The sequence below is a fragment of the Granulicella tundricola MP5ACTX9 genome (assembly GCF_000178975.2).
GTDB lineage: Bacteria > Acidobacteriota > Terriglobia > Terriglobales > Acidobacteriaceae > Edaphobacter > Edaphobacter tundricola.
Genome location: NC_015065.1, coordinates 230,685 through 288,355 on the forward strand (window position 1 = coordinate 230,685; position 57,671 = coordinate 288,355).

Sequence of the window (57,671 nt, forward strand, 5' to 3'; positions counted from 1 at the left end):
TGGGCGATATCGTCAACTATCAGATCGACGCGTTCTTTTCGATCGCAAAGAACGCAGCAAACAACCGTGCCCGCTACCTCACGGACTTCTACCACATCAACCAGCACGCAACGGAGCAGAAGTACGGCGGCCCTTACGCCTACGTGATCCCGGCAGAGCAGGTTGATCATGCGGCCACTGCACGCATGATCGATATCCTCCGTCGCGGACTGGTTGAGGTCACACAGGTCTCCGCCCCCTTCACAGCCGGAGGCAAGACCTACAGCGCGGGAAGTTACGTTGTCGTGCTCGCCCAGCCATACGGACCCTTCGCCAAAACTCTGTTGGAGGTCCAGCACTATCCCAACATCGAGCTATACCCCGGCGGCCCGCTGCGTCGCCCCTACGACGTCACCGCCCAGACCCTGCCGATGCTCTTCGGCGTCAACGCGGATGCAGTCGCGGACAAGTTTGCGTTTCAGGGGAAGCGCGTCTCGTGGGCAACCGCTACCGGCCACTTTGAAGCGTCACGCTCCGCGCCCGGCTACCTGCTGGAGGACACCGATAACGCCGGCTACTACGCTCTGTTCGCTCTGTTGAAGGATGGCGTCAAAGCCTACCGCCTGACCAGCGGCAATGAGTCCGCAGGCACCATCTACCTCCCCCGGCAGGATGGCCTGGACGTAAAGCTGAAAGCCGTGACGGCAAAGTTCGCCATAGAGATCAAACCACTCACCACCAAGCCCACAGGCACCGCATTGCTCGTCACCATGCCCCGCATTGCGATGTACCAAAGCTGGGTCCCATCCATGGACGAAGGCTGGACACGCTGGATCTTCGACCAGAACAGCATTCCCTACACCCGCGTCGTAGACGCCGATATCCGCAAGGGAGATCTCAAGAGCCGCTTCGATGTCCTCCTGCTGCCGGATGAAGCGCCTCGCGCCATTCTGCATGGTTCCGGCGGACGTGAAGAAGGCGGAGGTGGACCCAAGCCGCCACCGGAGTTCACCGGCGGCATGGGCGATGACGGCTGGGCAAACGTAAAGGAGTTCACGGAAGGCGGCGGCACCGTAGTCGCCTTAAACAAGGCATCGCAGCTCTACACGACGCAGAACTCTGCCGGCGTGAAGAATGCGCTCGATGGCATTGCGAACAAGGACTTCTACATCCCGGGCTCCATCCTTGAGATAGCCGTTGACCCTCAGAACCCCATCGGCTTCGGCTCAAAGCCCAAGGTCCCCATCTTCTTTGAGTTGAGCCCCGTCTTCAGCCTGGACGACGCGAAGAACTCCATCGCCACATACACAAGCGATAAGCCGCTGCTCAGCGGATGGCTGCTCGGCGGTAAGTATCTCGCTGGCAAAACTGCTTTGGTGGACCTGAAGCAGGGTAAAGGTCATGTGGTTTTATTCGGATTCCGGCCCCAGTACCGGGCACAGTCTGAGGTCACCTACAAAATGCTGTTCAACGCCATGCTGCTGTCAAACTCGACGGCCACAGACTTACCCAGTAAGTAAAAGTTTTTACAGCTGAATTACCTATCTATTTTGCGTTGATTTGAGGAGGCACAAAAATGCAGCGACTCAGAACCTTCAGAAACTATCTTGCTTCTTTCCTGTTTCTTATCGCGCTCACGCTTGGCTTGTCGACACAGGCATGGTCCCAGGCCGCCACGGGAGGTGGCCTGCGCGGAACCGTAGTCGATCCATCCGGCGCCGCCATCCCCGGCGCCAAGCTGATCCTGAAGTCCAGCGGCACCGGTGCTGTCCGCGATCTTTCTTCCACCTCCACGGGCCTCTTCAGCTTCCGCGATATCGACCCAGGCAAGTACACCATGGTCGTAACGGCACCGGGCTTTCAGGAGACGCGCTTCGCGGAGGTCACGTTCGTGCTCGGCGAGATTCGTGAGCTAAACGTTACCTTGGCGCTGGGCGGCGCGAACGAGGTCGTCGAAGTCTCGACAGACACGGCCAGTGTCGTCTCACAGGAGACGACCGTGGGCACATTGATCGATGGCACGCAGATTCGCGAGCTTCCTTTGAACGGACGTGACTTCCAGAACCTCGTGCTCCTGGCGCCTGGATCGTCTCGTACGGCTAGCGGCACCGGCCAGGGTTCGGGAGTGTCCGCTGGTGGGTCTCGACCCACAAACAACAACTATCTGCTGGACGGCGGCGATGCGAATGATCCGCGCGTACCTTCGGGATCAGCCGGCAATGTCGGCAATGCGACGAGCGCTGTACCGCTCGACGCCATCGCGGAGTTCAGCGTCATTACGAGCAATGCAACAGCGGAGTTTGGACGGAGTTCCGGCGGCATCATTAATGTTGTAACCAAGTCAGGCACAAATCAAGTTCATGTGGCGGTGTGGGAGTACCTGCGGAACTCGGTGCTGAACACCAGGAACTTCTTCAACCCCGTGGGCTTCAAGTCGCCCTTCAAGCAGAACCAGTTTGGCTTATGGTTTGGCGCGCCCATCTGGCATGACCACACCTTCATCTCGGCCTCGTATGAAGGCTTCCGGCAAAGATCCACCACGGCGGCTCTGGTGCCGGTTCCAACCGCTCAGTTCACCGCAGCTTTGACCAATCCTCTGGCTCAGGCGCTCTTCACCTCGTCCTATCCGTCAGTCGTCGGAGCGACACCATTCTCGGCCACCGACCCCACGACCTGGTCGACAACCGTCAACCGCAACCTGGTGAATAATCTGGATCAGGACACCGGCTTCGTCCGGCTTGACCAGCAGCTGACCCAACGCAACAACATCTTTGCCACATACAGCCTTGTTGCGGCGACCCCGCTGGCTACGGTCGGAAGCAGCAACCTTGCGGGTTTCGGCTATGGCAATGTACTGCGCCCCAGCCACCTGGTGGTGCAGGATAACCACATCTTCTCGCCCAATCTTTTGAATACGGCGCGCTTCAGCTTCCAACGCACGGCAACTCTATATCCGCTTCAGGCGCCGTCCGCAGCGCTGGCGGCGGCCGGCACGTTCCGTACCGCCGGACCGAACGCTGGGCAGGCCTATTCGGCCAACGGCGGCGATCCAAATGGCTTCCCCTCGCTCGCCTTCAACTCGGGCCGCTTCAATGCGATCGGCATTGCAAGTAACATGCCACAAAGCAGAATTCCTGTGGTCTGGACGTATCAGGATGCGCTCTCGTACTCGCGTGGCAAGCATGAGTTCAAGGGCGGTGCACAGCTGAGCCGCGTCTGGGATAACACCACCTTCAGCAATGCCATCCGGCCGAATATCGCGATCCTCGACACTTCCTTTGCCAACATCAACAGTCTGACGTTGAGCTCACAGTCTCAGTCCTTTTACATCGCTCCCTCGTTCCGGCAGTACCGCATTTGGGAGCAGGGCTACTTTGTGCAGGACAGCTATCGTGCGACCAAAAGGCTGACGGTCGACGTCGGCCTGCGCTATGAAATCTTCAACCCATTCACGGAAAAGAATAATCTTCTCTCCAACGCCTACGTTCTCGATAGCAGCGGCAAGCCTGCAGCCTGCCAGAACCTTCCCTTTAACCCGAGTGAGTCTAACGTAGCCGACATCAATCCTTCCTCATACGGCATCGGCAACTACTGCTCGCACTTCGGGAACTTCAGCCCTCGCGTCGGCTTTGCCATGGACGTCTTTGGCACGGGTAAGACGGTCGTGCGCGGCGGTTACGGGTACTTCTACGATCGCGTCTTCGGCAATGTTTACGGCAATGCCCGCTTCAATCCTCCGCAGACCTTGAGCACCACACTCTCAACGGGCAACTACACCGGCGCAACCGCCGCAAGCACCGTCAACACCACTCAGTCCTACACGCTGACGAACATCGATCCGAGCCTTCGGAACCCGGTGACCCAGCACTACAACATCGCCATCTCCCAGCAGGTTGATAAGTCGACTGCGGTCACAGTGTCTTATGTAGGAGCGCTCGCTCAGCATCTGCTCACAACCACCCGGCCCAACTTCGGCACCTCCTTCAATGACAGCTTCCGTCCATCCAATCAGGGAACCGTCGTGCGCACGATTGCGGATATCAACAACAGCATCATTCGTCCTCCATTCGGCGCCCTTACGTATCACCAGTCGAACGGCACCTCAAACTACAACGCGCTCCTAATCAACGTAAAGCGCCAGATGCGTGCCGGCCTTAGCCTGGAGGCCTCGTACGGGCTCACCCACAGCATGGACGTGCTCTCGGACGACGTTGCGGGAGCCACGGACTCTGCGACGCCTGCGGCTACCTTGAACAACCTGCTGGCTCCGTACATGGTCGTGAATGCCGCGACTCCCGCTGGTCCATGCAAAACAGCTCAAGCCACAACCGCTTCCTCCGCAGCCGTACTCACAGCAGCCGTCCAGTGCGCGGAGAACAACCCTACCCTAACTCAAGCGCAGGCTCAGGCCATCTTCCTGAGCAAGTACGTCACCTACGCAAATCTCAAGACCAACTATGGAGACTCGTCATTTGACGTGCGCCAGCGCTTTGCTGCCAGCCTCAACTACCATCTGCCGTTCGGCAAGAACCAGATGTTCCTGACCGATGGCGGCGCATTCACCGATCACCTAATCAGCGGATGGGGCATCGCCTCCATCTTCGACACACAGACCGGCGTACCCTTCATCCCAACGACCGGCGCAGACTCGAACCGCGATGGTGACACGACGGATCGTGCGGTACTTACGGGCGCGGTTCCAAACCGCAAAGGAATTCTGACCAAGTCCTTTGCGACCTCCAGCCCGACCGTTAGCTACTTCAACCTGAGCACAGCCAGCGGAGGGTTCGTCGCCGGAGATGGAGTTGTCGATCCCACGCAGCGTATCCACCGCGGCTACCTCCGCAACCCTGGAATCTTCAACTGGGATTTCCAGGCCAACAAGCAGACGAAGGTAACGGAACGTGTTGATCTTCGCTTCACAGCCGATTTCTTCAACGTCCTCAACCACACGAACTTCAGCAACCTCACCGCAGGCATTACCAGCAAGCAGTTCGGCCAGTCGCTCTCAACCCGCGCTCTGGGCCAGACGCAGTCGCGACAGATCCAGTTCGGCTTGAAGCTGTTGTTCTAGAGCACGGTCACCTCGCCTGGAGGTCCCACGATGGACCTCCAGGCAATCACGCTTCACGAGAAACCCATCTAAGGAAAAGTATGCGCCGCTTTCGCCTGTTATCGCTTGGAGTCGCACTCACGCTTTTCGCTACTCCACATGGAGGCTTCTCACAGGAGCGAGTCGCACTCACTTTGCAGGATCTCCTCTCGGTGGACGCCCAGGTAGACGCAGCCATCTCACTCGACGGCAAGACCCTCGCCTTCGGCCGCGCTGGCCAGATCGTCCTCATGCCCGCATCTGGCGGTTGGCCGGAGACCTTGACCAGCACCCAGGGCGGCAAGAACGGCCTCGCTTGGTCGCCTGATGGCAGGTCGATCGCCTACGCCAGCAACGGCAACATCTGGCTCGTCAGCGTCTCAGGCGGAGCCCCAAAGCGTCTCACTAACGCGCCCGCAGGCGGAGGAGATCCGAGGCAATCAGCCGACCGCGCCCCCTCCTGGTCCCCCGACGGCAGATGGATCCTCTTTGAAAGCGGCCGGCGCGGCGTCAACAGCATCATGGTCGTTAGTCCAGACGGCGCAGTCACCAGCTTCCTGACCCCCCCGCGCCTGGAAGCGACGAGTGCCAAATTCTCCCCAAAGGGCGATCAGATCGTCTACACCACTCGCGCCAGGGACTACTTCAGCGGCCGACTTGAAACCCTCCGCTTCGACACACAATCCGGCCAGCCAGCAGGCAAGCCCACCATCCTTTACACCGCGCCCGTAGACCGTGGCGGCGGATGGTCCATCCGCGGTGCGGACTGGTCTCCAGACGGCAAGACCCTCGTCACCGTCCTCCAGAACTCAGGCTGGGAGCACATCTACACCTTACCCGCATCCGGCGGAGCGCCCAGGCAGATTACAGACGGCCAGTTTGAAGATACCGACCCCATCTACTCGCCCGACGGCAAACACATCGCTTTCATCTCGAGCAGAGGCTTGCTGGAAGCTCGCAACGTCTTCATCATGCTCGCCACCGGCGGCGAGCCCACACAACTCGCCAAATTCGAAGTTCCCGGCATGGTCTCGCAGGTGCAGTGGTCGCCGGACAGCCGTAAGCTCTACTTCAATCATCTCTCCCCTGTCGAAACCAGCAATCTACTCGTGCAGGACCTCGGTTCAACCTCCGCGCCCTCCTACCTGACGCACACTACACCCGTGAACTTCAAGGCAGCCGCACGCGTACCGGAGCGAGTCACCTGGAAGGGCCTCGACGGCAAGGAGATCGTCGGAATGCTCTACACCCCCGTGGCTCCAAAGCCCGGCATCCCCCCAAAGTATCCCGCCCTCCTCTGGATTCACGGCGGCCCGGAGGCGCAGGACGGTTATAAATTCGATGCGTGGGCCCAATACCTCACACAGCAGGGATACGTCGTCCTGGAACCCAACTACCGTGGCAGCACAGGCTACGGTGAGGTCTTCCGCAACCTGAACGTGGAAGACTCAAATGGCGGTGAGATCGACGACGTCGCACAAGGCGCAAAGTACCTCATCGATCGTGGTCTCGTTGATCCAAAGCGTATCGCCATCGGCGGTGGCAGCCATGGTGGAACCATGACGGGTTACGCCGTCGTCCGCTACCCTCAACTCTTCGCCGCCGCCATGGAACTCTTCGGCGTACTGGACCGTGAACTCTTCGTCTACCGCACCAATCCCAGTTCCTCCGTGCGCTGGATGATGAAGATGGGCGGCACGCCAGAGGAGAAGCCGGAGGTCTACAAGAAAGCGAACGTCCTACTCTCCGTCGATAAGGTTCAGGCCCCCATCCTGATTCTTCACGGCGAAAACGACCCGCAGGTCCCTCCCATTGAATCAGCCGAGTTTGCCAAGGCTCTGAAGGCAAATCATAAGACCCACTTCTACTTCACCTATCCCGGCGAATTACATGGCTTCTCGCAGCCCGCTCACCGGCTCGACGCATAGGAGAAAGAACTGGCCTTCCTGGAGCGTTATATCAACCCAAAGTACGGGACAGTGACGACATCCACAGACGAGGTAGCATTCCCAGGCAAGGAGGCAAACGCTCACAATTAGATCGATTATGATGTCCGCATCAACCGGAGAAACAGGCTTGATCTAAATCAATGAAGATCTTGGACTTCTTGTGGAACAGTCTCACAATATGAGTGACCGACTGAAAACCACTGATGCGAAACATAAGATCCAACAAACGATCTTCCCCATCGCTCCTAGCCCTCAGTTCCGTTTAGTAGCTGAAGGTCCAGGCAAGGTCACCATGCTTTACCCAAAGGGCAGCCGCATCTTCTCCCAGGGCGATCTTGCAAGTCATGTCTATTTCATTCGAGACGGCAGCGTAAAGCTTTCCGCATTCACTGCTGAAGGGAAGGAAGCCACTCTGGCTCTTCTCCATACCAATGATTTTCTGGGCGAAGAGTGTATCTCCGGCGAGAATAAACTCAGATCGACCAGCGCCATCGCAGGAAGGAATTCTTTACTGGTTCGGATCAAGAAATCTAACATGGTCCAGAGCTTACGCGATCACCCCGATTTCATGATGGAGTTCTTCCTGTACCTTCTCGAAAAGACTAGTGGAATGCAGGAAAACCTTACAAATCTCCTCTGTCATCGCAGCGAGCAGAGACTGGCTCGCACTCTGATCCTGCTCGCTGAAGCGACGGACAGTGCGGCATCTGAAACGCTGCTTCCGGAGATAAGTCAGGAAGATCTTGCCGCCATGGTTGGATGTACCCGATCCCGTGCGAACAGGCTTCTCAATCAATTCAGGAAGAAAGGCTTGATTGACTACGGCCACCGGATCACAATAAATAAAAAGCTGTTGCAATCTGTGCTGAAGTCCGTGCCATCCCGTGCTGTCAATTCGCATGCGCTAATCGCAGGCGGCAAGTTGATCTGGGAATGAACCTCGACTTATGGATCTGATCGTCGTCTCTTCTTCAGGCGGCTCAGATGTTCCGGCGTAATCGAGAGCAGTCTTGCGGCCTCGCTTTGTCTCAGGATGAGAGTTGGGTCGACCGTCTGCCACACAGACTTCGTTCGCTCATCCTGCAGGGATTTCAGCCGTTCCGTCGCACTGCTGCCGTTCAGGATGCTGTGCTGTTGCATCGTCAGAAGCTCCCGGCATTGCGACGTCATAAAGTGTTGTTGAAGAGCCGGACGTTGATTTAATTCAACACAGAATTGAACCGGCGAAAAGCAGGAGAGGAGGCACTCTGTCTGTGTCTCCATCGTGCACAGGCTGGGCAGGTTCAGCACTGCCAGAACTCCGCCGGCCCACCAGCCCTCTGATCGGAGTCCCAGCAGGATTTCATCCCCCTTCGGATTGGTGAAGCTCAACCGTACGACGCCGGATCGCACCAGCATCACTTGCCTGGGGTGCTCGCCTTGCTCCACCAGCACGCTGCCAGCCGGATAGCTTCGGGGCTCTGATATCCCGGCAAGCTCGGCTGTCGCAGGATCGACGGCAGGGGAGAAGGCCGGGACCACACGGTCGGATGAGCCTTTGCGCTCAACGAATCTGCCTGGCATGTGTGCTGCTCCGTAATGCCTGGAATGAAACGAACGAACCCGTAAATAGAGACATAGCCCGGACGAAACAGACTGCCGTCAAGCCGGTAAGGACAATAAGGTGCTGCCAGATTGCGCTCATCCTAGCTCATCGACCCGCCCCTTTGATGTCTGCTACCCGACCTAATAGACAACTAGAAGGCGAAATCAGACTTAGCCCGGAGTGTCTCTGCAGGCCTCCACATCCGCCTCCAATAAGGCTTTCCACGCTCTCATAGCGCCCTCTCCATTGATTGCGACATTTTTCTGACCTATACTGACCTTGCTCCCGGTGTCTGCTCGTTCAGCAGACGAAGAGGGAATCCGGTGAGAATCCGGAACTGCCCCGCAGCGGTGACAGGAACGAACGCTCCGAACATGCACTGGTTCAGCCATGAACCGGGAAGCTGGAGCAAGTAGGCAGCCTGCAAGTCCGAAGACCTGCCGAGAGTCGTGTTCAGATGAACATGTAGACACACGCCTACGAGGAGAGGGCGGTTGTGGCGGTCTCCTGCCGCTTCCCGTCCCTATTTGCAGACCGTCCAGTCGATGATCCAGTCAACGATTCAGGAGCCCCGCACGATGAGACTCGGAGAAAACTTCTGCCCCGGCATCCTCCACGCCGTGCCGGCAAAAGACGGCCAGCTGATCCGCATCCGCGTTCCTGGAGGCCTCATCTCTGCCGCCCAACTCGCCGCCGTGGCTTCTCTCGCGGCCTCCCACGCCAACGGAGAGATTGAGCTCACCTCCCGCTCCAACCTCCAACTCCGCGCCATTCAACCATCCAGCCTCCCGTATATCGTCACTACGCTCACGGAAGCGGGCCTCCTGCCCTCCAGCGCTCACGATCGCGTCCGCAACCTTGTCACCAGCCCCTTCGCCGGCATCGACCCCGCTGCGTCCCTCGACACCCGCCCCCTCATCCGCGCCCTCGACCAGCGCCTCATCGCCAACGATCTTTTCCTGCAGCTTCACCCCAAGTTCACCTTCGGCATCGAAGCCAACCCCACCCGCTTCACCTATGAGGTCGAAGACCTCGGCCTCCAGGCCTTCGATAGCACCCATCGCCTCAGCCTCTCGCTCGCCGGCAAAGACACCGGCTGCTCCGTCGCCCCGGAAGACGCCGTAGTCTGCCTGCTGACCGCCGCTGAAGCCTGCATCGACCTCGCAAAGCAGCACAACGTCCCCGTCCGCACCAAACGCCTCACCGCAATTCCCGGAGTCCTCGAGACCCTCCTCAAAACCTTATCCCCCCTCCTCGAACCCACGACGAACCCGGCTCGCGGTCCCGATGTTCGACGAGACGTCATCGGCCCCCACCCCGCCCTCACCCCCGGCCACCTCAATCTAGTCCCCTCCATCCCCCTCGGCCACCTAACCGCATCTCAAGCCACCAACATCGCAACCCTCGCAACCCAACACAACGCAGACCTACACCTCGCCCCCTGGCGCGGCATCGTCCTCGGTAACCTCACCCCCAAGGCCGCCGCCCTCATCGCTCCCCAACTAGCCGCCCTAGGCCTCCCTCTCGACGCAACCAACGGCTTTGAAGGCATAGCCGCCTGCGCCGGCATCAGTCGCTGCGATGCCTCCCTCGCAGACGTTCGCGCCGACGCCGCCCGACTCGCTACTTACCTTGCTACCCGCCCCCACATCCCCGGCTGGACCATCCACCTCTCCGGCTGCGAGAAGCAATGCGCCCTCCGCCACTCCGCCTCCGCCGCCCTTATCGCCACCCCCGCCGGCTACACTCTCCGCCTCCCCAACCATCCCGAAGCCCACTCCCTGCCCTCCGCCGCAGCCATCGCCTCCATCCTCCAGTCCCACACCGAGGCACTCGCTTCATGACCTACATCAAAGACGGCGCAGCCATCTACAAAGAATCCTTCGCCATCATCCGCCGCGAAGCCGACCTCTCCGCCTTCCCGCCCAATCTCTCGCGCGTCGTCGTCCGCATGATCCACGCCTGCGGCCAGACCGATCTCCCCGCACTCGTCCAGGCCTCCCCAGACGCCGCGCGCGCAGGCATCGACGCCCTGGCCGCCGGAGCTCCCATCCTCTGCGACGCCCACATGGTCGCCAACGGAGTCACCCGCACCCGCCTCCCCGCCCAAAACGAAGTCCTCTGCACCCTCCGCGACCCCCGCACCCCCGACCTAGCCGCCCAGCTCCAGACCACCTGCAGCGCCGCCGCACTCGAGCTCTGGCGCGACCACCTCGCAGGCTCAGTCGTCGTCATAGGCAACGCCCCCACAGCCCTCTTCCACCTCCTGGAGATGCTTGCCCACGGCGCACCCCACCCCGCCCTCATCATCGGCATCCCCGTAGGCTTCGTAGGCGCGGCAGAATCCAAGCAAGCCCTCGCCGACAGCACCCTCAACATCCCATTCCTCACCGTCCACGGCCGGCGCGGCGGCAGCGCCATCGCCGCCGCAGCCGTCAACGCCCTCGCAAGCGAGCAAGAATGACCGAAGCATCCCAACCCGGCAAGCTCTACGGCGTAGGCCTCGGCCCCGGCGACCCCGAACTCATCACACTCAAAGCCCTCCGCGTCATCCGCAGCGCCCACGTCGTCGCCTACCCCGTCGCACGCCACGGCCGCAGCAACGCCCGCCTCATCGTCGAAGGCGAGCTCATCCACAACCAGATCGAACTCCCCATGACCTACCCCCTCACCACCGAGGAGTCCGATCACCCCGGCGGCTATGAAGCCGCCATCGCCGAGTTCTACGACGCCACCGCCACCCAGATCGCCACCCACCTTGAAGCCGGCCGCGACGTCGCCATCCTCTGTGAGGGCGACCCCTTCTTCTACGGCTCCTACATGTACCTCCACGATCGCCTAGCCCCCCGCTTCTCCACCACGGTCATCCCCGGCATCCCCTCCGTCATGGGCGCCGCGGCCCAGCTCGGCACCCCCCTCGTCCGTCGCGACACCGAACTCACCATCCTTCCCGGCACCCTCCCCGAAGACACCCTCGCCGCCCGTCTCGCCGCCCCCGGCGCCTACGCCATCATGAAGCTCGGCCGCAACTTCGCCAAGGTGAAATCAGCCCTGCACCGAGCCGGCGTCGCCCACCGAGCCCTCTTCATCGAACGCGCCACCATGGCCGCCGAGCGCATCCTCCCCCTCGACGAAGTCGACCCCACCAGCGTCCCTTACTTCTCCCTCATCCTGGTCCCAGACACCACCCAACCCCAGCGCATGGAGACCGCAACGAGTCCCGGCTGGATCGCCGTAGTAGGCCTGGGCCCCGGAGCCGACCACTGGCTCACACCCGAAGCCCGCCAGACCCTGGAAGAAGCCACCGACCTGGTCGGCTATCACACCTACCTCAACCGCGTCCCCATCCGCTCCGGCCAGCGCCGCTTCGGCTCAGACAACAAGGTCGAGGCCGACCGCGCCCGCCACGCCCTCACCCTCGCCGCCGCCGGCCATCGCGTCTGCGTCGTCTCCTCGGGCGACCCAGGCATCTTCGCCATGGCCTCCGCAGTCCTTGAAGTCGTCGATCAAGGCCCGCAGGAGTGGCGCACTCTAGACATCCGCATCCTCCCCGGCCTCTCCGCCATGCAGGCCGCGGCCTCCCGTGTCGGCGCGCCCCTCGGCCACGACTTCTGCGTCATCTCCTTGTCCGACCGCCTCAAGCCGTGGGAGATCATCATCAAGCGCCTTGAAGCTGCAGCCTCCGCCGACTTTGCCCTCGCCTTCTACAACCCCATCTCGCAGGACCGCCTCTGGCAGCTCGCCGCCGCCCGCGACATCGTCGCAAAACACCGCGCCCCTGAAACCCCCGTCGTCCTCGCCCGAGCCGTAGGCCGCCCGGACGAGCGCATCACCATCACCGATCTAGCCCACTTCGACCCCGCCCTCGCCGACATGCAGACCATCATCCTCATCGGCTCCTCCACCACCCGCACCATCACGATGAGCGAGGGCCGCCAACTCATCTACACCTCCCGCAGCTACCCCGGAGCAGCCACCAGGTGAAGACCCCTTGGCTCAAGATCGTCGGCATAGGAGAAGACGGCTGGGAGGCCCTCACTCCCGCCGCACGCAGCGCCATCGCGCAGGCCGCCATCCTCTACGGAGGCACCCGCCACCTCGCCCACATCCCTCCCGAAGCCACCGCCGCAACCCGCACCCCATGGCCCTCCCCCATGGCCGAAGCTATCGAGAAGATCCTCACCCAGCATCGCAACCAACAGCAAATCGCAGTCCTCGCCAGCGGCGACCCGATGCTCTACGGCGTAGGCGTAACCCTTACTCGCAGCCTGTCCCCTGATGAATTTGTAGTCATCCCAGGCGTCTCCGCCTTCGCGTTAGCCTGCGCCCGTCTCGGCTGGCCCGCCGCGGAGATCACCCTCATCTCCCTCGTAGCCCGCCCGCTCGAGCAGCTTCACCGCGCCCTCGCTCCCAACCAGCGCCTCATCCTCTACTCCGAAGACGGAACCACCCCCGCCAAAGCCGCTGCCTTCTTCACCGCAGCCGGCTACGGCCCCAGCCTCTTCCACGTCTTTGAAAACCTCGGCGGCCCAACCGAACATCGTACCTCAGCCCCAGCATCAGCCTTCCCAACGGAACCCTTCGGCAATCTCAACCTCATAGCAGTCCAGTGCGAACCGGCCCCCGACACTCAACTCCTGTCCCTGGTCCCCGGCCTCCCCAACGAAGCCTTCCAGACCGACGGCCAGCTCACTAAGCGAGAGGTCCGCGCCGCCACCCTCGCACGCCTCGCCCCGCTCCCCGGCCAGCACCTCTGGGACGTCGGCGCAGGCACCGGCACCATCGCCGTCGAGTGGCTACGCACCCACCCCACCAACACCGCCATAGCCTTTGAAGAAAAACACACGCGAGCCGCCAACATCCGCGCCAACGCCGCCCATCTCGGCACCCCATCCCTCCAGACAATCGAAGGCCAGGCCCCCGCCACCTTCGCCACCCAGACCCAATCCCCGGACGCCATCTTCATCGGTGGCGGACTCACCATACCCGGCCTCTTTGAAGCCTGCTGGCACCATCTCCGCCCCGGCGGCCGCCTCGTAGCCAACGCCGTCACCCTTGAATCCGAAGCCCTCCTCATCACACTCCAAGCCCGGCACGGCGGCGACCTCACCCGCCTCCAGATCGCCCACGCCGAACCCCTCGGCCCCACCCAAATCTGGCGTCAGGGAATGCCGATTACCCAATGGACGGCCACCAAGCCATGACCCCAACCCAATCCATCGGCATAGGCTGCTCCTCCAACGCCACCCCGGAAGACATTCTTACCCTTATCCACGCAAGCATCCCCACCATCTTCCCGGCCACAATCCTGGCCACGATAAACCGCCGCGCCGAGATCGCACGCACGGTAGCCGAAGCCCTTGGCATCAACCTCCTTCTCTACCCTGCCGAAGTCCTGGCAAAGATCCCCAGCACCCTCACCACCTCGCAAGCCTCCCTAGCCCACACCGGCACTCCAAGCATCGCCGAAGCCGCCGCCCTCGCAGCCCTCGGCCCCCTAGCTCACATCACCCTCCCACGCCAGACCGGCCACCTCTGCACCTGCGCCGTAGCCACAATCCCAAGCTTGGAGTCCTTATGACAGTCCACTTCATCGGCGCAGGCCCCGGAGCCCCGGACCTCCTCACTTTGCGCGGACGCGATCTCATCGCCGCCTCCCCCGTCTGCCTCTACGCCGGCTCACTCGTCCCCAAAGAGATCCTCACCCACTGCCCGTCCAACGCCCACATCGTAGACACCGCGGACCTCACCCTCGACCAGATCATCGCCGAAATCGCCGCCGCCCACGCCGCCAACCTGGACGTAGCCCGCATCCACTCCGGCGATCTCTCCATCTGGAGCACCCTCGCCGAGCAGACCCGCCGCCTCCGCGCCCTCAACATCCCCTTTGACGTCACCCCCGGCGTCCCTTCCTTCGCCGCAGGCGCCGCAGCCCTTAGCCAGGAGCTCACCCTCCCCCACGTCGCCCAGACCATCATCCTCACCCGCACCTCCACCCGCTCCACCCCCATGCCCCCCGGGGAAGACCTCGCCACCCTCGGCCGCTCCGGCGCAACCCTCGCCATCCATCTCTCAATCCAGAACATGGACCAGGTCACCGGACAGCTTCTCCCCCTTTACGGCCCGGACTGCCCCGCTGTCGTCGTCTTCCGAGCCAGTTGGCCGGACGAACAGATCCTCCGCGGCACCCTCGCCACCATCCAGCAGCAGGTCCAGGACTCCGGCATAGACCGCAACGCCCTCATCCTCATAGGCAAGTCTTTGGGCCAGCCCGGCTTCGGCGAATCCTACCTCTACTCCACCACCCGCGACCGCACCGAGCCCTGACGACACCGGAAATGATCGTCATTCTGAGCGCAGCGAAGAACCCCCGTATTGGCTTTTGCCGTTGCTTGTTCTCCTCAACACAAACATGAATTCTGTCTCAAATACGCGACGCCCAGCCGTCCTCCTCCTCGGCGGCACCAGCGAAGCCGGGGCCATAGCCTCCCATCTGGCCACACACCCAGACCTCAAGCTTATCTCCTCCCTCGCAGGCCGCGTCGCCCACCCAAAGCTCCCCACCGGTCAGACCCGGATCGGAGGCTTTGGCGGAGTCGAAGGTCTCATCACTTATCTACAACAGGAAAAGATACAAATCGTCATCGACGCCACGCACCCCTTCGCAGCCAACATCAGCCGCAACGCCGCCGCAGCCTGCCAACGCCTGGGTATCCCCCTCATCTCCTACGTGCGCCCTCCATGGACCCCACAGCAGGGCGACCACTGGCAAGACGTCCCAGACCTCGAAGCAGCCGCAGCACTCACCCGGAGCTACCACCGCATCTTCCTCGCCATAGGCCGCCAGGAACTGGCCCCCTTCGCCACCTGCATCCATCCATGGTTCCTGATCCGAACCATCGACCAACCAGACGTCCCCCTGCCCCCGAACGCAAAACTCATCCTGGCCCGAGGTCCCTTCCACCTCGCCGATGAACTCCGACTCCTGAAAGCTCACGCCATAGACTGCATCATCAGCAAAAACAGCGGAGGCCCAGCCACCTACGACAAACTCGAAGCCGCCCGCATCCTCGGCCTCCCCGTCATCATGGTCGATCGCCCCACACCCCCCACAAACAACGTACACACCATAGAAGCCGTCCTCTCCCAAATATCCACAGAGTTGGGTCGACTGATAACCAAGTACTAACCGTCTTTATAAAAACCGTCATTCTGGCGAAGCCAGAACCTCCGTATTTGCTTCGGTCGTTGCCTGTTCTCCTCCGTACCATCGTGAAGCCCCGAAAGGACCCCCCTCATGAGACACCTCTTCATCATCGGCATCGGCGCAGGCCATCCCGACTACATCACCATCCAGGCCGTCAAAGCCCTCAACCTCGTCGATATCTTCTTCTTCATGAACAAGGGAGACTCCAAGGACGAACTCGTCCGCCTCAGAAAGGACATCTGCGAGCGCTACATCGAGCACCACCCCTACCGCATCGTGGAATCCGTAGACCCCATCCGCGACGAGTCCATCCCCGACTACAAGACCCGCGTCCAGCAATGGCACCTCGAGCGCGTCCAGATCTACGAAGACCTCATCGCCAACGAACTCAGCGAAGACGCCACCGGAGCCTTCCTCATCTGGGGTGACCCCAGCCTCTACGACAGCACCCTCCGCATCATCGACCAGATCGTCGCACGCGCCAACGTCCCCTTCACCTACGACGTCATCCCCGGCATCACCAGCCCCCAGGCCCTCGCCGCCCGCCACCGCATCCCCCTCCACGACATCGGTGAATCCATCCTCATCACCACCGGCCGCCACCTCGCCTCAGGCAAACCCATCGAACCCGAAAACATTCTCGTCATGCTCGACGGCCACGCAGCCTACAAAGACATCCCGGATCAGCAGACCCAGATCTATTGGGGTGCCTACCTCGGCATGGAGAACGAGATTCTCCTTTCAGGAACTCTGGAAGAGACCGCGCCAAAGATCGAAGCCGCACGCGCTGAAGCCCGCGAGCGCAACGGCTGGATCATGGATACCTACCTCCTCAGCAAACCTGCTAACTGAGGGCCTGGGTGATGGTGCGCGCCGCAAACGCCGACCCTGCTGCGAATCGCAACAAGGGTCCAAAGCTTGCTGCCGCGGGAAGCCCTACGAAGTAAAGGCCTGGTACAGAACTTTGCAATTCATGGTCTAACAGTGGTGATTTGTGGTTACATTCGATCTCTTTTAGGAGAGGCTCTAAAAATCTAAGCCGTTTCAAATCAACATGATACCCGGTCGCAGCCACAACCCGCCGCACATCGATCGTCTCCCGCCCGTCCGGACCTTCCAACTCTAGTTGCACACACTGCTCTACAGCCTTTGCGCTTGTTATCTGCCTCTGCAGCAACAACTTAGCTTTTCCTTCCACCCTGCTCCGCAGATGCCCTGCCGATGACGGCCCCAGGTGTTTTTGCACGATCTTCAGCCGCAGATCCACTGGAAGTCGATGAAAAGAAAGGGGCGCATGCTCCGCAAAAAACGAGCGCAACCCAGGCCCCAGCTTGGAAGTAGGATGCAGAACTCTTTCCACCAGGGAACGGCGGCCGCCTGTGGGACTGTCGTGAAATATGATCTTTGAACGGCGCGTGACGACCGTAACCTCTGCCCCTGCCTCACTTAGCAGCGCTGCGGTATGCATCGCGGAGGAGCCGGCGCCGATCACGGCGACACTCAAACCAGCGAATTCGCTGAACTCCGTGTGCTCGGATGAATGTGTAACCAGTTTGGAATGAAGCACTTTCAGCGGTTCGGGGAGGTAGGGGTAGTGCATCACACCAGTGGCGCAAATGACACCACATGCAACCACAAACTCACCATCTTCTACCACAACTTTGAAGCCTTTTTCATGACGCTCGACGCGGGTGACATGTCTGGGATCAAGCTGGGGGACGAACCTCTTCTGAAACTCCAGACCATACGCGACGAAGTCCTTCAGCGGCATAGGGAAATGCCGATCCACGTAGGGCAAACCCCGCTCTTTACAAAACTGACGGAAGGTAAAGGACCGATCCGATCCCGCAGACAGATTGGAGGCGAAGCCGTCCGATTTCATGGTCATGGCGGCAGGCATGTGTTCCCGCCACATCTGCATGGCTCCGCCAAAGATGCGAAAGGGAATGCAGGCTTCGGCCAGGTGAGCGGCGATCGAAAGCCCATAGGGGCCAGCGCCAACTACCACGACCGGAAGTTCGTCTACATCGTTGTGGTCAGACCGCATTGCTCACTCCGTTGCTATTGTAGAGATACTTTGATCCACCTGAGGTCTCCGCAAAGGTTGTAGTCACGCGGACGGAAGCGGTAAGCACGGCACATGAGTATAAAGATTCTTCTAGTCGCTTCCGAACGCTGGATCTCTACGGCCCGCCTGGCCATGGCCCTGATTGAGACGGGCTGCGAGGTGTATGCGGTCTGCCGCAATGACCATCCGCTTCTACTGATAAGTGGACTTGCACGACGTTATTCGTATCGGGATCTAAAGCCCTTGAAATCAATGATGAACGCGTTACGAGATGCTGCTCCCGATCTCGTGATCTGTTGCAATGAAGAGACCTTTCGTCTTGCTCACCGGATTCATCAGTTGGCTGTGACGAAGAATGATCGTGTTTTGAAGGAGCTTCTGGAACGATCCTTCGGTACACCTGAACACTACAGCATCGAACTTTCCCGTTTTGGGCTTATGACCTTGGCGACTGAAGAACAGATCGAGATTCCAGCCAGCCTGCAGGTCAATTCCCGCTTCGAGCTCGAGGTCGCAGAGGAGGAGCTGGGGTGGCCCCTGGTTCTGAAGAGCGATGGAAGCTTTGGGGGAAACGGCGTACGGATAGCCCGGGATGCGAGGCAGGCGTTGACTTTCTGGAGGCGCCTGAGGGGACCTGTCGGTCCGCTCCGGACCATGAATCGTGTTTTGATGAACAGACACCTCAAGCCGCTCTATGGCATGCTTCGGCTACAACGTCACACGGTTGTGGCGCAGAGGAATATTGTGGGTTCCGAAGCGACGCTTGCTGCCTCATGCTGGCGCGGCGAATTGCTGGCTTGCCATTGCATGGAAGTCGTCGAAAGTTGGAATGTTCGCGGGCCTTCGTCGGTTCTGCGCGTTATTGAGTCTGAGCCGATGCTTGCCGCGGCGAGGACGTTGATCCGGCGTCTTGGAATCTCCGGCTTCTGCGGCTTCGACTTTATCGTCGAGGCCACGACTGGTACACCATTCCTCATCGAGATGAACGTGCGTCCGACGCAAACAAGCCACTTGGCGCTCGGGCCCGGAAAGGATCTCATCGTATCGTTAGTCCGTACGGTTGAAGCGAATAAGAACAGGCAGGATCTGCCGACGGAAGACAGTGAGGCAGATACCGGTTGGCGCGCACAGGTGACTCATCAGGAGTTCATCGCGCTGTTCCCGCAAGAGTTGCAACGCGACCGAGAAAGCCAGTGGCTCAGGCTGGGCTTTCACGATATTCCTTTGAGTGAGCCCGCTCTGGTTAAGGCGGCCACGAGGGAACCGAAGAAATCCTGGTATGAATCGTTCAAGAGCAACCTTCCCGAGGCGATTCGGATACGACTTTAGTGGCAATCTGTAGTGCTTTCATCAGGAATATGCCTCATTCCTAAAGCAAAGTGCTAACGTAATACCGTACAGGCTCAGCAGATCTATATCTCTCTTCGGTTCGATGACGTTTCTGTCAATGAGTCTTCCGGACCTCTGTCCAGGCCAAACTTATAAAACGCCTTTTTCAAGGCAGTTGAGGACTTTAGCTTCGTGATGCAAAACGATTCCCGGCTCAGGCTGAGACAGATTCTGATGGAGGCGGTCTTCCGGCGCCAGCGCCTGTGGTGGACGGTCTTCGTAGGCATACTCGTGCTGACTGTGCTGGTCATCGTCTTTCTGCCGAAACGTTACGAGGCTACGGCAAAGCTGGTGGTCGCGAACCTGCGGACGCGGTCTACCCTGTCCGCTGGTCCGGTCAACCGCATTGTGACGACGGAAGACGTCAGCCAGACCCAGATCAACTCTGAGGTTGACCTGCTGAAGAGCCAGGCGGTTGTGCGCGCTGCCCTGGGCTTGCCCAACATCCCTGTGGGAGACCCCCGTCAACTCAAAGCGGAGCAAGAGACGGTCAAGCGTATTCAGGATCACCTGTCGATCGATCCTGTTCGAGATTCAAGCATCATCGATGTGCGGCTGATCGACAAGACTCCCGAGATGTCTGTGTTTCATCTCACCTCCATCCTGGAGTCTTATCTAAATCAGAGGAAGGTACTGACGCAGTCTGCGAATGCGGCTGACTTCTTCGACCGGCAGGCACAGCTCTTCAGCGGCGATCTGGCGAACGCGCGGGATGCGCTGACGAAGTTCGAAGAGGGCCATGAACTCGTCGATATGGACGAGCAAAAGAAACTTCAGATTGAGCGGGTTGCGGCGATCGAAGACCAGATTGCCGCTGCGAAGTCGAATGTTGCGAACCAGACCAGCCGCACCCGGAATCTGCTGCAACGACTGGCCAGTACTCCGGCTCGGACTGAGACCGTTCGGCGTTCGCTTACGAACCAGTACTCCCAGGAACGTTTGAATACGAACCTGGTGGAGTTGGTCAATCGCCGTGACGAACTGCTGCACCGTTATCCGCCGACCGATCGAGCGGTGCTTGCTCTCGATCAGAATATTGCCACGGCTCGCTCCGCGCTGGATGAAGCCGCGCTGCACCCTGCATCCGACAGCTCGACGGACGTCAATCCGATCTGGCAGCAGGTGACGACGTCACTGGTGACCAGCAGTGCCGAGGTCAGCGGATCATCCGCGGCGCAGAAGGAACTGGAGCGTCAGCATGGTGTGGCCGAGGGCCGGCTGCATGACCTTCAGCAATCGACCCAGGCCTACGACGTTCTGAAGCGCCGCTACCAGGAAGCGCAGACCGGTTACAACCTCTACGTGCAGAAGCGCGATGAGGCCCGTGTGGGAGAGGCGCTGGACAAGGATCAGTTGTTTGACGTCACTCTTGTGCAGCGTCCGATTACCTCGATTATCCCGGTTCGGCCGAAACCGCTGGCTTATGCAGTCGCGGGTCTTTTGATGGCGTTGATTCTGGCGTCTGTACTGGCGCTTTACGCTGACAGCTCAGACCTTCTGGTTTATACGCCGCAGCAACTGGATGCCGTGACGGGCGTTCGTACGTCCGGCACGTTGGCTGAGGAGATCAACGGATCTGAAGCGCCGGAGAATGCGATTGAGTTCCGACGGTTGCTGACCTCGCTGCGTTCTTCTTTGGTCCAGGGGACTGATGGAGCGCGTGGCAAGCGCATTGCAGTGACCTCCGCACGGCCTGGGGATGGCGGCAGCTACGTTTCGGAACATCTTGCACATGAGGCGTCCGCTCAGGTCAAGCTGCGAGTTGCCTTGCTGGATATGACACGCCTGCTTGAAGCGACGCGTTCCAATCATGCGGTCACGGTGGGATTACAGCGGGATGAGACAACTCTTTGCTGGGAGCTGGCGTTTCCGGGTTCGGCGGTTGCGGACTCCTCGCTGTTGATCCTTGGCCAGTTTGGGAAGCAGACCTTCTGGACCGATCTGGAACCGGCGCTGCAAAATGCCGATAAGCACTTCGACATGATCTTCCTGGACTGCCCAAGTCTGCGCGACTCTACGCTGGCGATCTATCTGGACGGGATCGTGGACGGATATGTTGCGGTGGTCGCGGCGGCTGCGGCGCGTAAGCGGCAGATCCGGCAGATGGTGTCATTCCTGCAACAGACCGAGACGCCTGTTCTGGGATATCTTCTGAACCGCCGGACGTACCCTATACCTCACTGGCTGTACAGGGTTCTTTAGAATGATGAGGACGATGCGAGTTCGATTGATCAATTACGGGTTCCTGCTCCTCGCGCTGCTGGTGATGGCTACGGCTGTTTCGGCTGAGGCCGAAAAACCGCGGATGGCGGCAGGGGGCCCTGCCGGCGTCCAGGCTTTGAGTCAGCAGCCGGCCCAGGGTGCGGACAGTGCGCCAAACTACAGAGTGAACCCGGGTGACGTGCTGGATATCGCATTCCGCTGGACGCCGGAGTTCAACCAGACCGTCACCGTGCAACCTGACGGGCATGTGATTCTGACGTCGGCTGGAGACATCAAGATGGGGGGCCTCACGCTGCTCCAGGTGCGGGACCTGATTATCAATGCATCGAGCAGCAAGGTGGTGAACCCTGAGGTTGCGGTGACGCTGAAGGACTTTGAGCGTCCACGTATCGCCATTGGCGGGGAGGTTGTGACTCCCGGCAAGTATGATCTGCGGCAGCCGACGACCGCTCTCCAGGCGATTATGCTGGCGGGCGGGCCGAAGGATTCGGCTCAGCTGTCTCAGATTCTGCTGTTCCGGCCCATGCCTGATGGGATGTCCGAGGTGCATCGGATCAACTTTCATCATCTCGATCACGGGAAGCACCCGCCCGAGGATATCCAGTTGAAGCCGGGCGATATGCTGCTGATTCCGCGGGATAAGCTGACGAAGATTGGGCGTTACGTACGGACATTTAATCTGGGCGTCTACTTCAACCCTGCAACCGGGGCTGTCTTCTAATTGGAACGAGGGCGCGATGGCGCAACGTAGTGATTTGACCGACAACACGAACTCACGCACGACGGTGCTGCTGATGGCTTATGAGTGCTCGCCTGCAGGCGGGTCTGAGCTTTCTGTCGGGTGGAACCGCGTGATGCAGGCGGCGCGTGAGTTTGAGGTGCATGTCATTACGAGTCCGAAATCGTTTGAAGCGCTGACGATGGCTCGGCAGTCCGGGCTGCTTCCGGATCACGTTCATTTTTATACGCCGCAGCCTGATTGGCTGTTGCCTCTGCTGCAAAAGCTGCCGGTTTTATTCGTCTATAACTACCTGGCTTATCAGCATTTTCAGCGGCTTGCTTTCAACCTTGCTCAGCAGCTTCATGGGCAGCATGGGTTTGCCGCGGTCCATCAGGTTAATGGCACGGGTTTTCGCGAGCCGGGCTATACGTGGAAGATGGATATCCCGTTTATCTGGGGACCGACTGGTGGAACGCAGAACTTTCCGGCGGCGTTTCTGTCCTATCTTCCCTGGCGTGAAGCTTTGAAGGAAAGCCTTCGGACGATCGTCAACCAGATCTCTCTGCGCTTCAAGCCGCGTGTTCATCAGGCCGCCGCTCGGGCTTCTGTTGTGTTTGCCGCGAACAGCACGAATCAGCGGGACTTTGAAGAGAGCTTCGGACGGCCGATTGAGCTTTTGCTCGAGACCGGGCTGCCGCGTCTGGCGGCTGCAACGTCGATGAGCAAGTATGACGGAGAGACTCCGCTGCGGATTTTGTGGGTGGGCGAGCTTGCGACACGGAAGGCGTTGCCCCTGCTGCTGAGGGCGTTGGCAAGCGTCAAGGATGAGTTGGCCTTTGAGCTACAGGTTCTTGGGAAAGGACCTCAGGAGCAGTCCTGGAAAGAGCTTGCCGCTTCGCTTGGCATTGAGCGCCACTGCACGTTTTCCGGCCATCTTGCGCTCGCGGATGCGATTGCGCAGCAGGATTGGGCTCATGTGTTTGTGTTTACGAGCCTCCGGGATACCTCCGGGAACGTGATGCTCGAGGCGCTGGGGGCGGGAGTTCCTGTCGTCTGCTTCGATCACCAGGGAGCAGGCGATATTGTGACCTCCGAGTGCGGGGTGAAGATTGCTGTGGTCGATCCGGAGACGGCTGTTCATGATTTTGCTGCGGTGTTGATGGAGCTTGCGGGTGATCGGAAGCGGTTGCGTCAGCTCTCTCATGGTGCTCGCCGCAGAGCTATTGGCTACGAGTGGACAGCCAACGGTGACCGCATGAATCGGCTCTATCGTGAGCTGGCGGCTGGCGAAGCGGAAGCCTGTGCCGTTCCGGCTGAGGTTGGCGGCATACTGGCTTGATCGCTTTCGTTTCAAATCTGTTCAAAATAGGTGGGCGCCTTCGTATCCCGAGCACGACGCGGTTGACCTACGCGTTGCTGGATCAGGGTGTGGTCAGCTTTGGCAACATGGTGATTTCGGCCGCCGTTGCGCGTCATACGCCTAATGCGGAGTTTGGCGTTTTTATTCTTTCGCTGCGTAGTCTCGACTTCATCAACCAGATTTGCGGCGTCCTCATCTGGGGGCCCTATATCTTCAATATGCCCGGGCTTTCGGAAGAGCGGAAGAAACCGTATCTCGGCAGCGTACTGACGCATCAGGTGGTTGGTTGTGTGCTCGGGGTTGTTACTCTTCTGTTGCTGGCTTTGTTGCTGAATCACCATGGGGAGCAGTATCGCCAGCTCTTCGCGCCGCTTGCACTGCCGAGTGTCGCCATTGTCTTTCGTGAGTTCACACGACGGATGTACTTTGCGCAGATGTCTTTCCGGGCTGCGTTTATTGCGGATGCAATCACCGTTGCCGTGCAGACCACTTCCGTGTTGCTGCTTCTGCATAGTCATCGTCTGCATTCCACATCGGCGGTCTGGGCTCTCAGCCTGGCTTGCGTTCCGGCTTCCCTCTTTTGGCTCTTTTCGAATCGGCGACGCTTCAGCTTTGGAATCAGTGATTGCAGGGATGACCTCCGATTGAATATGCAGTTGGGGCGCTGGTTCTTTGGCAGCAATATGACGCTTCTCGTAGGTCAGCAGGCAAATCCGTGGATTCTGAGTGCGATGCGAGGCCCTACTGCTGTTGCGGGTTATGCCGTGTGCGAGGCGGTCGTGAATATTCCCCGGGTGGCGTTGACCAGCATGCAGAATACGATGGGGCCAAGCATGGCCAGGGCCTATGCGGGCGGGGGCAAGGATTCGCTGCGGCGGGTCGTCCGGCGTCACAGTACGCTGATCATCGGCGGGACGATGGTCTTTGTCGTGGGCATTGTGGTTGCGGGGCCGGCCATCGCAAAGCTGATCTATCACCTGACGCCGCCTGATGCACATGTGATCCTGATTTTGCTGGCGTGCAACCTGCTGGCCTATGGGGCTTCGCTCGGGACGAGCTACGGGCTTTCCGCGATCAATCAAGCCAGGCTGAATTTCCTTGCCGCGGTGGCGGGTCTGGTCGTTCAGCTCGCGCTGGCTTACGTGCTGGTGAACCGGACGGGTGCGACCGGGGCGGCGGCGGCTTTGCTGGCTGGCAGTATCATCGTTCTGCTGGTCCAGACAGGCTTTTATGTTCGGGAGATGCGGCGCGCATGAGCACACGTGCAATGACCATACCGGATGTCATGACGGGGGCTCCGCGTGAGCCTGCGGCGTATAGCCTGTTGCGGGCGAAGCGATTCTGGGTGGTATTGCTGACGATCGGCTTCTGGTTTGCCAGGCCCTACTATTTCCCATTGAACGCAATGGAAGAGCGCAATGCGGATGCGCACGCCATCGTGGAGCAGGCCAGTCTTACGCGGCAGATCTCCCTGCCGCTGATGGGTTTGGTGGCATGCTACATGCTTTGGCGGATACCTCGCCGGCGACGCGCTCAAGGCTTTCACGGTGCGCTTGCGATCGCTGCCGGTGCTTACTTTGCGCTGGCGGTTGGGAGCTTGCTCTGGACGGCAGACCCTGCTCTCGGATTGAAACGGCTGACCGTCTTCTTCTTGGATGTTCTGCTGGTGATTGCCGTCGCCAAATCATTTCGAGTCATTGAGCTGGCAAAGTTGGGCTTCTTTGCGTGCGGGAGCGTCGCGCTCATCGCCTTCTGTGTGGATGTCTTTGTCACACATACGTTTGCGCCGTTCGACCCGGACTACCGGCTCCTTGGGGTGATGAGCGGCAACTCCCAGGGAATGAACATTACTGTCTTCATGTTCTGCGGGTTGACGCTTCTGCTCAAGTATCCGCAGCGCACGCGCAGTCTGACCGCGGCGCTTGTGGCTGGAGCGATCCTGCTTTTTTACACTCACTCCCGCGCCGCTGCGGGTGCATGCGTGGTGATGTCGCTGTTCTTCTTCAAGCAAATCATCGATACGCGTGTGCAACGCCGCAGCAATGTGGTTGCGCTCTTCCTGCTCTTTGCGTGTGTGCTTCCCGCCATTATCGCTACCGGGAGCGGAGAGCGAGTCTTACAGACCTCCTTCATGATGGGCCGGTCGGATACCGAGAACACGGCCACCGTCTCCAATCGCACTCCGCTCTGGGCGGATGTGAGCGACTTCATCTCAGAACGACCGCTAACTGGGTACGGCTTCCATGCATTCTGGTCGACGGATCATATTTCCACGATCTCCAAGCACCTGGGCTGGGTCGTACCCAATGCACACAACACCTATCTGGACGAGACGCTCTCCGCTGGGGTGGGCGGTGCGTTGTTGTATGCCTTCCTGCTTTGGGGAAGCCTGGTGGTGGCGTGGAAGCGCTATCGCCGGAACGCCGGGCCGGAGACGATCTTCCCACTGGCGATGCTGGGCTGGATCTTCATCACGGGGTGGGTGGAATCAGTGGCATTGGACCCCTTCCTGCCAACGTTCCTGGCTTATGTGTGCCTTGCGCAATGCATGTTGCCGGAGTCACCGTACCGGCGGCGTGAGGTTGTGGTCGAAGAAGCTGTACTGGGGACGCATCCTGGCTTTGCGCGTCTGAAGCCTGCGGGTGCGGTTATGGCCAAGAAGGACGCGGTTCGGTTGCCAGCAGCTTTGCGGCGAAGGCTCGCGCAGCCTCACTCTCCGGACGAAAGCGCCTCCTGACGAGAGAGAGCGATGCTTGTTCTCTGGCTTGCCGGAGGTCTTGATCCTGCATGAGCCGAAGCACGGCAGCGGCAAAGTCAGCCGGGTTGCCGGCAACTTCGATTACGCCTTCCACTGCATCTTCAAGGCCCTGCACACCGATCGGCGTGGAGACGCATGCCTTCCCTTGTGCCAACGCCTCAAGCAGTTTGATCTTCAAGCCGCTTCCGACCAGGAGGGGGACGATGCAGACGGCGGCTGAGGCAAACTCGCCAGCCAGGGAAGGGAGGATGCCTGCGAGCGTTACGTGCGGGGCTCCGGGCTCGATCACTTCACAGACCGACCCAGCGACCGTCAAGGTGGCGGCTGGGTTGGCCGTGAGGATGAGCGGCCAGACCTCATCAAGGAACCACTGGATTCCTGTTTGATTGGGCTGGATGCGGGTTCCTATGAAGAGACAGTGATTCGGGTTGGGAAGGGGAGGCGGCTTGGGAGGCCGAAGGGAGAGCACAATCGGCTGGACCAGGACCTCCGCTGTGAGGAGTGGGCGGATGGCCTCTGCCTCCGCGTTCTGGATTGCGAGGACGATGTCAGCCTGGTTGAGCCAGGAGATCTCCTCATCGTGCGAGATGGGGATGCAGTCGAGTGCGAGGCCAGCCTGCTGGAATCGGGCGGCGCGTGCGGAGAGCATGTCGTGCATCAGGATGATGCGCTTGTGGGCATGCAGAGCTGGAGCAGAGAGGAGTGAGCCCCAGAAGGCGTAGTTCACTACGACGATCTCGGCGTTCTGGGCGGCGATGAAGGCTAAAGCGGCGGCCAGTTCCTGCTGGGTGGGAGGGGTCAGGTCCCAGGCGTCTGCCACGACTTTGTTCCCGAACAGCAGATGGACAAGCCCTCCGAGCCAAGCTAGGGGTTGGAAGCGTTTGGCGAGGCGAGCGGCGAAACGGGCCCAGGCTCGCAGTGAGAATGGGTTCAGGTGGAGAGTGCCTATCCCTGGCTTGCCGAGGTGGAGGGTGATGCCGGCGGGAAGGGGGAGGCGTTGACGCCAAAAGAGGCGGGGGGAACGGCTGTAGGGGTCCGTGACCAGCATGTCCACCTGGCAGCCCTGGGCTACGAGGACCTCCAGCAGGTTGAGGGCTGCGGTGGTGCTTCCGCCGAACTGGTGGATGATCGGCTCCCTGGTGACGAACACGACGCGCATGATTCATCTTCTCAGAGGCGCTCTCTTTGAGAGCAGCGGGAGACGATATCATCGAGGGGCTACCCATTGAATCCTCCTGGATATAACCCGCTGGTCTCGGTCGTCATCCCCACGTTGGGGCGGCCGGAGTTGGTGCAACGCGCGGTTCGGAGTGCGTTGGCGCAGACGCACGGGAACATGGAGGTGATCGTGGTCTCGGATGGTCCCGATCCGGCTACGGCTGAGGCGCTTCGGGATTTCGATCCTCGGGTGCGACACCTTACGGTGGAGCATGGGGGGCCGGCTGCGGCGCGGAATGCGGGAGTCCTGGCGAGCGCAGGCGACTGGATCAACCTGCTGGACGACGACGACGAGCTTCTTCCGGGTAAGGTGGCGGCACAGTTGGCGATTGCGGACGCGGAGGATCAGCGGACAATGATCGCCTGTAGGTGCGTCTTCGAGCAGGCGGGGCGGAAGGATATCTGGCCGGTGAGGCCGATTGGCGAGGGTGAGAGCCTGGGGGACTACATGCTGGTGCGGCCGGGATTGCGCGGGCGTCCGGGGCAGATCAACCTGCACTGCCTTTTGATTCCACGGAGCCTGGCGGTAGCGATGCCCTCGCCTACGTTTGCGGATCATGAGGACTGGGCCTGGCTGCTGGCTGCTGAGCATGAAGGCGGGGCGCGGGTGCGGTTCGTGTGGGAGCCGCTGGTGGTGTATCACCTGTCTGTCTCTGAGATGACGCGTAGCCGGCGGACGAACTGGGCGGAGTCGCTGGCTTGGGCGGATCATCATCGTGCGTGGCTGAGCGCGAGGGCTTATAACTCGTTTCTGGCGACGAAGGTGGCGCTGAAGGCTAAGCGGGCCGGGGACCGGAAAGGGCTCCGGTTGATTGCGGGAAGAGTGCTTGGGAATCGGCCGGGGGTGTTGGAGCTTGGGTTTCTTTTTGGTGTGCTGTTCGCTCCGCTTTCCCTGCTGGATAATGTGTGGAAGGAGTCGCTTCGGAGCGACGATGGGGCCGGTGTTTCAACATAATCGGCAGGTGACACCTTCGCGCGCGCCGCTCTACATCTTCCGTCTGGAGTGCCTGACCTGATATTGACGTTTGAAGCGCGTGGCGCTGCGGTAAACTAGGCGCGGTTCCTGACAGGTTCCTAATAAAGGGCAGGCTCGACATAATGCTGAAACAATTTTCTGCGCGGATCACCGCGGCTCTTTTGGTGTGCTTCCTTGGTGGCTTGATTGGGTTGAACGGATGCGGAAATGGCACCACGTCCGGCTCCGGCGGCTCAGGGTCCACGGGCTCGGTGAAGATTGCAACGGCCTCGCTTGCGGCGGGTACGGTGGGTGTCGCTTATAACGCGACGATCGTTGCTTCGGGTGGAAGCCAGTCTTATACGTTCTCTGTCATCACGGGTGCGCCCCCCACGGGGCTTACCGTGAACGCTGCAGGCCTGGTGTACGGGACGCCGACGTTGGGTGGAACGTTCAACTTCACCGTGACGGTTACGGATGGGTCCGGCAGCAAGGCCAGCCTGTATTACACGCTGGTGATCAATGGCGCAGTGGCCACGACTCCTGTCTCCATCTCCACCGTCACGCTTCCGAATGGCACGGTGGGCACGGCGTACAGCGCTACCGTTACAGCGGTCAATGGGAAGACGCCCTATACGTTTGCCAGCAGCGGATCTGTGCCGGCGGGGCTTTCGTTGAGCACCGGTGGGGTGCTCGCCGGGACGCCTACGACGGCGGGTAGCTATAGCTTTACTGTGGGTGTCACGGATGCGATCGGTGGCAAGGCGAGCGCGACGTATAACGTGACGATCGCGGGGGTTACTTCTCCGACTTCACTGCAGATTTCGACGACTTCCCTGCCTTCCGCTGTGGTGGGTACGGCGTACAGTGCGATGCTGAGTGCCGTGAATGGCACGTCTCCTTACAGCTTCTCCAGCGGTGTGACGTTGCCAAATGGGCTGAGCCTCTCCACTGCTGGTGCGCTGACTGGCACGCCGAGCACGCAAGGGAGCTATCCAATTCCCTTCACCGTGACAGACGCGAAGGGTCAGCAGGCGAGTGCCACCTTGACCCTTTTGATCCTGCAGGCAGCGCAGGCGGTGACGATTACGACCGCTTCCCTGCCCTCGGGCACGGCGAATGTGGCCTACAGCACGACGATTGCGGCGGCGAACGGGACCACTCCTTACAGCTTTACGGTGAGCGGAACGCTGCCGAACGGTTTGAGCCTGTCGACGCTGGGGGTGTTGTCCGGGACCCCGACTGCCTCCGGGAGCTACAGCCCGATCATCACGGTGACCGATGCTGCGAATGGTAAAGCAAGCACGACGTTCAACCTGGTGATTGCGCCGGCAGTTTCTGGTTCGAGCTTGAGTGTGAGCACGACCGTGGCTGGGGCGTTGATCAATACGAGCTACAGCTCTGTGCTTGCGATTACAGGTGGCACGGGACCCTATAAAGTCACACAGGCCGGCGGCACGCTTCCGAATGGGATCACACTGGCGAGTAACGGGACGCTGAGCGGAACGCCTACTGCTACGGGGAGCTATAGCTTCAGCGTGAGTGCGACGGACAGCAGCACGCCGCTGCAGACTGCGACTGCGACGATCTCGCTTTCCGTGGCTACGGCGACTGTGACGGTGAATACGGCTACTACGTTGGCTACTGTGCCTGCGAACTTTTTTGGGCTGCACACGTCTGTGTACGATGGCAGCCTGGGCGATGCGAGCGGGGTTGCGCCGGTGCTGAAGGCGGCGGGGATTACGACACTGCGGTATCCAGGGGGAAGCTACGCGGACCGGTATCACTGGGCGCAGTACTCGGAGACGCCTCTTTATACTTCCACCGCGCCGGCGTGCGGGATCGTGCAGGGAGAACTTCAGCTGGAACCGACCTCAGACTTTGGGCACTTTATCAAGACTGTCCAAGCGAGCGGTGCGACGCCGCTGATCACGGTGAACTACGGAACAAGCCTGGGCGATGCGAACGGTACGAAGAAGGCCGGGACGATGGGCCTGACGAACAATTGCTCCGAACCGAACCAGCCAGGGCAGCCTCAGGAGGCTGCAGCGTGGGTGGCTTATGCGAACGGCGATCCGGCGAATACGCAGGTGATCGGGATCGATGCAGTTGGGTTCAATTGGAAGACGGTTGGTTTCTGGGCGGGGCTGAGAGCTGCGAATCCATTGGCGAATGACGATGGATATAACTTCCTGCGGATTGGGAATACGGCACCGATCGGGATCAAGCATTGGGAGTTGGGCAACGAGATGTACTACAACGGCTGGGCGGGTAACCGGAACTTCGAGGGCGACCTGCACGCTCCGTACATCTATCCGAATGGCTATAGCCCAGGGGCCTATGAATCTCGGGATCAGCTTGCGGCGCTCTCTCCAGCGGCTTATGGGGCTAACTCTGCTGCGTTTATTGCGGCGATGAAGGCTGTGGATTCTACGATCCAGATTGGGTTGGACTTCTCCTCGCCGATCTATGACGATCCGATTCCGGGTAACTGGAATACGGATGTTCCGCAGGCTGCGTGTGGCTTGGGGAACTTCGATCTGGCGATCATTCACTACTATCCGGGGACTTATCTGGCGGTGCAGCCGGGTGAGTTGCTGAGTCTGCCGCAGGTTGAAATCCCCAATGTTGTTGCGGGGATCAAGAAGTCGCTGGCGCAATATTGCCCGTCCAATGCGGCGAATATGCGGTTTGTGCTTTCAGAGACCTCACCGAATGCCACTCTGGCGCCGGGCTTTCCGAATGAGGTTTTGGGGCTGTTTGTGATCAACGAGTATCTGACGGCGTTGCAGCAGGGGATTCTGAACGTGGATTACCTGGAGCTGCATGACATGGCGGGGACGTTCCTTTCGTTTGACGAGAAGACGCCGGGGCCGGTGTTCTATGGGCTGCAGATGGCTCATCAACTGGCGGGGACGGGGGATAGTGTGGTGAGCGCGGTTTCGAGCAGCTCAACCGTGGTGAGCTATGCGGCGGCCAAGTCCAATGGGCAGAAGGCTTTGATTCTGATCAATGCGGATGCTTCGAATGCGGCTGTGGTGCAGGTGAGCTTCCCCGGAGCTACGCTGGGGGCTACGGCAACCCAGTACAGCTACGGGGTGGGGACTAAACCGAGCGGGACGGCGCTGACGGGGACTTCATTTGCGGTTCCGGGGAGTACGTTCAATGTGACGATTCCGGCTTATCAGGCTGTGGAGCTGATTCTGCAGTAATTCGCATGGTAAGTCGTGGTGTTTGCACCATAAAACGTGGTGAACGCACCATGGCCTGCGGTGGTGGAGGCCGCTACTGGCGCGGGTTTTGTGGGTTTTGGACCATGTGATTTCGGTGATGGCCCCTGACGTGCACCGTACTGTGCGGTACGGTTAGGGGTTTTTGTAAGGTGGAAGGGTCGTTTGCTTCCGCAAACGAGGCCCACCCTCATCGCGGTAATACTGCGATGAGGATGGGGCAGACTCTCGCAAGGATGACGCTGAAACGGTAGCAGGAGGAAGTAAGGGGCCTGCCCTGCCCGGGCGGTATGAGTTATTGCGCTTGCACGCAGCTATTCCTGGCTATGGTTTAAAGGGAACAAACGCAGATTCCCTTCGGGAATGACAACAAAATGCGGAGTGTCGGGCAGGATGGCTAGGTTGCTACCGTTTCAGCGTGGGTTTACACCGGATTCGTCCATGAGGCGGGTCAGGGCGTCGTGGTAAGTGAGTTTGTGGAGGTCAGCGTAGGCTACAAAACGGTCGTAGGCACTGGCGGTGAGGCGAATGGCGAGGTGGCGGGTGGGTTCGCTGGGGATTGCCCGGCGGCGGCGGCCCTGCTGGAGGGGCTGGTATGGGCTGGCTTCCCTGCTGACGAAGCCGTGGGCGGCCCCTGCGGCGTCTACTGCGGCCAGATCGACGCGGGGGCGGGGCGTGACTGCGGGAAAGGCTGCCAGGCGGTCTGTGAGGCTGGCCTGGGCAGTCTGCTGGGTTGGCTGCGCGTCGTCTTCTTCATCCAAGAGTCCGAACTTATTCATGTTTCGCTCCCTTGATGGCTTCTACGCCGGGGATGGCCTGGAGCAGGGTGATGAGCTCTTCGGCTAGTTCGTGGACGTTTTCGTAGGCTGCTTCGAGGTTTCCGACCTTGAGATCGCCCATCTCGGAGAGGGTTAGGCGCTCTACGAAGAGGGCTTTGAAGGCCATGCGCTCAGCTAGGCTGGTTTTGAAGCGGGGTATGCCGGCGGCTTCGATCTCAGCCTCAAGCTGGCGCTGGACGGAGGAAACAGGGGCTCCGGGGGCTGGGGTGCGGGTCATGAGGACGCGGAACGGGATTCTGCGGGAGGCGTTGGAGCGCTGGGCGACCTTTTCTTCGTCGCGTACGGCTCGGATGGCTTTGCCGGCCTGGCGGACGTCTACGGCCGAGGCCTGGACGGGGACGATGACGAAGTCTGCCATGGCGATGGAGCGGGAGACGAGGAGGCTGGCGGTGCCTTCGAGGTCGATGAAGACGAACTGGTGGGGCTGCTCCTCAAGGGTCTCCATGAGGTTGTTTTCACGGACGTTTCCGACGACGTGCATGGTGGTCTTGGATTTGCCGTTCTTCTTCCAGTCCATGATGGGCTGGTTGGGGTCTGCGTCGAGGACACTGACGCTGGCTCCCTGCTGGGCGAGGTAAGTGGCGAGGAGGAGGGTGGTGGTGCTTTTTCCTGCTCCACCCTTGGGATTTGAGACTGCGATGACTGGCATTTGGCCTCGATCTGAGTGTTGCTTGTTGCGATATTGCTACGATATCGCATAAAGGGCGATAAGTCTGCAATATTGTGGCGATATTTATCGCGGTATCGCTACGATAATCTGCTTTATACAAGACTGCGGCGATATCGCTGCGATACTTTGCACTGCTTTAGCGGCAGTGGAAACCCACGTCCCAGAGGCGGGACATGGGGCACCCGGTTGTGGCTTCCTTCGGGATGGCGGGAGTGGGCGGGCATTGCCTGTGTTGGGTAGAATCTATTGCTGCGTTATTTTTGCGATATTGTTGCGATATCGCCTTACCGCAGGCCGTGGCTCTGTGGATCAGATATAACTGAAGCAACGCGGCTGCAACATTGATCTAAGATCACGTATGCCTAAAAGTGCGACCCGAACTCGAAGCAAAGTGGTGGGCAAGGCTGTGCGGGCTGTTGCGCCGGCGGTACTGGACCGGCCAACGCCTGAGATGGATGAGGACGAGTTTGGTATGTCCTCCGAGACCGAAGCTGTAGACGGTAGTGCGGGGATGGATGAGGTGGAGGGGCTTTCGCCGGTGGCGATGCGGCTTCTGCAGGCTGCTACCGATATGCAACAGTCGCCTGACTCGTATGAGCGGGCGTTTCTGGCTCGGCAGTTGATTCAGTGCACGTTTCCGCATAGCGATCCGGGCAATATTCCGATCTGGAGCAGGACGAACGGGAATCTGACGCTATCGATCCGTCCGCTCTACGACGAGGAGAAGGCGGCGCACAAGTATCCGTATGGGACGATTCCGCGGCTGTTTCTTTACTGGATGGTGACGGAGGCTGCTCGAACGAAGAAGCGGCGGCTGTACCTGGGGCAGACGTATCCGGATTTTATGCGGAAGCTGGGGCTGAATCCATCGAATGGCGGGGTTCGGAGCGATTCGCGGCGGCTGAAGGACCAGATCGAGCGGATGCTGCGGGCTACGATCAGCTTCAAGCAGACATTCAAGAAGGACGGCAAGACGGGCGATGCGTGGCTGGATATGCAGATTGGCCCGGAGGCCGTGCTGTGGTGGAATTTTGATAAAGACGCGCAGAACTCGTTGTTTGAGAGCTATATCGAGCTGAGCGAGAAGTTTTTTAGTGCGATTACATCCAGCCCGATTCCGCTGGACCTGCGCGCGCTGCGGGCGTTGCGGAAGTCTCCGCTTTCGCTGGATCTGTACTCGCTGATCTGCCATAAGACGTATAGCGCGCGGAAGGACGGGGATACGAAGACGATTCCGTGGGAGGGGCTGCACCGGCAGATGGGGGCGGAGTACAAGGAGCTGCGGAACTTCAAGCAGAAGGTGGTGGCGACGGTGAAGAAGATTCGGCTGGTGTATCCGCAGATGAAGGTGGATCTTTCCGAGAGCGGGATGCATATTCATCCGGCTCCTCTGGCGATTCCGGAGCGGGTGGGAAGTGAGTTTGCGGCTCCGACGATTGAGGCTCCGCTGGCGAAGCGTCGCCGCGTGCTGGGGTAGATTTCTGTTTAAAAGCGCGCTGAAACGGTAGCAGGGAACGGGGGATATTGGGTCAATCCCGGTTTCTGCACGCTGAAACGGTAGCGGCTGAACCTGGTTGAGCAACGCTGAAACGGTAGCAGAGAGGAGTTTGGGCCGTGAAATTGCCCTGCCTGCGGTGCATGTGGGGCTGAATTCAGGGTGCATGCTACCGTTTCAGCGCTGTTCACGGCTTTATGGGGATCTGTCCGGAAGAACGAGCGACTTCGTCCGCTGAAACGGTAGTAAAGGTGCGAATGCTGGGACTACGCTGAAACGGTAGCAGGGGAGTCTAGCTCATGTTCGTTGTGAGGGTAGTACGAGAAAGGGGAGAGCTGGTGAGCTCTCCCCTTTGTTTGCTCGCATTCTAGATCGATGCGGGGACTAGATGCCTGCGCCACCGGAGACGAAGATGGTCTCGCCGGTGATCCAGCGGGCATCGTCCGAGGCGAGGAAGACGGTGGGGAGGGCGATGTCTTCCGGCTGGCCGGTGCGACCGAGGGGCGTGGTGGCGATGGTCTGCTTCTCCATGTCGCTGCCGATGATGCCGAGGCCTATTGCGCCTTCCGTTTCGACCATGCCGGGGTTGATGGCGTTGACACGGATCTTGCGTGGGCCAAGCTCCTTGGCGAGGGACTTGGTGATGGTGTCGAGTGCGCCCTTGGTGCTGGAGTAAACGGAGCCGAAAGGGGGCGCGAGGGTGCTGACGACGGAGCTGATGTTGACGATGCTGCCGCCGGTCTCAGGGAAGAGGGGAATGGCGTGCTTGGTGGCGAGGAAGACGCCAAGGACGTTGGTGTCGTACTGGCGGCGGTAATCGTCTGCCGAGAACTGATCGATGGGGCTGAAGGCGAAGACGCCGGCGTTGTTGATGAGGATATCAAGCTTGCCGTAGGCCTCTTTTGCCTTGGCGAAGAGGTTGATGACTTCATCCTCTTTGGCGACGCTGCCACCGACTGCGACGGCTTTGCCGCCTGCCTTGACGATCTCGGCTACAACGTTGTCTGCGCCTTCCTTGCTGGAGGCGTAGTTGACGACGACGGACGCGCCTGCGGCTGCGAGGTGTTTGGCGATGGAGGCGCCGATGCCCTTCGATGCTCCTGTGACGACTGCAACTTTATTCGTGAGATTTGCCATTTCCTTCGTTCCTCTTTCGTACGCTCGAACTCGACGCCTGCGCGTGGTCTGGTCAGGTCAGCTAACTAGATGTGGAGATAGGTGGAAGGATGCAGGAGTTGGGGTGGGGTTTGGGGTATGCGGAGGGATGACGAACTTTATGTTGGAGAAGGCTGCGACGAATGCGGCTCTGAATGAGCCTGGTGATCACGCCGTTATCGAGACATCACTAAGCCTCTGGCTGAAGCATCAACTGGCATCGAGCATGACGAGCAATTAACGCTTCGGAATCAGCAGATCCACCGGAAGGGTTAAGAGTGCAGCCACCTGCACTGGGTCTGAACCTCCTGCAATCAAGGCTCGAGCCATTGACAGTTGTTCCGCTCTGTACCTCTCGCTCGGTACGAACGTTTCAGAGATGAAGTCACTCTGGGAACCGAGACCACGGCGATCTGGACGGGCTTGAGGGGAGTCGATTCGCCCCAGCCTGGTTCGTGACAGGTTCCGGCCTTCCGCCACAAGTCGCCAGCATCGATGAGCGACGTACACGAGGTATCCGATTCCTAAACAGAGAAGCGATACGAGTATTGTGGTGAGTCCCATCCTCTCAACGAACTCCGGACACCAAAAGGTTTAGCGCTGACTGAAAGCTGATGACAGTCTAAAGCACCATCAGCAAGGGCAGTTTTGAAGGCGTGCTTGAATGGAGACTTGCCACGATCTAATGCGAAGCGTCACGCTGCAAAAGCCGCTGTCCCATCGATCATGAAAAGAATCAAGGGCGCTTGAGCGAGACTCCAATGGGGTGAAGCGAACGGAGACCTCATGAGCCTGACGATGGTGGTGGCTGCGGTTCTGATCCTTGCGGTTTTAGGGGCGGGGGAATGGTATCGGCGGAGGCGTAAGCGACTCTTTCTCGCGTCGCACAGCATCAATGTCGAGCAGTTGCATGCGCTTCTTGCGGGCAATGAAGGTGGGTCGATTCATGTGATCGACGTGCGTCAGCCTTTGGATCTGCTGGCTCACTCTGAGATCATTCCGGGCTCGCGGAGGATTCCGCCGAAGGAGATCCTGGGGAATCCCGGGCTGCTCGATAAGGAGCAGGAGACGGTTGTGTACTGCACCTGTCCGTCAGATGAGACGGCCGGCAAGATTATGCAGAAGGCCGTGTCTCTGGGGTTCGAGAAGGTGAAGATTCTTCATGGCGGGCTGGATGCGTGGAAGGAAAAGAGGTACCCGGTTGAGCCGTACGAGAGTGCCTTCCATCTGGACACTCCCGCTTAGGGTATGTGGGTTATTTGGGGGCGTCGAAGTTGGTCGAGCGGGTTACTGCTTCCCAGGCTGCGAACTCTGAATGGAGAGCTTCCAACTCCTTGCTGACGTAGTCGAAGGCGTCCGGGCCGAGGAGCAGATGGGCGGGGGATTGGGGACGGTGAGGAGGTCGGCGATGATGTTGCCGGCCTTGGCGGGATCGCCAGGCTGCGGGCTTTGCGGGCCTCGCGGATGGGATCGAAGATGGTGTCTATATGCTGCTGCTTCTGCCCGGTCTTGGAGTGGGGGACTACTTCTTCATCAACCCAAACTGCTTGCCGAGGATGCGGTCGACCATCCGCTTTGACAGCAGGTTGGGCAGCGTCCAGTTCTTGAAGCGTTGCGGCACGACCGCGTACCGGACCTTCGGCTTGCTGACCGTCAAGGCGCGATGGATTGCGTGACCGATCTCCTCGGCGGCCAGTCCCTTCTTGCCCTCTTCGGCGAAGAAGGCCAGGAAGCGTTGAATGATTGGGCCATAGTCGGTGGCATCGAAGCGGCTGAAGTCCTCCGCCTGGGCCTTATCCCAGATGGGCGTGATCACGGCTCCGGGGCCCACGATGATGACATCGATTCCGTAGAGCAGAAGCTCGCGCCGGAGACTCTCCGACATTCCCTCGAGGGCGAACTTGGAGGCCGAATAGGCGCCGACAAACGGCACCCCCATCTTGCCGGAGACCGAGCTGATCTGGACGATTCGTCCTGGTTTTCCCGACCTTGCTGGGTCGCTTCCGAGCAGAGGGGCAAAGGCCTTCGTTACGAGGAAGGGTCCGATGAGATTGACCTCCATCTGCCGACGCATCTCGGAGGGGTCCAGGTGCAGCAATGGGCCGCCGACCACGATACCGGCGTTGTTGACCAGCCCGGCCAACCTCTCTTTGCCCAACATCTCGCCCACCAGGGTGGCCGCCTGCTGCACCGCTGCCTCGTCGGTTACATCCGCCAGCAATGGAACAAAGTCCTTGCCGAACTCAGCGCTCAGCCGGTCTGCGTCGCTCTGCTTTCGTACGGTCCCAAAGACACGAAATCCCTTATCCAGAAGAACTTTTGCCGTGGCCCAGCCGATACCGGTCGATGCTCCGGTAAGGACCACACTCTGTTTTGCACTCATACCCTGCCTCCAAGATGGCCGCTGTACACCTTCAACATGTTCACCGTACACCTTTATCCTCCCAGAGGTCAAGATGTAGAGTGATAAGCATGGCGTATCCCTCCAAGACCGACCGTGCAACGATCCTTGCGGCGGCGGTCGAACAGCTTGAAGAACAAGGGCTCCGCGGCCTTTCGCTCCGCTCGCTTGCGGGCTCGCTCGAACTTGCTCCGAACGCCCTGTATCGCTACTTTGCGGATCGCGCGGCGCTCGAATCGGCTCTTGCCGGCGAGGTCTCCCGCCTGCTTCACGCCGCGATGCAGCGGGCTGTGCGCAAGGGCAGACCGGAGCAAGCCATCCATAGCATTGCGCGGGCCTACCTCGCCTTCGCCCGCAGTCGCCCCAACCTTTATGAGTTGCTCCTTCTGCCGTGCGACAACGCGAAAGAGGAGGCGGATTCCCATGAAAAGCTTTGGAAGTTCGTCGTCGAACACGTGAGCGCGATCACGGGACCAGGTCACGTCAACGATGCTTCTGTCGCTCTGTGGGCCTTCCTCCACGGAATTGCAGGGCTGGAAGCCGCCAAGCTTTTTGGAGACGAGAAACCTGTTACCAGCTTCGACTTTGGTTTGGCCGCGTGGCTGGCGGCGGCCTCCACAAGCCATGCGGAGTCAAGGTAAGGGTGTGTTTGGGGGCCTACTCCCACTCATGAATCATGGGTGGAGCGAGCACTTAGGGGATGAACAGAGGTTGGCTGAGCGGGACTTGCGTCACGGTTGCGGGACATCGCCGATCAAGGCGTGCTCGATGTCTCCCGCTCTTCGTTCTCAGGCGAGTCACTGTGTACCACGGCTGCGGTGAGGAGATCCCAGGCGGCTCCGATCTTGCGGCGGGATGACGGGCCGGCATCACGGTTCGGGATCAGGAAACTCCATCCGTTGAGAGGCAGGAGTTGCCATCGCTTGGGGTCCAGCAGGCTGGTGTCGCGCAGGTCGCCGCGGACGGCAACCATCGACATGGTCGTCGATCCTCGTCCCTCCCCGCTGCGGAAGTCACAGGCGAAGACCTCGACGCCTTTGCGCGATCCATAGAGGAAATTTTCCTGCACTCTCAAGCGGCGGGGTGGGTCATGAGCGACCTGCGGTACGGTGATGGGAGCTGGGCCGGTCTGGAAGCTGAGGCCGTGCGCTGCGGCAAAGGCTGCCAGGCGACGCCGTCTGCCCCAGGCCCAAAGGCTCGTCAGGCCCCAGATGATCGAAAAGACAAGGAAGACAACCAGGACCGGAATGAGCACTGCAAAGACTACCGCCGGCGGGTCCGAATGTCGCATGGCGTATTTTAGCCCGGGCACTGACGCGGCTTGTGTACGTTTCTATGCAGCGGCAGGGCGGGGCGGCCGCGGAAGGTGACGCTGAAACGGTAGCAGGAGGGGGTTGGGTAAGGCGGGGAGTGGGACGCGAGGTACGCTGAAACGGTAGCGGATGACCGTTTCATGGGCGAATCGTGGGGTTTCGAGGGGTGTGGAAAGGGCCGAGCGGAAGGATTATGTGGGTTTTTCGTTGCTTTTCAAGGGGAACTCTTCCACGCTGAAACGGTGCTTTGGGATCACAGGGGAATTTGCGAGGTCCACGCTGCAACGGTAGGGGATTCACGCTGCAACGGTGCGGGTTTCACGCTGAAACGGTAACGGGTCCACGCCTAAACGGTAGTTGTGGAACGCCTGCTTAAAGGAAGCCTGTAGTTTTTAACTGTAGTTATGCCTTTATCGCAAGAGTAGGTTCTTTCTACTGCCCTTGGGAAGGCTTGTTCTTTGTTTTTGTAATCGCGGCTGGCGGTGGCCGCTGCTACCGTTGCGCGTTAGGATTTCAGGTGAGGATGCATGAGCGGAGATGAGCGCGAGGTGATGGGGCGAGGCGGCTTGAGGGTGGACGGAGATGTGTCTCACCTGCTGGCTGGGCTGAGGGAGCTGATTCAGGAGGCTCGGCAGCGGGTGCTGCGGAGTGTAGATGAGGTCCAGGTTCAGACGTACTGGGAGGTTGGGCGGCACATTGTGGAGTTCGAGCAGGGTGGTGCGGCGCGGGCGGCTTATGGGAGCAAGCTGCTGCAGACGCTGGCGGGGGAGTTGGCGGCGGAGTTTGGGAAGGGGTTCGATGTATCGAACCTGCGGCATATGCGGGTGTTCTACCAGGCGTTTCCAAAACAGGACGCGCTGCGTCGTGAATTGAGCTGGACGCACTACCGGACGCTGCTGCGGGTGGAGAGTGGGGCGGCTCGGCAGTGGTACATGCAGGAGGCGGCGGGGCAGGGGTGGACGACGCGTGCGCTGGAACGGCAGATTGGGACGCTTTATTATGAGCGGCTGCTCTCCAGCTCCGACCGTGCGGAGGTGGAGCGGGAGGCGGGCGAGCAGGTGAGCAAGCTCGCGACGCCGAGGGACTTTGTGCGCGATCCGGTGATGCTGGAGTTTCTGGGACTGCCGGGAACGGGGAAGCTGCTGGAGGCGGATCTGGAACGGGCGCTGCTGGATAACCTGCAGGCGTTTCTGCTGGAGCTGGGGCGAGGGTTTGCGTTTGTGGCTCGGCAGTTCCGGGTGAGCAGCGAGTCGAAGGATTTTTATATCGACCTGGTGTTTTATAACTATCTGCTGAAGTGCTTTGTGCTGTTCGATCTGAAGTCTGGGGAGCTGACGCATCAGGACATTGGGCAGATGGATATGTATGTGCGGATCACGGACGATCTGAAGCGGGGGCCGGACGACAATCCTACGGTGGGGATCATTCTTTGCACGCAGAAGGATGCTTCGATTGTGCGGTACTCCGTGCTGCATGAGAATGAACAGATCTTTGCGAGCCGTTACAAGCTGGTGCTGCCGTCCGAGGAGGAGTTGCGGGCGGAGCTGGATCGGGAACGAGGGAAGCTGGCGGAGGGGGCGGGATGGGAACGGTGAGGCTTTGGACGGATGAGGAGGCTGCGAGCGATGCTCGAGTGGCTGCGGTGTTTGCGGATATACGGGTGATGCGTGGGTCTGATTTCATCAACAACTTCTGGCGGGCGCTGGCGAATCAGCCGGCGGCGCTGGAGCGGACGTGGGCGAAGCTGAAGGTGGTGATGATGGAGCCGGGGGAGCTCGATCCGCTGACGAAGGAGCTGATTTATATTGCGGTTTCTACGGTGAATGGGTGCGGGTACTGTGTGCATTCGCACAGCGCGGCGGCGAGGGCGAAGGGGATGACGGAGGGCCAGCATGGGGAGCTGCTGGGGGTGATCGGGATGGCGATGGAGACGAATGCGTTGGCGACGGCTCTGCAGATTGCGGTGGATGGGGCGTTTCTGGTCTGAGGGTGTCTGGGATTCCCAATCTGGGAATATTCATGAAAGTTGATAAGTCTTGCTCAAAGATTGAATGCGTGAAGATCCGACAACCAAATACCTTTATTATGTGTCTTAGATAACATAACTGTGTTAGTAACCGTCTCCTGAAGTTAGTTTGCTTAGCTTCATCCTTCAGAATGGATCCATTCCTCGCAACTTTGCCATGCGTTATGGATCAGGCTGGCCTGTTCGACTCCAGCAAGTCCTGGGGGTGTGAGCGGGAGCAGGTCATGGGTCTGGAAGGATCGATTCATGAAAGAACTCACTGGTGCGGTTTCAGAAATTGAAGGGGTTTTGAGGCAGTTTGTCCTGTCCTGCCGGTTGAATGTGGAGTTCCGGATTGCGACTTACCCGGGATGCGTGCCTGAGGTTTCGATCGAGTTTGCCGGTCCCGATTCCTGGCAACTTACTTCTGGTGATGGGGAGTTGCTGCAAGCGGTGCGGCAGTTGACGGCGGAGATCCGCGCTTCGGATCGGCCGGAGCTTCTGTCATGTGGGGTGGCGGAGGGGTTGGTTCAATGAACGAAGGTTCTGCGTGACGTGAGACGAGTCCTTGCTGGCGAGGGCGCAGGGCATGGGTGATGCTGCGCTGGATCGAGGGGTGGAACGAAGCGGGATGGATTCTAGACAAACGCTTATCTGATGGATGAGTATGGTCAGCGAGGAAATGACATGCTCGTTGGCCGTATGGTTGCAGGCCTTGTGTTGAGTCTTGGTCTTGCTGCCGGCTCGATGCAGGGACAGTTTGTTCACACTCACAAGACCGAGGTTCTGGATGGGCAGAGCAAGCCCCTGCTGATCCGGGGGACGAACCTGGGAGACTGGTTTGTTCCCGAGGGATATATGTGGCATCTGCCGGATACGGTGCAGAGTCCGCGGGAGATCGAGGGGCTGGTCCGGGAGTTGATTGGGCCGACGAAGGCGACGGAGTTCTGGCATGAGTATCGGCAGAGGTATGTGATGCGGGCGGATATTCACCTGCTGAAGCAGGCGGGATTCAATACTGTTCGGGTGCCGTTTCACTACAAGTTCTTTGAGACGGACGATGCGGAGGGGTTCGCGCTGGTGGATCGCCTGCTGGGGTGGTGCCGGGCGGAAGGGCTTTATGTGATCCTGGATATGCACGTTGCGCCGGGGTATCAGACGGGGAAGAATATCGACGACAGCGATGGGTATCCTTGGCTGCTGAAGGATGAAGGGGAGCAGGCTCATGCGGTGGCGGTGTGGGAGCGGATTGCTCGGCACTACAAGGACGATAAGACGGTGATCGGGTACGACCTGCTGAATGAGCCGATCCCGAACTATCCGAAGCTGAAGCCACTGAACGAGCTGCTGGAGCCGCTGTATAAGAAGCTGACGGTGGCGATCCGGCGGATCGATACGAAGCACATGATGATCTATGGCGGAGCGCAGTGGGATGGCGACTTCAGCGTGTTTGGAGCGCCGTTCGATGCGAATGCACTGTATACGTGGCACAGATACAAGGCCGAGCCGACGGAGGCTGCGTTCAAGCAGTATGCGGCGTTCCGCCAGAGGTACCAGGTGCCGATCTACCTGGGCGAGTCCGGCGAGAATACGGATGCGTGGATCGCTAGCTTCCGGGCGGCGAATGAGAAGGCGAACATCGGATGGACGTTCTGGCCGTATAAGAAGATGAGCGCGACGACCTCTCCGGTGAGCTTTGCGAAGCCGGATGGATGGGATGAGGTGCTGGCGTTCGCGGCGCTGCAGCGTGGGTCTGTGCTGGCTCCGGAGCGGTTGAAGGTGAGGCCGGAGCAGGGGGTGCTGGATCGTGCGTTTTCGAGCATGCTCGAAAACATCAAGGCGGAGCGATGCACGGTGAATGAAGGGTATATCCATGCGCTGCTGCCGGATGCGCCTGCGGAGTTGAAGGTAGAGTAAAGGCGAAGGCGGAGATGATGGCCTGAAGGAGCTTGCATGGATGAGGGTTAGATACTTGAGGCTTTGAACGCGCACTGGCGCGCGTCAGCGGCTGGTGAGATCGACGCGGAGCATGACATCTACGACGACGATGTCTTGTGTGAGTATCCGCAGTCCGGCGAGCGCATTCTTGGGCGCGTCAACTTGCAGGCGCTGAGGGGTCATCATCCTGGTAGACCGTCCGGGTTTGAGGTCAGGCGGATCTTCGGTGAGGGCAATCTCTGGATCACGGAGTACACGATTATCTACCAGGGGAAGCCCGCTTATACGGTGAGCATGATGGAGTTTCGCGACGGTAAGGTTGTGCATGAGACGCAGTACTTTGCCGATCCCTTTGACGCACCGGGGTGGCGAAGCCAGTGGTTCAAGGCAAGGCGTGAGGCTTGCCGGTGGGTACGGTGTCCGCGGCTCTCATCTTTGCGTACCGCTTAGCGAGGGCAGCCATCTGCTGATCGAGATCTGTACGTGAGAGGAAGCGTCCGCCTGCGATCACTGCCGTGATCCTGCGGGTGTTTGCGACATCCGCCATGGGATCGGCGTCGAGCAGAAGTAGATCTGCGCGCTTGCCTGGTGCGACTACGCCGCGGTCTCCTGCGACTCCGAGCCACTCCGCCGGGAGCCGGGTTGCTCCTTCCAACACCTGCTGGTTGCTCAACCCATAACGGGCCATCGCTTCGAGTTCATCGTGCAGAGCGAAGCCTGCCACCATACCGGGGACTGGCGTGTCTGTGCCTGCGAGTACCGGGATGCCGGCTGCGGCGAAGGCCTGGATCAGCTTGCGATTGAAGGCGACGATCGAACGGACATAGTCAATGAACTTCGCGTTTGCGTTTGCTACGTAGGGATTGTGGGCGGTGACATAGGTGTAGATCGGGGGTGAGAGAAACTGCAGTTCAGGCCGGGCCTGCAAGGACTCTGGGTGGGATGCCTCTTCAACGATCCGCTCATCCAATGAGAGCGTTCCCGTGAGCCAGGTTCCGTTCCGTTTTGCCATCTCTACGTAGCCTGGGATGTCAGCTTCGACCGGCACATCGGTCTGCTGGGCGAACTCCTCCGCGTGGGCCACCATGCCGAATCCGGGCTGGAAGAACTTGTCTGTGGTGCCTTTGCCGCGTTGAGGGATGTGGCCCACGACCGGCATGTGCAGCTTGTGCGCCTCGTCAACGATGGCTGTGAAGGTTGGGAGATCCAAAGTGCTGTAGACCTTGATGAGCTCGTAGCCTTCGACCGATGCGTCACGGACTGCCTGGCGGCCATCGCTGGGGGTTGCTGCGACGCGCGTCATGCCGACGGGCAGGATGGGGTCTTTGCCATCGATCATCGCAGCGAGCGCAATGTGAGGTCCGAGGACGCGTCCGTTTTCGACCTCATCGCGCTGGCCTACTGTCTCCGAGGTGGCGGATAGATCGATCACCTGCAGGACGCCGTTGGCTACGTAGGGCAGGAAGATGTCTTCGGTGCGGATGGTGCCGGCGGGGATCTTTGGGTTATCGAGGAAGAGGCGCAGGAAGCGGTCGTTTTCAAGATGCACGTGTGCGTCTGCGAGGCTCGGCATCAGGTACTTTCCTGTGCCATCGATGCGCCTGACGCCGCTGGCTGGTTTGGTTGCGGTTGAGGCTTCTATTGCCGTGATGCGGCCGTCGCGGAGGGTGACGGTCTGGTCGTGCAGCACGGTGCCGCCTGCGGTCATAGGGAGAACGGTGACGTGCTCGATTGCCAAGGGCGGCGGCGGGGTTGGCTGTCCGAAGGCAACCGTCCATGCAAGAGCTGGAGAGGTCAAGGCGAGGGTCAGGCTGCGTAGGTTCATCAAGTCCTCGGGCACAGATGTGAGAAGGCTTAGGCGTATACGCCTTGAGCATCTGCATTGTTCCGTGGAGTTTTGGATGAAGCCAGGGCTGCTCGTGTCGCGGCCCCGCACCATGACGGCGGAGAAGCGTGGCGACTGCTTCGGCTGGTAGTCAAAGGCCACGACCTCAAAGCCTCCGCGAGAGGCCTGCAGCAGCATCGAGAGATGATGGAAGGGGGTCTCCATCTGGTATATGGAACCTGTGGCGGCAGATCCTACTTGATGTCCTGGAAGCCCTGCTTTTTCAGGAGCTTTCGCCGCCTGATCTTGCGAAGGGTCGAGGGCAGGGTACAGAGGTAGAGCAACAGGGAGAATGCGAGGGTGGCGCCGCCTACCAGGATGAGGAATTGCTGCCAGGTCGTGTTGCCCAGATGACGCAGCAGCATTGCGGGGAGAGGCGGCAAGGCGAACACGGCGGTGAGCAGGGAGGAGGAGGTGAGCATGCCAGGGTGTGAGGAGTTTAGCACCTGGACGTTGCAACGATATTGCGACTTCTGGGATAGATTGCTTTGGAGCAGAGCGTGTCAAGGGCGTTGACCGTTGGGTGGGTGGAATTCCAGGCAGGGTGATCGTTCGTCTTGCAATCATCCCGGCTAAAAAATGTCTGCGTTCTCCTGTAATACGCGCATAATGGGCCCACGCCGCTATGCGAACTCCGCCTGTCTCCGCCTATCTGACTACGCTGTCCATGCTTGCCATGGTCATCGTGCCTGCTGCGTTTACGCTCCACACCGTGCGTGTGAGCGCCTTCGGCGGATCACTGCCTGCGAATCCTTCACCTTATGGCTATACGGTCAGCCTTCTGTTGTTTCTTGTTCCTTCGCTTGTCATCCTTTGCTGGTTTCTTCCGCAGGAACATCTCCATATCTCGCGACGGTCTTTTATGGTGAGCCTCAGCCTTCTGTTTCCGCTGGGGGCTGCGCTTGATTTCTTCTTTGCGCGGTACTTCTTTGTGTTTCCGAACGCCTCCGCGACTTTGGGGATCAAGGCTCCTGCGCTGGGTGGCGGCGTGCCTGTCGAAGAGTATGTCTTCTATCTCTCCGGTTTTGCGCTGGTGCTGCTTCTTTATGTATGGCTGGATGAGTACTGGCTTGCGGCCTATACCGTACCCGCGACGGCGCGGGAGCGGATCAGCTTCGACCGGCTGCTGCGCTTTCACCCTGCTTCGCTTGTGCTTGCAGTGACGCTGCTGGCGGGTGTGCTGATCTACCACCATCTGACTGCGCCCGGGAGCTTTCCGGGGTATCCCGTCGTGCTGATCCTGGGGGCGCTGCTGCCGTCGTCTGCTCTTCTGCCCGCTGCTCGTCCGGTCATCAACTGGCGGGCGCTCTCTCTGACGATGTTCATCATTCTGGTGACGAGCCTGATGTGGGAGGTGACGCTCGCGCTGCCTTACGGCTGGTGGAACTTTCAGGCGGCGGCGATGCTCGGCGTGCGCGTGACTGCGTGGTCCTTCCTGCCGATTGAGGAGGTGTTTATCTGGATTGCTGTTAGCTACTCGAGCGTGATTGTTTATGAGATTGTGAAACGGTGGAAGGCGTCTGGGAGGGCGTTGGGGCATGCTTTGCTTGGAGCGCGACTGAAGCATCTATGAAGTTGCTAACACCGTTTTCAGAGTGCATTCACCCCTGCGGCCTGCTACTGCGCCACCCGCCAGGGTGACACGCTGGTCCATGCGATCAACTCTTTCGTCGCCCATGTTGTCGACTTATCTGCATGACAGGACGTGCATGGATTCGGGATGCCCGACTGCTCGGTCTGAGCCGGAGTGATGAATCGGAAGGTATGGGCGCTCACGAAACTGTCCTTGATCGTCGCTTCAATCTTCGGCATATGACATGCCACACACTGGCTCCCCTTACTGCCTTCAGCATGGTGGGTATGCTCACTGACCGTGCCCTTCAATCCGGCTGGATTCTCCTTCGTATGACAGCCCAGACACAATGCATTGGAGGGCATGCGGAGGTTCGAGACCGTGTTGGAGTGGACCTGATGACAGTCCGAGCAGCGGATCTCGCGGTGATACATATTGCTCTGCACAAAGTCATTGCCCTGCATGCGATTCTTATGAGCCGTCAGGTCCGCATATTGATAGAACCCGGTGACGCCGGGCTTCAGCTCTTCAAGCTTCCAGTAGTCGACAAGGCGCGCGCCGGGAAGATAGCCGACCGGCCAGTCATAATACTTGCCCGCAATGGGATTGCCCACGGGCTGGCCTTGGCTATGGCACTGGATACAGGTGTCGTTGCCCCGCACAGAATCGAGTTTGTCCGGGTTGACGATGTTCTGTTTGGTGGGATGTGCGACGTGCAGGCTGCCGGGACCGTGGCATTTCTCGCAGCCCACGTTCCACTCCGTGACCTGCTTGGTTTCGATGTTGAAGTTGACGGAGTGGCAACCATCACAGAGCGTCGAGGTGGGGCGCTCCATGTTGCTCTCACCGTAATGGGGAACCCACCAGTCCGTGCCTTTTTCGACATGAAACGGGAGCCAACGCTTCTTCTGGATATCCCACTGCGCGGGCAGCACATAATAATCGTCGCCTCGTTTGGTGAAGTAGCGCTGCTTCCAGCGGCTGCCATAGGTGAACGCAACGTCGTCCAGCTTGAAGGTCACCAGCGGGTTCGGAGTTGTGAAATCTCCGACCACAGCCTCTGGATGAATCTTGGGGTCCTGAACAACGTTTGCCATGCGTGTCTTCTGCCAACTGTCGTAGGTATCTGCATGACATGCCCTACATGACTTTGAGCCTACGAATGTCGCTTTAGGAGTCTGCCCCACGGCAGTTGCATACAAAATGACGGTGATGAGGAAGGCAATCACAGTGGATGCAATCTTGCGATCCCTCAAGGCTTCGTCTCCGGCAAACGAATGGATTTATGCCTAAACTCTACTCCTTCAGGAAGGATTGAATTGTCAATGGGATGTCATCGTTCCCGAAAGGTCTGGCGGCTCTGTCAGGCCCTGATCCGCTCGCCGGAAGCCCATTGTGCAGAGCTGTCAGTGGTTTCGCTATGATGAGGTTCGGTTCGCGCTTTGTGTTTCTGGGTGCGGATGAGGGTTGCGATGCAGGGTGTGGCTAAGAGCAAGACGTTTCCGTGGGGTGCGCTTCCGCTTTACCTGGGGTTCTTTGGGACGGGGATTGGGGTGGCGCTGCCGGGGGCGCTGCTGCCGGCGCTGCAGATGCGGTGGCACCTGCAGGATGAGCAGAGTGGGCGGCTGTTTTTGATGGCCTGGATTGGGTCTTCACTGGGGGCTTTGCTGGTGAGGCGCTCGCTGCGAACGACGCTGGTGTTTGGGAGCCTGGGGGTTGCGGTGGGGGCTGCGGGGCTGGCGCTGTCTGGCGGGCATGGGGTGAATGCGCTGATGGCGCTGTATGGGATGGGGCTGGGGGCGACGATGACCTCGGTGAGCCTGATCCGGCAGCAACAGACGGTGGGCAGCGGGACGGAGATGGTGAGGCTGAACCTGGTGTGGGCGATTGGGGCTTGTGCTTGTCCGTCGCTGACGGTTCATGCGCTGGGTGCGGGGGACTTTGGGCCGGTGCTGCTGGGGTTGGCGGGGTGCTTCCTGGCGCTGGCGGGTGCGGCGCTGGCGCAGCGGGAGCTGATGGTGTTGACGGCGGGGGCGGAGGTTGGGGATGCGTGGGCGATCTTCAGGCGCATGCCGCTGGGGCTGATTGCGATGATCTTTCTGGTGACGGGGATCGAGGCTTCCGCGGGGGGGTGGCTGACGACTTATACGCGAAGGGGAGGACATGAGCTTGCCGAGGCGGTGGCTGCGCCGACTTGCCTTTGGGCGGGGCTGCTGCTGAGCCGGTTGTTCTGGAGCGTAAGGGACAAGTGGTTGTCCGAGGCGGTGGTGGTTCGGGGGAGCCTGGTGCTGATGACGGCGGCGGCCGTGCTGCTGGTGGCGACGACGCATGGCGTGGCGATTTTGGCGGCGGCGTTTCTGTTGGGGTTCGGGATTGGGCCGACGTATCCGCTCTTGCTGGGGTGGGCGCTGCGGTATCAGCGGGGTGGGGCGATATTTTTTGTTGCGGGGGTGGGGTCGGCTTGTCTGCCGTGGATGACGGGGCTGGTGTCGGCGGAGCGGGGGTCGCTAAGGATGGGGCTGGTGGTGCCTATGGTGGGGACGGCTGTGATGCTGCTGGTGGCGATGGTGTCGCCGGTGAGGAGCTGGGGCGGGGCGGTCCCTGTGAAGACTCGGTTCGGGACGCCGCTTGGCGACAATCCCGGCTAGACTGGTGGTGCGCGAAACGGACTGTAGCCGGTGAGCCGCGGAGAGCGACCTCGAAACGACTTATGCCTAAGAAGACTGCGGTGAATTTGGCTGGTGGGCGGCGGGTGGGCCTGAAGATGCTGGCGGAGTACCTGGACCTGAGTCCGGCGACCGTCTCGTTTGTGTTGAACAACGCGCCTGGGCGCTCGATCCCACCGGCGACGCGCGAACGGGTGAAGGCGGCGGCGAAGAAGTTCGGGTATCAGCCGAGTTTGATTGCGCGGTCGCTGCAGGGGCTGACGACGCGGACGATCGGGATTTTGATTCCGGAGCTGGGAGAGGGGTACCACTCGCAAGTGCTGAGCGGGGCTGCGGACCTGCTGATGCAGGAGGGATACTTCTTCTTTACGGCGCATCATCGTCACAAGAAGGACCTGGTGGCGGAGTATCCGCAACTGCTGCGCTCGCGCGGGATCGACGGGATACTGGCGATCGACACGCATCTGGAGGCCGAGTTGCCTGCGCCGGCGGTCTGCGTGGCGGGGCATACGGTGATTCCGGGACTGACGAACGTGGTGCTGGATCACCATCGGGCGGCGGAGCTGGCGCTGGGACATCTGTATCGGCTGGGGCATCGGAAGATTGCTTATATGCATGGGCAGCCGTTCAGCTCGGACTCGAAGACGAGGTGGAATGCGACGCTGCAGGTGGCGCGTGCGCTTTCGCTGCGGGTGTCGCCTGACCTGGTGATTCGGCTGGATAAGGATATGAGCTCGCCTGAGCTGGGGTATCCGGGAATTCATCAACTGCTGCTACGGCGCAAGGACTTTACGGCGGTGCTTTGCTTCAATGACGTTTCGGCGATTGGCAGCATCCGTGCGCTGCACGATGCGGGGCTGCGGGTGCCGCATGATGTGTCAGTGCTGGGGTTCGACGATATCCAGGCGGCGGCTTATGTGGTTCCGAGTCTGACGACGATCCGTCAGCCGCTGCACCAGATGGGCAGCATGGCGGCGAGCCTGCTGCTGAAGAAGCTGGCGCATGAGAAGATTCCGGATGTTGTGAAGCTCGATCCGGAGCTGGTGGTGCGGGAGTCGACTGCGGCGGTGCGGGCGGTGGTGCGTGCGGCTCGTGGGACGGGTAAGGCTGGGGGCGCGGGGTAGATGTTTGCGGGCTCGGCGGCAGGGAATGAGTTGACTAGCTTTGTGTGCGGCGGGTAGAAAGAATGGGTCGGCGTGGAAGACAAACCTTTGTCTTCTGATTTAGCGGAAGCATCCGACCTTATGAGGCCATCTCTTGCAGAGATCATTCGTTCCATCGTTTCGTTCTATTGGGGTTTCTGTTGTGCTGGCCTGTGCTGCCTTTGCCAGTGCCGGGGCGGCGACGCTGCGGTCTCCGTGGGATGGTCACGCGGTGACGCTGACGGATGCCCCCTATAGCTGCCCGGCGCTGCCTGCGGTTGCACCTGACCTGACTACGGATGGATTCTACCGGACGGATGATCCGACGCACTCGATTGTAGACCCGGTGCGGATGGAGGCTTATAAGCGGTCGAGCGATCCGGTGAAAGAGGTTGGGCAGACGCTGGTGCGGGAGGCGGATGCGTTTCGGACGACGGGCTCGCGTGCTGCGGGACGATGTGCGCTGGAGCAGATCACGTCGCTGGCACGGCAGCGCTCGTTGACGGGAAAGATGTCTTCCAACCAGGCTTACTACGTGCAGGGTTGGATTGCGGGGGCAATTGCGATTGCTTACCTGAAGATCAGCGATGCGGGGCTGGCGACGCCGGAGCAGAGACGGCTGATTGCGCCGTGGCTGCTGCAGATTGGCGACGCTACGCGCACCTGGTACGACGACCATGCCGCGAAGACGCATGTGTCGGCGGGCAACAATCATCTGTATTGGGCCGGCGTAGAGCTTGCGGCGATTGGGGTGGCGGCGAACGACCGGAAGGCGTTCGACTGGGGGATGGCGACTTATGAGAACGGGGTGGCGCAGATCCGGCCGGATGGGACGCTGCCACTGGAGATGGAACGGGGGACCAAGGCGCTCCACTACCATTTGTATGCGCTGGCTCCGCTGGTGCTGCTGGCTGAGCTTGGCGAGGTGAACGGGCTGGACCTTTATGCCGCGCACGGTGGGGCGATCCATCGGCTGGTGAAGGTGTCGATTGGCGGGCTGTCCGATCCTGCGGTGTTTGTTGCGGGGACGGGTAAGCAGCAGGAGGCTCCCGGGACAGTGAGCGGAGACCAGATTGGCTGGGCTCCGCCGTACGAGCGGCGCTTTCCTGATGCGGCGATTGCTCGCTATGTGAAGGCAGCGCCTAGCCTGAGTGTGTTCTACCTGGGTGGGTTGCCGCCGGCATGAATCGGCTTCCTGGTAGTCATCTTTGTTAGCTCCGAGCCAGCGAGGAGGAAGGCTCCGATGCCGTAGACGTAGCTGCTGGAGGCCTTCACGTCACCGGGTGCGGCTCCGATGGGCTGGATGGCCCCGAGACGGCCGTCAGCATAGACGTGCTGGAGCAGGCCCTGCCAAGCGCTGGTGACGTGCGGGAGATAGAGCTTGCGGTCAAGGAGACCGTTATCGATGCCCCAGGCTAGGCCGTAGGCGAAGAAGGCAGAACCGGAGTCTTCGGGCTGTGCGTAGGCTGCGGGATCGAGCAGGCCGCTGCGCCAGAGGCCGTCAGGCTGCTGGAGGGCGATGACTCGCTCCGCCATGGCGCGGAACTGAGCGACGTACTTTGGCCGGGTGGGATAGTCGGCGGGCATGTTCTGGAGGACGGTTGCGAGACCGGCGAGAACCCAGCCGTTGCCGCGTGCCCAGAAGAGCTTCTGGCCGTTGGCTTCCTTCTTGGTGAAGTAGGTGTCGTCGCGGAAGTAGAGCTTCTCCTGCGGGTCGTAGAGGTAGGCCGAGGTGATCCACCATTGGCGGTCCATGTAGTCGAGATACTTGCGGTCGTTGGTGATCTTCGACATCTCGGCGAGGACTGGCGGGGCCATGAAGAGGGCGTCACACCACCACCAGAGGAGCTTCTTGGGATCGTCCGGGTGGGCGATGAGGTGGTCGAGGACCTCGCGTGTTGAGGCGATGCGCTCCGGTGTGGGGTGCTGCTGATAGAGCTCGAGGTAGGCGCGTCCGAGGGCTTCGTCGTCGGCGTGGGGGAAACGGTTGTCGATGAGCTTCCAGTCAAAGTGCTCCGACATACGCTGGACGGCGTCCTGGTACTTGGGGTCGCCGGTGGCGGTGGAGGCGGCGATGAGGCCGTCGTAGAGGGCGGCGTAGGTCCACTGCTGGTTGAAGCGCGGCTCGGCGTAGGCGATCTGCCAGTCTGCAACCTTGCGCATGGCCTTCTGGATGGCGGGTGGGGTTAGGGCGGGGGAGAGATCGGTCGCGAGCGGGCCGGGGTCGGCTGGGGAGTCACCGGCGGCGTTGCGGTCCACCGGCGAGGGGGCGCTGGCTGGTGACTGCTTCTGAGCCTGGGTTTGGGCGATGATCGTGGGGTTCAGCATCGTGGCGGCAAGGGCCGCGGCAACAGTCAGTTTTATGGAGATCAAAGACACCACCCTGCGTCGACAGCTCAGGGCTATCTGGCGCAGGAGTATTCGACCGTGCATGGGCTATCGTTGTCAAGCAGGGAGGGAAGGCGGATGGCTTGGAGACAAACGCTTATCTGAAGTGACTGGCGGCGCGCGTGTTGGTCTTGTGACGACGCCATGCTGGTGTTCTGCGATCAATCCTCATACCATCAAGCAGGCTAACGAGTGCGATACACCATGACAAGAGCGAAGAGTCACCTGCGTAAGGCTGCGATGCTGGCGGTCTTGCCGGTTTTGGCTTGTGGCTTTGGGAGTGCGATGGCCCAGGGCGTGTCGGGGGCGCAACGCGGGACTCGGTCCGCGGAGGCGGAACAGCTTCATGAGGCAATCATGACTGCGCAGCGAGGGGATGGAGCGAAGGCTCTCGCCCTGACGCGTGCGCTGCTGGCGTCTCATCCAGGGTATGAGCCAGCGCTCAAGTTTCAGGGCGCTCTGCTGGAAGATATGGGACATGCGCCAGAGGCTGCGGCCTCCTTTCAAGAGGCGTTGAAGCTGGCGCCGGGCGATGCTGAACTGATGTTGAAGGTGGGGATCAACCGGCTGGTGGCAGGCGATACAGGTGAGGCAATTCGTCTGTTCACGCAACGCCTGAAACAGGTTCCGCAGGATGGCGATACGCTCTACTACCTGGCCCAGGCCTACCACCTGAGGGGCGATAGCGAACTGGCGTTGAAGGCGATTCAGAGGAGCCTGAAGGCTGATCCGAATAATACCGCCGTGTGGCAGAAGTATGGTGAGCTGCTTTGCAGTTCAGGGGATAACGAGGCGGCGCTGCGGTGGCTGTTGAAGGCGCAGCATGCCGATCCAACGCTCGGGCGGATCGATTTCGATCTTGGGGTGGCGAGCTTCAAAAATCAGGACCTGGAGAATGCCGCGCAGTACGCTGCGAAGGCCGTGGCACTGAAGCCGAACGATTTGAAGGGGCTGCAACTGCTGGCCGCCGTGGACGTGAAGCTTTCAAAGTGGCAGGAGGCAAAGCCGGTCTTTGAACAGATTCTTTCCATCCAGCCTGCGGACGACGCTGCGTTGCTGGGGCTGGGGCATTGTGAGCTGGCTTTGAAGAACTACCAGGCGGCCGCGGACCTGCTAGAACGTCTGCTGAAGCAGGACCCGACGCAGGTGCTTGCTCATTTCTATCTGGCTCGGGTGTATGCCGGGCTGGGGCGCACGGCGGATGCGCAGCATGAGGCGGAGCTGCATGGCAGGCTGCTGGATCAGGCGGCATCCGTCGTTCCCACGGATGAGCGCGAGGTAGAAAAGGCTACGCTGGTGGAGGCGCGGCAACTGCTCACTGAGGGGCATGAGGCGGCGGCGTTGAAGCTGTTTCGGGATCGGGCGAAAGGGCCGACGGCTACACCTGGAGCGCCGTACATGCTGACCGGCGTCGTCTATCTGTACATGGGGAGGCCGGAGGATGCGGAACGCTGTTTGAAGCAGTCCATGGTGATTGAACCGACGGTGCGGGGTGCGCATACCTACCTGGGGATGCTGGCGTTGCAGCAGAACGATCTTGAGAAGGCCGAGAGCGAGTTCAAGGCGGAGCTGCAAGGGGAGCCTAATTATCAACTGGCGGTTGCGGAGCTCGGCGAGGTGCGTTACAGGCAAGGACGGTGGGAGGAGGCTGCGGATCAGCTTGCTCGGTCAAAGACGGTGGTGCCGGCGTTGCTGTACATGCTGTGCGACTCTTACTTTCACCTGGGTAAGGTGAAGGATGCGGACCTGACGGCTGAGCTGGCGGTCGGGTATGGCAAGAGCGATCCCGCGATCACAAAGGGGATTCTTGATCTGCTGGAACGGAATCAGCAGACGGAGCTTGTGCAGCGTTTGTCCAGCCGGTGAGTGCGGCTTAGCGGGGGAGGCTGGCGCCGGGCTTTACGACGCGGATGAAGTGGTCCGTGAACTCGCCATGCATGCTGGCGACGGTGACCTTTGGCATGTGGCAGGTGATGCAGCCGCTCGAGGCTTTGGGGCAGATGGAGACGGTGTGGGTGCTGGCTGGGGGCTGGGTTTTCTGTGCTGCTGTCGAGTGGCATTGCAGGCAGTGGCGATCGTAAGAGGCGGTGTTCCTCTCGAGGGGCTGGTGAGGATCATGGCAGGCGACGCAGGTCAGGCGCTCATCCCTTGTGGAACGCCAGCACTTACTTTCCTCAAGGCGGTATGGCTGGAAACGGACGACCGCCGTGCCTTGTCCAGGGCCGATGATCAGGCTGGCGTCTGCGAAGCTGCGATGGCAGGAGCCGCAGAAGTCGATGGAGTCTGACGGGGAGAGCTTTGCTGGATTGAAGACTGCGGATTCGCTGGCCGGGTGGGCGGGGGCGTGGATTTGCTGGTGCATGGCGTCAACGTGCGCGCGCGTGGGGCCGTGGCAGGCTTCACAGCCGAGGCCAGCCTCTGCGTGCAGGGGATTGAAGCCGGATGAGGTGGTGGCGTGGACGGTGTGGCAGCCGAAGCAGGAGCGTGCATCCTCCGGGCTCAGAAGCTGCCCGAGCGCCGTCGGGAGGGAGGTGGCCTGGGTGCTGCTGAGGCCGGTGGTGATGTCCAGTGCGGAGGGTCTGGTGTAGTAGCTGATGCGGCTTTGGTACCAGCGGCCGTCGGCCTGGTAAAGGAAGGTGCGGCCGAGATCGCCGGCACCCATGACCCAATCGAGAGGGTGAGAGAGCTTGTGGGCTCCCTGGGATGCTGTGAATTCGATCCCCGATGGGCTGGAGGTGAGGGAGTACTTGAAAGGCGGGGAGTTGGCGGTGAGTTTTTCTGCGTGGAAGTCTGTGACGGCGGCGGTGCTCGCTGCGTGCTGCATGGAGGTTTCTGTGTGGGCGAGGCCGGGCTGGTGACAGGGTTTGCAGGAGGAGGAGCCAGCGAAGGCGCTCATGGGCATGTCCGGCTTGGTGGGCCACCAGACTTCACTGCTGATGCGCTCCTGGGTGGTGGTCTGGGCGGAAAGGTCAAGCGTTTGCTGGGGCTGCGCCGATCTGGCAGACCATAGCGTGAGGAAGATGCACGCTAAATACAGCAACAGGCCGGTCTTGCGGAGAAGCTTCATCTTTGTCTGCGAGGTCGATAGCGATTGTATATCGGCGTGCGGGGAATGCTTCAGAGGTGGATGGACCACTTCACGTCCTCAATATCCGGGCAAAACGGTTGGGCGGCGGTGCGGGACATGCTGCTTGACAACGCTTAACGGGCTCATGTGAAATAGGCAACTGAAATTCCAGTAAAAGACAAACGCTTGTCCAGACGCCTTACGAGACTTTTCGGCGCGGAGCAAGGGAATGAGACGCAGTAAATTTCAGGGGGCAGTATGAGGTCATTTGGACCTGGTAAAAGTATTCGGAACGTAGCCACGGTTTTTGCGCTTGGCGTTGGATTTGCGCACGGACAGGCGACGAACTCGGGCGATATTCGCGGCACCGTCACAGATCCGACCGGCGCGCTGGTGCCGGATGTAGTCGTCACCGTTACAAACGTGAATACGGGTGTGACGAAGATTCTAAAGACCAATCAGGACGGTTTGTACGATACGTCTTCGATCGTGGTCGGCACGTATAGTGTGACATTTGAGCGTCCGGGGTTTGAGAAGTACTCGCGTCCACAGATCAGCTTGCAGGTGGGCACTTCGACCGTGAACGCGATCATGAAGGTTGGGTCCGCGACCGATCAGGTGGTGGTGAACACTGACCTTCCGTTGTTGGACACGGAGACTGGAACGCAGCAGACGACGTTTGAAGCGAAGTCGATGGAGCTTTTGCCGAATGTTGGTCAGGACTGGCAGAACTTTGCGATTTTGATTCCTGGGTCGGCTGGATTGGCCGGCGGTACCAATCCGGGCCAGTCCATTTCCGCGAATGGCAATCTGCCATATAGCAATATCCTTGCGGATGGAGCTTCTACGACGCTCGGAACCAGTTCGAACTCCGATGTGAATACATTCGAGACCGTGCAGGAGGTGCAGATCTCGACTTCGGCTTTTTCGGCTCAGTATGGTATCGGCGGCATCATCTTCAACCAGATCAGCAAGGGCGGCACGCGCCAGTTCCACGGCGCTGCGTACGACTACTTCAGCAGCTCTCAGTTCAATGCGAACTCCTATCAGTTTGCGGGTCAGAGCAATTCATTAGCCTTCGACCGCCGCAACAATTTTGGCGCTTCGGTAGGTGGTCCCGTCGCAATTCCGTTCACTAATCTGAAGAACAAGGCGTTCTTCTATTTCAACTACGATCAGATCGTCGATCACGGAAGCGCAAGCGGAACGAATGATATTCCTTCGACGGCGGTTATGGGTGGAGACTTTACTGGTCAGTCGCTGATCTACGATCCCACGACGCAGACGATGGCGAAGGACTCCAAAGGTAACTCCTATCCCGTCCGCAAATCGTTTTTGAGCGAATACGGCTTCAATGCGATTCCCACGAGCTTGTTCGATAAGGTTTCAGCTAACTTCCA

General features: G+C 60.1%; 47 protein-coding genes and 1 riboswitch (2 of these 48 cut by a window edge). Of the genes, 34 read left to right on the forward strand and 13 right to left on the reverse strand.

Features of this window, described 5'->3' with window-relative positions; translation table 11 throughout:
• The 4 genes from ACIX9_RS21170 to ACIX9_RS21185 all read left to right on the forward strand — a co-directional run.
• A protein-coding gene (locus ACIX9_RS21170) for a M14 family metallopeptidase (RefSeq protein WP_013582234.1) crosses the window boundary here: on the forward strand, window positions 1-1,499 show its 3' portion. 1,099 nt of this gene lie to the left of the window's left edge; the window shows 1,499 of its 2,598 coding nt (coding positions 1,100-2,598); its start codon lies beyond the left edge, outside the window; the stop codon is at window positions 1,497-1,499.
• Window positions 1,500-1,555: 56 nt separating this feature from the next.
• Window positions 1,556-5,053, forward strand: coding sequence for an outer membrane beta-barrel protein (locus ACIX9_RS21175; protein WP_013582235.1), 3,498 nt, complete (start codon window positions 1,556-1,558; stop codon window positions 5,051-5,053).
• Between the two features lie 80 nt (window positions 5,054-5,133).
• The gene (locus ACIX9_RS21180) at window positions 5,134-6,999 is read left to right on the forward strand and encodes a S9 family peptidase (protein ID WP_013582236.1); all 1,866 of its coding nucleotides are present in this window, start codon (window positions 5,134-5,136) and stop codon (window positions 6,997-6,999) included.
• A 199-nt stretch (window positions 7,000-7,198) separates the two neighbouring features.
• Entirely contained in the window at window positions 7,199-7,957 is a 759-nt protein-coding gene (locus tag ACIX9_RS21185) for a Crp/Fnr family transcriptional regulator (RefSeq protein WP_049789478.1), read from the forward strand.
• Between the two features lie 8 nt (window positions 7,958-7,965).
• Here the strand turns inward: ACIX9_RS21185 and ACIX9_RS21190 are convergent, their stop codons facing one another.
• A complete protein-coding gene (locus ACIX9_RS21190) occupies window positions 7,966-8,583 on the reverse strand; it encodes a Crp/Fnr family transcriptional regulator (RefSeq protein ID WP_013582238.1) in 618 nt (205 codons plus the stop codon).
• A 291-nt stretch (window positions 8,584-8,874) separates the two neighbouring features.
• Window positions 8,875-9,064, forward strand: a riboswitch (cobalamin riboswitch).
• A 119-nt stretch (window positions 9,065-9,183) separates the two neighbouring features.
• On the opposite strand from ACIX9_RS21190, the gene cobG reads away from it, so the two are divergent.
• The 8 genes from cobG to cobF all read left to right on the forward strand — a co-directional run bounded on the left by cobG (window position 9,184) and on the right by cobF (window position 16,664).
• Entirely contained in the window at window positions 9,184-10,449 is a 1,266-nt protein-coding gene (cobG, locus tag ACIX9_RS21195; protein WP_013582239.1) for a precorrin-3B synthase, read from the forward strand.
• On the forward strand, window positions 10,446-11,069 hold the full coding sequence (locus ACIX9_RS21200; protein WP_013582240.1) for a precorrin-8X methylmutase: 624 nt from the start codon (window positions 10,446-10,448) through the stop codon (window positions 11,067-11,069). The genes cobG and ACIX9_RS21200 overlap by 4 nt, the downstream gene beginning before the upstream one ends.
• Complete coding sequence (locus tag ACIX9_RS21205) at window positions 11,066-12,589, forward strand: precorrin-2 C(20)-methyltransferase (protein ID WP_013582241.1); 1,524 nt, start codon at window positions 11,066-11,068, stop codon at window positions 12,587-12,589. Before ACIX9_RS21200 ends, ACIX9_RS21205 begins: the two co-directional genes overlap by 4 nt.
• The gene (locus ACIX9_RS21210) at window positions 12,586-13,809 is read left to right on the forward strand and encodes a bifunctional cobalt-precorrin-7 (C(5))-methyltransferase/cobalt-precorrin-6B (C(15))-methyltransferase (protein WP_013582242.1); all 1,224 of its coding nucleotides are present in this window, start codon (window positions 12,586-12,588) and stop codon (window positions 13,807-13,809) included. Before ACIX9_RS21205 ends, ACIX9_RS21210 begins: the two co-directional genes overlap by 4 nt.
• Window positions 13,806-14,186 carry a cobalamin biosynthesis protein gene (locus ACIX9_RS21215; RefSeq protein WP_013582243.1) on the forward strand — a complete coding sequence of 127 codons (381 nt, stop codon included), beginning with the start codon at window positions 13,806-13,808 and terminating at the stop codon, window positions 14,184-14,186. The genes ACIX9_RS21210 and ACIX9_RS21215 overlap by 4 nt, the downstream gene beginning before the upstream one ends.
• A complete protein-coding gene (gene cobM, locus ACIX9_RS21220; RefSeq protein ID WP_013582244.1) occupies window positions 14,183-14,932 on the forward strand; it encodes a precorrin-4 C(11)-methyltransferase in 750 nt (249 codons plus the stop codon). Before ACIX9_RS21215 ends, cobM begins: the two co-directional genes overlap by 4 nt.
• 85 nt (window positions 14,933-15,017) lie before the next feature.
• Window positions 15,018-15,794: a cobalt-precorrin-6A reductase gene (locus ACIX9_RS21225; protein ID WP_013582245.1), complete on the forward strand. Its 777-nt coding sequence runs from the start codon at window positions 15,018-15,020 to the stop codon at window positions 15,792-15,794.
• Window positions 15,795-15,902: 108 nt separating this feature from the next.
• Window positions 15,903-16,664, forward strand: coding sequence for a precorrin-6A synthase (deacetylating) (cobF, locus tag ACIX9_RS21230; protein WP_013582246.1), 762 nt, complete (start codon window positions 15,903-15,905; stop codon window positions 16,662-16,664).
• On the opposite strand, the gene ACIX9_RS21235 is transcribed toward cobF, so the two are convergent.
• Entirely contained in the window at window positions 16,657-17,859 is a 1,203-nt protein-coding gene (locus ACIX9_RS21235) for an NAD(P)-binding domain-containing protein (RefSeq protein ID WP_013582247.1), read from the reverse strand. The genes cobF and ACIX9_RS21235 overlap by 8 nt on opposite strands.
• Window positions 17,860-17,952: 93 nt before the next feature.
• On the opposite strand from ACIX9_RS21235, the gene ACIX9_RS21240 reads away from it, so the two are divergent.
• The 6 genes from ACIX9_RS21240 to ACIX9_RS21265 all read left to right on the forward strand — a co-directional run bounded on the left by ACIX9_RS21240 (window position 17,953) and on the right by ACIX9_RS21265 (window position 26,310).
• Complete coding sequence (locus tag ACIX9_RS21240) at window positions 17,953-19,209, forward strand: ATP-binding protein (protein WP_013582248.1); 1,257 nt, start codon at window positions 17,953-17,955, stop codon at window positions 19,207-19,209.
• Window positions 19,210-19,404: 195 nt separating this feature from the next.
• The gene (locus ACIX9_RS21245) at window positions 19,405-21,471 is read left to right on the forward strand and encodes a GumC family protein (protein WP_013582249.1); all 2,067 of its coding nucleotides are present in this window, start codon (window positions 19,405-19,407) and stop codon (window positions 21,469-21,471) included.
• Between the two features lie 13 nt (window positions 21,472-21,484).
• Complete coding sequence (locus ACIX9_RS21250) at window positions 21,485-22,213, forward strand: polysaccharide biosynthesis/export family protein (RefSeq protein ID WP_198152239.1); 729 nt, start codon at window positions 21,485-21,487, stop codon at window positions 22,211-22,213.
• A gap of 16 nt (window positions 22,214-22,229) precedes the next feature.
• Window positions 22,230-23,552 (forward strand): glycosyltransferase, encoded by a 1,323-nt coding sequence (locus ACIX9_RS27515; RefSeq protein WP_013582251.1) that lies wholly within the window; start codon window positions 22,230-22,232, stop codon window positions 23,550-23,552.
• On the forward strand, window positions 23,549-24,829 hold the full coding sequence (locus ACIX9_RS21260) for a lipopolysaccharide biosynthesis protein (protein WP_013582252.1): 1,281 nt from the start codon (window positions 23,549-23,551) through the stop codon (window positions 24,827-24,829). Before ACIX9_RS27515 ends, ACIX9_RS21260 begins: the two co-directional genes overlap by 4 nt.
• Complete coding sequence (locus ACIX9_RS21265) at window positions 24,826-26,310, forward strand: O-antigen ligase family protein (protein WP_013582253.1); 1,485 nt, start codon at window positions 24,826-24,828, stop codon at window positions 26,308-26,310. Before ACIX9_RS21260 ends, ACIX9_RS21265 begins: the two co-directional genes overlap by 4 nt.
• Here ACIX9_RS21265 and ACIX9_RS21270 read toward each other — a convergent pair.
• Window positions 26,222-27,490, reverse strand: coding sequence for a glycosyltransferase (locus tag ACIX9_RS21270; RefSeq protein WP_013582254.1), 1,269 nt, complete (start codon window positions 27,488-27,490; stop codon window positions 26,222-26,224). The genes ACIX9_RS21265 and ACIX9_RS21270 overlap by 89 nt on opposite strands.
• A gap of 66 nt (window positions 27,491-27,556) precedes the next feature.
• Between ACIX9_RS21270 and ACIX9_RS24260 the strand changes: the two genes are divergently transcribed.
• Both ACIX9_RS24260 and ACIX9_RS24265 read left to right on the forward strand, forming a co-directional pair.
• Window positions 27,557-28,504: a glycosyltransferase family 2 protein gene (locus ACIX9_RS24260; protein ID WP_013582255.1), complete on the forward strand. Its 948-nt coding sequence runs from the start codon at window positions 27,557-27,559 to the stop codon at window positions 28,502-28,504.
• Between the two features lie 143 nt (window positions 28,505-28,647).
• The gene (locus ACIX9_RS24265) at window positions 28,648-31,716 is read left to right on the forward strand and encodes a putative Ig domain-containing protein (RefSeq protein WP_013582256.1); all 3,069 of its coding nucleotides are present in this window, start codon (window positions 28,648-28,650) and stop codon (window positions 31,714-31,716) included.
• 431 nt (window positions 31,717-32,147) lie between these two features.
• Here the strand turns inward: ACIX9_RS24265 and ACIX9_RS21285 are convergent, their stop codons facing one another.
• Both ACIX9_RS21285 and ACIX9_RS21290 read right to left on the reverse strand, forming a co-directional pair.
• On the reverse strand, window positions 32,148-32,513 hold the full coding sequence (locus ACIX9_RS21285; RefSeq protein WP_013582257.1) for a hypothetical protein: 366 nt from the start codon (window positions 32,511-32,513) through the stop codon (window positions 32,148-32,150).
• Window positions 32,506-33,222, reverse strand: coding sequence for a ParA family protein (locus ACIX9_RS21290; protein WP_013582258.1), 717 nt, complete (start codon window positions 33,220-33,222; stop codon window positions 32,506-32,508). The genes ACIX9_RS21285 and ACIX9_RS21290 overlap by 8 nt, the downstream gene beginning before the upstream one ends.
• A 379-nt stretch (window positions 33,223-33,601) precedes the next feature.
• On the opposite strand from ACIX9_RS21290, the gene ACIX9_RS21295 reads away from it, so the two are divergent.
• Entirely contained in the window at window positions 33,602-34,720 is a 1,119-nt protein-coding gene (locus ACIX9_RS21295; protein WP_157478252.1) for a replication protein RepA, read from the forward strand.
• A 402-nt stretch (window positions 34,721-35,122) separates the two neighbouring features.
• Here the strand turns inward: ACIX9_RS21295 and ACIX9_RS21300 are convergent, their stop codons facing one another.
• A complete protein-coding gene (locus ACIX9_RS21300; protein ID WP_013582260.1) occupies window positions 35,123-35,875 on the reverse strand; it encodes an SDR family NAD(P)-dependent oxidoreductase in 753 nt (250 codons plus the stop codon).
• Window positions 35,876-36,679: 804 nt separating this feature from the next.
• On the opposite strand from ACIX9_RS21300, the gene ACIX9_RS21305 reads away from it, so the two are divergent.
• On the forward strand, window positions 36,680-37,138 hold the full coding sequence (locus tag ACIX9_RS21305; RefSeq protein WP_041598103.1) for a rhodanese-like domain-containing protein: 459 nt from the start codon (window positions 36,680-36,682) through the stop codon (window positions 37,136-37,138).
• Between the two features lie 277 nt (window positions 37,139-37,415).
• On the opposite strand, the gene ACIX9_RS21310 is transcribed toward ACIX9_RS21305, so the two are convergent.
• On the reverse strand, window positions 37,416-38,276 hold the full coding sequence (locus tag ACIX9_RS21310) for an SDR family oxidoreductase (protein WP_013582261.1): 861 nt from the start codon (window positions 38,274-38,276) through the stop codon (window positions 37,416-37,418).
• Between the two features lie 89 nt (window positions 38,277-38,365).
• Between ACIX9_RS21310 and ACIX9_RS21315 the strand changes: the two genes are divergently transcribed.
• Entirely contained in the window at window positions 38,366-38,935 is a 570-nt protein-coding gene (locus ACIX9_RS21315) for a TetR/AcrR family transcriptional regulator (protein WP_013582262.1), read from the forward strand.
• 113 nt (window positions 38,936-39,048) lie between these two features.
• On the opposite strand, the gene ACIX9_RS21320 is transcribed toward ACIX9_RS21315, so the two are convergent.
• Window positions 39,049-39,585, reverse strand: a complete 537-nt coding sequence (locus ACIX9_RS21320) for a hypothetical protein (protein WP_013582263.1) — start codon at window positions 39,583-39,585, stop codon at window positions 39,049-39,051.
• A 573-nt stretch (window positions 39,586-40,158) separates the two neighbouring features.
• On the opposite strand from ACIX9_RS21320, the gene ACIX9_RS21325 reads away from it, so the two are divergent.
• The 5 genes from ACIX9_RS21325 to ACIX9_RS25115 all read left to right on the forward strand — a co-directional run bounded on the left by ACIX9_RS21325 (window position 40,159) and on the right by ACIX9_RS25115 (window position 44,000).
• Window positions 40,159-41,202: a PDDEXK nuclease domain-containing protein gene (locus ACIX9_RS21325; protein ID WP_041598151.1), complete on the forward strand. Its 1,044-nt coding sequence runs from the start codon at window positions 40,159-40,161 to the stop codon at window positions 41,200-41,202.
• Window positions 41,190-41,594, forward strand: a complete 405-nt coding sequence (locus tag ACIX9_RS21330) for a carboxymuconolactone decarboxylase family protein (protein WP_013582265.1) — start codon at window positions 41,190-41,192, stop codon at window positions 41,592-41,594. Before ACIX9_RS21325 ends, ACIX9_RS21330 begins: the two co-directional genes overlap by 13 nt.
• Before the next feature lie 285 nt (window positions 41,595-41,879).
• Window positions 41,880-42,149: a hypothetical protein gene (locus tag ACIX9_RS21335; protein WP_013582266.1), complete on the forward strand. Its 270-nt coding sequence runs from the start codon at window positions 41,880-41,882 to the stop codon at window positions 42,147-42,149.
• A 150-nt stretch (window positions 42,150-42,299) separates the two neighbouring features.
• Window positions 42,300-43,529, forward strand: a complete 1,230-nt coding sequence (locus ACIX9_RS21340; RefSeq protein WP_013582267.1) for a glycoside hydrolase family 5 protein — start codon at window positions 42,300-42,302, stop codon at window positions 43,527-43,529.
• A gap of 51 nt (window positions 43,530-43,580) precedes the next feature.
• Window positions 43,581-44,000, forward strand: a complete 420-nt coding sequence (locus ACIX9_RS25115) for a nuclear transport factor 2 family protein (protein WP_157478289.1) — start codon at window positions 43,581-43,583, stop codon at window positions 43,998-44,000.
• On the opposite strand, the gene ACIX9_RS21345 is transcribed toward ACIX9_RS25115, so the two are convergent.
• The gene (locus ACIX9_RS21345) at window positions 43,933-45,375 is read right to left on the reverse strand and encodes an amidohydrolase family protein (protein ID WP_157478254.1); all 1,443 of its coding nucleotides are present in this window, start codon (window positions 45,373-45,375) and stop codon (window positions 43,933-43,935) included. The genes ACIX9_RS25115 and ACIX9_RS21345 overlap by 68 nt on opposite strands.
• A gap of 254 nt (window positions 45,376-45,629) precedes the next feature.
• Window positions 45,630-45,857, reverse strand: coding sequence for a hypothetical protein (locus tag ACIX9_RS21350; protein WP_013582270.1), 228 nt, complete (start codon window positions 45,855-45,857; stop codon window positions 45,630-45,632).
• A 203-nt stretch (window positions 45,858-46,060) separates the two neighbouring features.
• Between ACIX9_RS21350 and ACIX9_RS21355 the strand changes: the two genes are divergently transcribed.
• On the forward strand, window positions 46,061-47,008 hold the full coding sequence (locus tag ACIX9_RS21355; protein WP_013582271.1) for a hypothetical protein: 948 nt from the start codon (window positions 46,061-46,063) through the stop codon (window positions 47,006-47,008).
• Between the two features lie 44 nt (window positions 47,009-47,052).
• Here ACIX9_RS21355 and ACIX9_RS21360 read toward each other — a convergent pair whose 3' ends face one another.
• Window positions 47,053-48,105, reverse strand: a complete 1,053-nt coding sequence (locus ACIX9_RS21360; protein ID WP_198152240.1) for a cytochrome c3 family protein — start codon at window positions 48,103-48,105, stop codon at window positions 47,053-47,055.
• A 363-nt stretch (window positions 48,106-48,468) separates the two neighbouring features.
• Here ACIX9_RS21360 and ACIX9_RS21365 point away from each other — a divergent pair, with 363 nt between their 5' ends.
• The 3 genes from ACIX9_RS21365 to ACIX9_RS21375 all read left to right on the forward strand — a co-directional run bounded on the left by ACIX9_RS21365 (window position 48,469) and on the right by ACIX9_RS21375 (window position 52,002).
• Window positions 48,469-49,656 (forward strand): MFS transporter, encoded by a 1,188-nt coding sequence (locus tag ACIX9_RS21365; RefSeq protein WP_041598104.1) that lies wholly within the window; start codon window positions 48,469-48,471, stop codon window positions 49,654-49,656.
• A 62-nt stretch (window positions 49,657-49,718) separates the two neighbouring features.
• Window positions 49,719-50,798, forward strand: a complete 1,080-nt coding sequence (locus tag ACIX9_RS21370) for a LacI family DNA-binding transcriptional regulator (protein WP_013582274.1) — start codon at window positions 49,719-49,721, stop codon at window positions 50,796-50,798.
• A 133-nt stretch (window positions 50,799-50,931) separates the two neighbouring features.
• Entirely contained in the window at window positions 50,932-52,002 is a 1,071-nt protein-coding gene (locus ACIX9_RS21375; RefSeq protein WP_013582275.1) for an alginate lyase family protein, read from the forward strand.
• Here ACIX9_RS21375 and ACIX9_RS21380 read toward each other — a convergent pair.
• The gene (locus ACIX9_RS21380) at window positions 51,975-53,249 is read right to left on the reverse strand and encodes a glycoside hydrolase family 88/105 protein (protein ID WP_013582276.1); all 1,275 of its coding nucleotides are present in this window, start codon (window positions 53,247-53,249) and stop codon (window positions 51,975-51,977) included. The two genes, ACIX9_RS21375 and ACIX9_RS21380, sit on opposite strands and share 28 nt — an antisense overlap.
• Before the next feature lie 159 nt (window positions 53,250-53,408).
• On the opposite strand from ACIX9_RS21380, the gene ACIX9_RS21385 reads away from it, so the two are divergent.
• Complete coding sequence (locus ACIX9_RS21385) at window positions 53,409-55,070, forward strand: tetratricopeptide repeat protein (RefSeq protein WP_013582277.1); 1,662 nt, start codon at window positions 53,409-53,411, stop codon at window positions 55,068-55,070.
• 7 nt (window positions 55,071-55,077) lie between these two features.
• Here ACIX9_RS21385 and ACIX9_RS21390 read toward each other — a convergent pair whose 3' ends face one another.
• The gene (locus tag ACIX9_RS21390) at window positions 55,078-56,271 is read right to left on the reverse strand and encodes a multiheme c-type cytochrome (RefSeq protein WP_013582278.1); all 1,194 of its coding nucleotides are present in this window, start codon (window positions 56,269-56,271) and stop codon (window positions 55,078-55,080) included.
• Between the two features lie 258 nt (window positions 56,272-56,529).
• Between ACIX9_RS21390 and ACIX9_RS21395 the strand changes: the two genes are divergently transcribed.
• Window positions 56,530-57,671 carry the 5' end (the start) of a TonB-dependent receptor gene (locus ACIX9_RS21395; RefSeq protein ID WP_013582279.1) on the forward strand. It continues 2,317 nt past the right edge of the window, so only the first 1,142 of its 3,459 coding nucleotides appear in the window; its start codon is at window positions 56,530-56,532; its stop codon lies off the right edge, out of view.

Bases quoted from the DNA above. Each gene is read 5' to 3' on its own strand.
- ACIX9_RS21175 (WP_013582235.1), top strand. From the start codon at position 1,556: ATGCAGCGACTCAGAACCTTCAGAAACTATCTTGCTTCTTTCCTGTTT.
- ACIX9_RS21180 (WP_013582236.1), top strand. From the start codon at position 5,134: ATGCGCCGCTTTCGCCTGTTATCGCTTGGAGTCGCACTCACGCTTTTC.
- ACIX9_RS21185 (WP_049789478.1), top strand. From the start codon at position 7,199: ATGAGTGACCGACTGAAAACCACTGATGCGAAACATAAGATCCAACAA.
- ACIX9_RS21190 (WP_013582238.1), bottom strand. From the start codon at position 8,583: ATGCCAGGCAGATTCGTTGAGCGCAAAGGCTCATCCGACCGTGTGGTC.
- cobG (WP_013582239.1), top strand. From the start codon at position 9,184: ATGAGACTCGGAGAAAACTTCTGCCCCGGCATCCTCCACGCCGTGCCG.
- ACIX9_RS21200 (WP_013582240.1), top strand. From the start codon at position 10,446: ATGACCTACATCAAAGACGGCGCAGCCATCTACAAAGAATCCTTCGCC.
- ACIX9_RS21205 (WP_013582241.1), top strand. From the start codon at position 11,066: ATGACCGAAGCATCCCAACCCGGCAAGCTCTACGGCGTAGGCCTCGGC.
- ACIX9_RS21215 (WP_013582243.1), top strand. From the start codon at position 13,806: ATGACCCCAACCCAATCCATCGGCATAGGCTGCTCCTCCAACGCCACC.
- cobM (WP_013582244.1), top strand. From the start codon at position 14,183: ATGACAGTCCACTTCATCGGCGCAGGCCCCGGAGCCCCGGACCTCCTC.
- ACIX9_RS21225 (WP_013582245.1), top strand. From the start codon at position 15,018: ATGAATTCTGTCTCAAATACGCGACGCCCAGCCGTCCTCCTCCTCGGC.
- cobF (WP_013582246.1), top strand. From the start codon at position 15,903: ATGAGACACCTCTTCATCATCGGCATCGGCGCAGGCCATCCCGACTAC.
- ACIX9_RS21235 (WP_013582247.1), bottom strand. From the start codon at position 17,859: ATGCGGTCTGACCACAACGATGTAGACGAACTTCCGGTCGTGGTAGTT.
- ACIX9_RS21240 (WP_013582248.1), top strand. From the start codon at position 17,953: ATGAGTATAAAGATTCTTCTAGTCGCTTCCGAACGCTGGATCTCTACG.
- ACIX9_RS21245 (WP_013582249.1), top strand. From the start codon at position 19,405: ATGCAAAACGATTCCCGGCTCAGGCTGAGACAGATTCTGATGGAGGCG.
- ACIX9_RS21250 (WP_198152239.1), top strand. From the start codon at position 21,485: ATGCGAGTTCGATTGATCAATTACGGGTTCCTGCTCCTCGCGCTGCTG.
- ACIX9_RS27515 (WP_013582251.1), top strand. From the start codon at position 22,230: ATGGCGCAACGTAGTGATTTGACCGACAACACGAACTCACGCACGACG.
- ACIX9_RS21265 (WP_013582253.1), top strand. From the start codon at position 24,826: ATGAGCACACGTGCAATGACCATACCGGATGTCATGACGGGGGCTCCG.
- ACIX9_RS21270 (WP_013582254.1), bottom strand. From the start codon at position 27,490: ATGCGCGTCGTGTTCGTCACCAGGGAGCCGATCATCCACCAGTTCGGC.
- ACIX9_RS24265 (WP_013582256.1), top strand. From the start codon at position 28,648: ATGCTGAAACAATTTTCTGCGCGGATCACCGCGGCTCTTTTGGTGTGC.
- ACIX9_RS21285 (WP_013582257.1), bottom strand. From the start codon at position 32,513: ATGAATAAGTTCGGACTCTTGGATGAAGAAGACGACGCGCAGCCAACC.
- ACIX9_RS21290 (WP_013582258.1), bottom strand. From the start codon at position 33,222: ATGCCAGTCATCGCAGTCTCAAATCCCAAGGGTGGAGCAGGAAAAAGC.
- ACIX9_RS21295 (WP_157478252.1), top strand. From the start codon at position 33,602: ATGCCTAAAAGTGCGACCCGAACTCGAAGCAAAGTGGTGGGCAAGGCT.
- ACIX9_RS21300 (WP_013582260.1), bottom strand. From the start codon at position 35,875: ATGGCAAATCTCACGAATAAAGTTGCAGTCGTCACAGGAGCATCGAAG.
- ACIX9_RS21305 (WP_041598103.1), top strand. From the start codon at position 36,680: ATGAGCCTGACGATGGTGGTGGCTGCGGTTCTGATCCTTGCGGTTTTA.
- ACIX9_RS21310 (WP_013582261.1), bottom strand. From the start codon at position 38,276: ATGAGTGCAAAACAGAGTGTGGTCCTTACCGGAGCATCGACCGGTATC.
- ACIX9_RS21315 (WP_013582262.1), top strand. From the start codon at position 38,366: ATGGCGTATCCCTCCAAGACCGACCGTGCAACGATCCTTGCGGCGGCG.
- ACIX9_RS21320 (WP_013582263.1), bottom strand. From the start codon at position 39,585: ATGCGACATTCGGACCCGCCGGCGGTAGTCTTTGCAGTGCTCATTCCG.
- ACIX9_RS21325 (WP_041598151.1), top strand. From the start codon at position 40,159: ATGGGGCGAGGCGGCTTGAGGGTGGACGGAGATGTGTCTCACCTGCTG.
- ACIX9_RS21330 (WP_013582265.1), top strand. From the start codon at position 41,190: ATGGGAACGGTGAGGCTTTGGACGGATGAGGAGGCTGCGAGCGATGCT.
- ACIX9_RS21335 (WP_013582266.1), top strand. From the start codon at position 41,880: ATGAAAGAACTCACTGGTGCGGTTTCAGAAATTGAAGGGGTTTTGAGG.
- ACIX9_RS21340 (WP_013582267.1), top strand. From the start codon at position 42,300: ATGCTCGTTGGCCGTATGGTTGCAGGCCTTGTGTTGAGTCTTGGTCTT.
- ACIX9_RS21345 (WP_157478254.1), bottom strand. From the start codon at position 45,375: ATGAACCTACGCAGCCTGACCCTCGCCTTGACCTCTCCAGCTCTTGCA.
- ACIX9_RS21350 (WP_013582270.1), bottom strand. From the start codon at position 45,857: ATGCTCACCTCCTCCTCCCTGCTCACCGCCGTGTTCGCCTTGCCGCCT.
- ACIX9_RS21355 (WP_013582271.1), top strand. From the start codon at position 46,061: ATGCGAACTCCGCCTGTCTCCGCCTATCTGACTACGCTGTCCATGCTT.
- ACIX9_RS21360 (WP_198152240.1), bottom strand. From the start codon at position 48,105: ATGGCAAACGTTGTTCAGGACCCCAAGATTCATCCAGAGGCTGTGGTC.
- ACIX9_RS21365 (WP_041598104.1), top strand. From the start codon at position 48,469: ATGAGGGTTGCGATGCAGGGTGTGGCTAAGAGCAAGACGTTTCCGTGG.
- ACIX9_RS21370 (WP_013582274.1), top strand. From the start codon at position 49,719: ATGCCTAAGAAGACTGCGGTGAATTTGGCTGGTGGGCGGCGGGTGGGC.
- ACIX9_RS21380 (WP_013582276.1), bottom strand. From the start codon at position 53,249: ATGCACGGTCGAATACTCCTGCGCCAGATAGCCCTGAGCTGTCGACGC.
- ACIX9_RS21385 (WP_013582277.1), top strand. From the start codon at position 53,409: ATGACAAGAGCGAAGAGTCACCTGCGTAAGGCTGCGATGCTGGCGGTC.
- ACIX9_RS21390 (WP_013582278.1), bottom strand. From the start codon at position 56,271: ATGAAGCTTCTCCGCAAGACCGGCCTGTTGCTGTATTTAGCGTGCATC.